55 protein-coding genes and 1 pseudogene (2 of these 56 cut by a window edge) are annotated in these 54,788 nt (G+C 72.0%); 26 read left to right on the top strand and 30 right to left on the bottom strand.

From position 1 onward, the window contains the following. On the bottom strand, positions 1-146 hold the beginning of the coding sequence (locus ACIRSS_RS11805) for a hypothetical protein (protein ID WP_400893758.1). 655 nt of this gene lie to the left of the window's left edge; only the first 146 of its 801 coding nucleotides appear in the window; its start codon is at positions 144-146; the stop codon falls past the left edge of the window. A 259-nt stretch (positions 147-405) separates the two neighbouring features. On the opposite strand from ACIRSS_RS11805, the gene ACIRSS_RS11800 reads away from it, so the two are divergent. After that, entirely contained in the window at positions 406-1,986 is a 1,581-nt protein-coding gene (locus tag ACIRSS_RS11800) for a substrate-binding domain-containing protein (protein ID WP_400893757.1), read from the top strand. Between the two features lie 11 nt (positions 1,987-1,997). Then, complete coding sequence (locus tag ACIRSS_RS11795; RefSeq protein WP_400893755.1) at positions 1,998-3,740, top strand: hypothetical protein; 1,743 nt, start codon at positions 1,998-2,000, stop codon at positions 3,738-3,740. On the opposite strand, the gene ACIRSS_RS11790 is transcribed toward ACIRSS_RS11795, so the two are convergent. Beyond that, the gene (locus tag ACIRSS_RS11790; protein WP_400893753.1) at positions 3,734-4,384 is read right to left on the bottom strand and encodes a class I SAM-dependent methyltransferase; all 651 of its coding nucleotides are present in this window, start codon (positions 4,382-4,384) and stop codon (positions 3,734-3,736) included. The genes ACIRSS_RS11795 and ACIRSS_RS11790 overlap by 7 nt on opposite strands. A gap of 126 nt (positions 4,385-4,510) precedes the next feature. Between ACIRSS_RS11790 and ACIRSS_RS11785 the strand changes: the two genes are divergently transcribed. Continuing rightward, positions 4,511-8,521 carry an alpha-(1->3)-arabinofuranosyltransferase family protein gene (locus tag ACIRSS_RS11785; protein ID WP_400893751.1) on the top strand — a complete coding sequence of 1,337 codons (4,011 nt, stop codon included), beginning with the start codon at positions 4,511-4,513 and terminating at the stop codon, positions 8,519-8,521. Positions 8,522-8,909: 388 nt separating this feature from the next. Here the strand turns inward: ACIRSS_RS11785 and ACIRSS_RS11780 are convergent, their stop codons facing one another. Then, positions 8,910-10,112 carry a lipopolysaccharide biosynthesis protein gene (locus tag ACIRSS_RS11780; protein ID WP_400893749.1) on the bottom strand — a complete coding sequence of 401 codons (1,203 nt, stop codon included), beginning with the start codon at positions 10,110-10,112 and terminating at the stop codon, positions 8,910-8,912. A 70-nt stretch (positions 10,113-10,182) separates the two neighbouring features. Between ACIRSS_RS11780 and ACIRSS_RS11775 the strand changes: the two genes are divergently transcribed. Genes ACIRSS_RS11775 through ACIRSS_RS11765 form a run of 3 tightly spaced genes read left to right on the top strand, consistent with a single transcriptional unit; the run spans position 10,183 to position 13,113 of the window. After that, entirely contained in the window at positions 10,183-11,865 is a 1,683-nt protein-coding gene (locus ACIRSS_RS11775) for a hypothetical protein (RefSeq protein WP_400893747.1), read from the top strand. Between the two features lie 3 nt (positions 11,866-11,868). Then, entirely contained in the window at positions 11,869-12,051 is a 183-nt protein-coding gene (locus ACIRSS_RS11770) for a hypothetical protein (protein WP_400893745.1), read from the top strand. Between the two features lie 3 nt (positions 12,052-12,054). Further along, the gene (locus ACIRSS_RS11765; protein WP_400893743.1) at positions 12,055-13,113 is read left to right on the top strand and encodes a hypothetical protein; all 1,059 of its coding nucleotides are present in this window, start codon (positions 12,055-12,057) and stop codon (positions 13,111-13,113) included. Here ACIRSS_RS11765 and ACIRSS_RS11760 read toward each other — a convergent pair. After that, positions 13,080-14,234: a glycosyltransferase family 4 protein gene (locus tag ACIRSS_RS11760; protein WP_400893741.1), complete on the bottom strand. Its 1,155-nt coding sequence runs from the start codon at positions 14,232-14,234 to the stop codon at positions 13,080-13,082. The two genes, ACIRSS_RS11765 and ACIRSS_RS11760, sit on opposite strands and share 34 nt — an antisense overlap. Positions 14,235-14,370: 136 nt before the next feature. Between ACIRSS_RS11760 and ACIRSS_RS11755 the strand changes: the two genes are divergently transcribed. Further along, positions 14,371-15,066, top strand: coding sequence for a class I SAM-dependent methyltransferase (locus tag ACIRSS_RS11755; protein WP_400893739.1), 696 nt, complete (start codon positions 14,371-14,373; stop codon positions 15,064-15,066). Position 15,067: 1 nt separating this feature from the next. On the opposite strand, the gene ACIRSS_RS11750 is transcribed toward ACIRSS_RS11755, so the two are convergent. After that, complete coding sequence (locus ACIRSS_RS11750; protein ID WP_400893737.1) at positions 15,068-16,135, bottom strand: DUF3068 domain-containing protein; 1,068 nt, start codon at positions 16,133-16,135, stop codon at positions 15,068-15,070. Between the two features lie 255 nt (positions 16,136-16,390). Between ACIRSS_RS11750 and ACIRSS_RS11745 the strand changes: the two genes are divergently transcribed. Continuing rightward, the gene (locus tag ACIRSS_RS11745) at positions 16,391-16,897 is read left to right on the top strand and encodes a hypothetical protein (RefSeq protein ID WP_400893735.1); all 507 of its coding nucleotides are present in this window, start codon (positions 16,391-16,393) and stop codon (positions 16,895-16,897) included. Between the two features lie 20 nt (positions 16,898-16,917). On the opposite strand, the gene ACIRSS_RS11740 is transcribed toward ACIRSS_RS11745, so the two are convergent. From ACIRSS_RS11740 to ACIRSS_RS11725, 4 genes are all read right to left on the bottom strand, one after another. Next, positions 16,918-17,124: a helix-turn-helix domain-containing protein gene (locus ACIRSS_RS11740; protein ID WP_372664394.1), complete on the bottom strand. Its 207-nt coding sequence runs from the start codon at positions 17,122-17,124 to the stop codon at positions 16,918-16,920. After that, positions 17,124-17,603, bottom strand: coding sequence for a DUF2975 domain-containing protein (locus ACIRSS_RS11735; protein ID WP_400893733.1), 480 nt, complete (start codon positions 17,601-17,603; stop codon positions 17,124-17,126). The genes ACIRSS_RS11740 and ACIRSS_RS11735 overlap by 1 nt, the downstream gene beginning before the upstream one ends. Before the next feature lie 31 nt (positions 17,604-17,634). Next, positions 17,635-18,816, bottom strand: a complete 1,182-nt coding sequence (locus ACIRSS_RS11730; protein WP_400893731.1) for a PucR family transcriptional regulator — start codon at positions 18,814-18,816, stop codon at positions 17,635-17,637. 104 nt (positions 18,817-18,920) lie between these two features. Continuing rightward, a complete protein-coding gene (locus ACIRSS_RS11725) occupies positions 18,921-19,550 on the bottom strand; it encodes a class I SAM-dependent DNA methyltransferase (protein WP_400893729.1) in 630 nt (209 codons plus the stop codon). 165 nt (positions 19,551-19,715) lie between these two features. Here ACIRSS_RS11725 and ACIRSS_RS11720 point away from each other — a divergent pair, with 165 nt between their 5' ends. Together ACIRSS_RS11720 and ACIRSS_RS11715 are read left to right on the top strand one after the other, a co-directional pair. Further along, entirely contained in the window at positions 19,716-21,623 is a 1,908-nt protein-coding gene (locus tag ACIRSS_RS11720; protein WP_400893727.1) for a glycosyl hydrolase family 28-related protein, read from the top strand. 25 nt (positions 21,624-21,648) lie between these two features. Next, positions 21,649-22,113: a nitroreductase family deazaflavin-dependent oxidoreductase gene (locus tag ACIRSS_RS11715; protein ID WP_400897414.1), complete on the top strand. Its 465-nt coding sequence runs from the start codon at positions 21,649-21,651 to the stop codon at positions 22,111-22,113. On the opposite strand, the gene ACIRSS_RS11710 is transcribed toward ACIRSS_RS11715, so the two are convergent. Continuing rightward, positions 22,106-22,636: a GNAT family N-acetyltransferase gene (locus tag ACIRSS_RS11710; RefSeq protein WP_400893725.1), complete on the bottom strand. Its 531-nt coding sequence runs from the start codon at positions 22,634-22,636 to the stop codon at positions 22,106-22,108. The two genes, ACIRSS_RS11715 and ACIRSS_RS11710, sit on opposite strands and share 8 nt — an antisense overlap. Positions 22,637-22,719: 83 nt before the next feature. Here ACIRSS_RS11710 and ACIRSS_RS11705 point away from each other — a divergent pair, with 83 nt between their 5' ends. After that, positions 22,720-24,054 carry a pyridoxal phosphate-dependent decarboxylase family protein gene (locus ACIRSS_RS11705; RefSeq protein ID WP_400897412.1) on the top strand — a complete coding sequence of 445 codons (1,335 nt, stop codon included), beginning with the start codon at positions 22,720-22,722 and terminating at the stop codon, positions 24,052-24,054. Here ACIRSS_RS11705 and ACIRSS_RS11700 read toward each other — a convergent pair. Continuing rightward, positions 24,048-24,437, bottom strand: coding sequence for a hypothetical protein (locus ACIRSS_RS11700; RefSeq protein WP_400893723.1), 390 nt, complete (start codon positions 24,435-24,437; stop codon positions 24,048-24,050). The two genes, ACIRSS_RS11705 and ACIRSS_RS11700, sit on opposite strands and share 7 nt — an antisense overlap. Positions 24,438-24,591: 154 nt before the next feature. On the opposite strand from ACIRSS_RS11700, the gene ACIRSS_RS11695 reads away from it, so the two are divergent. Next, entirely contained in the window at positions 24,592-25,776 is a 1,185-nt protein-coding gene (locus ACIRSS_RS11695) for a glycoside hydrolase family 18 protein (RefSeq protein ID WP_400893721.1), read from the top strand. Positions 25,777-25,820: 44 nt separating this feature from the next. Here the strand turns inward: ACIRSS_RS11695 and ACIRSS_RS11690 are convergent, their stop codons facing one another. Next, positions 25,821-26,981, bottom strand: coding sequence for an MFS transporter (locus ACIRSS_RS11690; protein ID WP_400893719.1), 1,161 nt, complete (start codon positions 26,979-26,981; stop codon positions 25,821-25,823). Between the two features lie 54 nt (positions 26,982-27,035). Between ACIRSS_RS11690 and ACIRSS_RS11685 the strand changes: the two genes are divergently transcribed. Then, on the top strand, positions 27,036-27,416 hold the full coding sequence (locus ACIRSS_RS11685) for a MerR family transcriptional regulator (protein ID WP_400893717.1): 381 nt from the start codon (positions 27,036-27,038) through the stop codon (positions 27,414-27,416). On the opposite strand, the pseudogene ACIRSS_RS11680 reads toward ACIRSS_RS11685, so the two are convergent. Further along, positions 27,404-27,499: pseudogene (locus tag ACIRSS_RS11680) on the bottom strand (IS5/IS1182 family transposase); the annotation flags it as partial. The gene ACIRSS_RS11685 and the pseudogene ACIRSS_RS11680 overlap by 13 nt on opposite strands. 130 nt (positions 27,500-27,629) lie before the next feature. Further along, the gene (locus ACIRSS_RS11675; RefSeq protein ID WP_400893716.1) at positions 27,630-27,755 is read right to left on the bottom strand and encodes a hypothetical protein; all 126 of its coding nucleotides are present in this window, start codon (positions 27,753-27,755) and stop codon (positions 27,630-27,632) included. A gap of 172 nt (positions 27,756-27,927) precedes the next feature. Here ACIRSS_RS11675 and ACIRSS_RS11670 point away from each other — a divergent pair, with 172 nt between their 5' ends. Beyond that, complete coding sequence (locus ACIRSS_RS11670; RefSeq protein ID WP_400893714.1) at positions 27,928-28,095, top strand: hypothetical protein; 168 nt, start codon at positions 27,928-27,930, stop codon at positions 28,093-28,095. A gap of 76 nt (positions 28,096-28,171) precedes the next feature. On the opposite strand, the gene ACIRSS_RS11665 is transcribed toward ACIRSS_RS11670, so the two are convergent. Both ACIRSS_RS11665 and ACIRSS_RS11660 read right to left on the bottom strand, forming a co-directional pair. Continuing rightward, positions 28,172-29,128, bottom strand: coding sequence for a LuxR C-terminal-related transcriptional regulator (locus ACIRSS_RS11665; RefSeq protein WP_400893712.1), 957 nt, complete (start codon positions 29,126-29,128; stop codon positions 28,172-28,174). 146 nt (positions 29,129-29,274) lie between these two features. Beyond that, complete coding sequence (locus ACIRSS_RS11660) at positions 29,275-29,697, bottom strand: DUF5709 domain-containing protein (RefSeq protein ID WP_400893710.1); 423 nt, start codon at positions 29,695-29,697, stop codon at positions 29,275-29,277. Positions 29,698-29,796: 99 nt separating this feature from the next. Between ACIRSS_RS11660 and ACIRSS_RS11655 the strand changes: the two genes are divergently transcribed. Beyond that, entirely contained in the window at positions 29,797-30,621 is an 825-nt protein-coding gene (locus ACIRSS_RS11655; protein ID WP_400893708.1) for a cyclase family protein, read from the top strand. 17 nt (positions 30,622-30,638) lie between these two features. Here the strand turns inward: ACIRSS_RS11655 and ACIRSS_RS11650 are convergent, their stop codons facing one another. The 3 genes from ACIRSS_RS11650 to ACIRSS_RS11640 form a co-directional block, all read right to left on the bottom strand. Then, on the bottom strand, positions 30,639-32,933 hold the full coding sequence (locus ACIRSS_RS11650) for a putative bifunctional diguanylate cyclase/phosphodiesterase (protein ID WP_400893706.1): 2,295 nt from the start codon (positions 32,931-32,933) through the stop codon (positions 30,639-30,641). 103 nt (positions 32,934-33,036) lie between these two features. After that, positions 33,037-33,852, bottom strand: a complete 816-nt coding sequence (locus ACIRSS_RS11645; RefSeq protein ID WP_400893704.1) for an ABC transporter permease — start codon at positions 33,850-33,852, stop codon at positions 33,037-33,039. Then, on the bottom strand, positions 33,842-34,735 hold the full coding sequence (locus tag ACIRSS_RS11640; protein ID WP_400893702.1) for an ABC transporter ATP-binding protein: 894 nt from the start codon (positions 34,733-34,735) through the stop codon (positions 33,842-33,844). Before ACIRSS_RS11640 ends, ACIRSS_RS11645 begins: the two co-directional genes overlap by 11 nt. A 177-nt stretch (positions 34,736-34,912) precedes the next feature. Here ACIRSS_RS11640 and ACIRSS_RS11635 point away from each other — a divergent pair, with 177 nt between their 5' ends. After that, on the top strand, positions 34,913-35,545 hold the full coding sequence (locus tag ACIRSS_RS11635; protein ID WP_400893700.1) for a TetR/AcrR family transcriptional regulator: 633 nt from the start codon (positions 34,913-34,915) through the stop codon (positions 35,543-35,545). On the opposite strand, the gene ACIRSS_RS11630 is transcribed toward ACIRSS_RS11635, so the two are convergent. Then, the gene (locus ACIRSS_RS11630) at positions 35,542-35,709 is read right to left on the bottom strand and encodes a hypothetical protein (RefSeq protein WP_400893698.1); all 168 of its coding nucleotides are present in this window, start codon (positions 35,707-35,709) and stop codon (positions 35,542-35,544) included. The genes ACIRSS_RS11635 and ACIRSS_RS11630 overlap by 4 nt on opposite strands. 389 nt (positions 35,710-36,098) lie before the next feature. Between ACIRSS_RS11630 and ACIRSS_RS11625 the strand changes: the two genes are divergently transcribed. After that, positions 36,099-36,911, top strand: coding sequence for a hypothetical protein (locus tag ACIRSS_RS11625; protein WP_400893696.1), 813 nt, complete (start codon positions 36,099-36,101; stop codon positions 36,909-36,911). Positions 36,912-36,914: 3 nt separating this feature from the next. Here ACIRSS_RS11625 and ACIRSS_RS11620 read toward each other — a convergent pair whose 3' ends face one another. After that, complete coding sequence (locus ACIRSS_RS11620; RefSeq protein ID WP_400893694.1) at positions 36,915-38,762, bottom strand: hypothetical protein; 1,848 nt, start codon at positions 38,760-38,762, stop codon at positions 36,915-36,917. A gap of 336 nt (positions 38,763-39,098) precedes the next feature. On the opposite strand from ACIRSS_RS11620, the gene shbA (ACIRSS_RS11615) reads away from it, so the two are divergent. Further along, positions 39,099-39,728 carry an RNA polymerase sigma factor ShbA gene (gene shbA, locus ACIRSS_RS11615; RefSeq protein ID WP_400897410.1) on the top strand — a complete coding sequence of 210 codons (630 nt, stop codon included), beginning with the start codon at positions 39,099-39,101 and terminating at the stop codon, positions 39,726-39,728. A 3-nt stretch (positions 39,729-39,731) separates the two neighbouring features. Here the strand turns inward: shbA (ACIRSS_RS11615) and ACIRSS_RS11610 are convergent, their stop codons facing one another. Both ACIRSS_RS11610 and shbA (ACIRSS_RS11605) read right to left on the bottom strand, forming a co-directional pair. Next, positions 39,732-40,034 carry a cupin domain-containing protein gene (locus ACIRSS_RS11610; protein ID WP_400893693.1) on the bottom strand — a complete coding sequence of 101 codons (303 nt, stop codon included), beginning with the start codon at positions 40,032-40,034 and terminating at the stop codon, positions 39,732-39,734. A gap of 15 nt (positions 40,035-40,049) precedes the next feature. Beyond that, entirely contained in the window at positions 40,050-40,562 is a 513-nt protein-coding gene (shbA, locus tag ACIRSS_RS11605) for an RNA polymerase sigma factor ShbA (protein ID WP_400893691.1), read from the bottom strand. 155 nt (positions 40,563-40,717) lie between these two features. Between shbA (ACIRSS_RS11605) and ACIRSS_RS11600 the strand changes: the two genes are divergently transcribed. Beyond that, positions 40,718-41,077 carry a VOC family protein gene (locus ACIRSS_RS11600; protein ID WP_400893689.1) on the top strand — a complete coding sequence of 120 codons (360 nt, stop codon included), beginning with the start codon at positions 40,718-40,720 and terminating at the stop codon, positions 41,075-41,077. 83 nt (positions 41,078-41,160) lie between these two features. Here the strand turns inward: ACIRSS_RS11600 and ACIRSS_RS11595 are convergent, their stop codons facing one another. After that, complete coding sequence (locus ACIRSS_RS11595) at positions 41,161-41,526, bottom strand: RNA-binding S4 domain-containing protein (RefSeq protein WP_364462582.1); 366 nt, start codon at positions 41,524-41,526, stop codon at positions 41,161-41,163. A gap of 209 nt (positions 41,527-41,735) precedes the next feature. Here ACIRSS_RS11595 and ACIRSS_RS11590 point away from each other — a divergent pair, with 209 nt between their 5' ends. Next, positions 41,736-43,274 (top strand): GMC oxidoreductase, encoded by a 1,539-nt coding sequence (locus ACIRSS_RS11590; protein WP_400893687.1) that lies wholly within the window; start codon positions 41,736-41,738, stop codon positions 43,272-43,274. A gap of 52 nt (positions 43,275-43,326) precedes the next feature. Here ACIRSS_RS11590 and ACIRSS_RS11585 read toward each other — a convergent pair whose 3' ends face one another. Further along, positions 43,327-43,812 carry a carboxymuconolactone decarboxylase family protein gene (locus ACIRSS_RS11585; RefSeq protein WP_400893685.1) on the bottom strand — a complete coding sequence of 162 codons (486 nt, stop codon included), beginning with the start codon at positions 43,810-43,812 and terminating at the stop codon, positions 43,327-43,329. Next, positions 43,809-44,885: a dihydrodipicolinate reductase gene (locus ACIRSS_RS11580; protein WP_400893683.1), complete on the bottom strand. Its 1,077-nt coding sequence runs from the start codon at positions 44,883-44,885 to the stop codon at positions 43,809-43,811. Before ACIRSS_RS11580 ends, ACIRSS_RS11585 begins: the two co-directional genes overlap by 4 nt. Positions 44,886-45,001: 116 nt before the next feature. On the opposite strand from ACIRSS_RS11580, the gene ilvD reads away from it, so the two are divergent. After that, the gene (gene ilvD, locus ACIRSS_RS11575) at positions 45,002-46,693 is read left to right on the top strand and encodes a dihydroxy-acid dehydratase (protein ID WP_400893681.1); all 1,692 of its coding nucleotides are present in this window, start codon (positions 45,002-45,004) and stop codon (positions 46,691-46,693) included. Here the strand turns inward: ilvD and ACIRSS_RS11570 are convergent. Both ACIRSS_RS11570 and ACIRSS_RS11565 read right to left on the bottom strand, forming a co-directional pair. After that, complete coding sequence (locus ACIRSS_RS11570) at positions 46,672-48,033, bottom strand: class I adenylate-forming enzyme family protein (RefSeq protein ID WP_400893680.1); 1,362 nt, start codon at positions 48,031-48,033, stop codon at positions 46,672-46,674. The genes ilvD and ACIRSS_RS11570 overlap by 22 nt on opposite strands. Positions 48,034-48,047: 14 nt before the next feature. Then, entirely contained in the window at positions 48,048-48,461 is a 414-nt protein-coding gene (locus ACIRSS_RS11565; protein ID WP_400893678.1) for an SsgA family sporulation/cell division regulator, read from the bottom strand. Positions 48,462-49,090: 629 nt separating this feature from the next. Here ACIRSS_RS11565 and sigK point away from each other — a divergent pair. The 4 genes from sigK (at position 49,091) to ACIRSS_RS11545 (ending at position 52,714) form a co-directional block, all read left to right on the top strand. Further along, a complete protein-coding gene (sigK, locus tag ACIRSS_RS11560) occupies positions 49,091-49,687 on the top strand; it encodes an ECF RNA polymerase sigma factor SigK (protein WP_400893676.1) in 597 nt (198 codons plus the stop codon). Further along, positions 49,684-50,364, top strand: a complete 681-nt coding sequence (locus tag ACIRSS_RS11555) for an anti-sigma factor domain-containing protein (protein ID WP_400893674.1) — start codon at positions 49,684-49,686, stop codon at positions 50,362-50,364. The genes sigK and ACIRSS_RS11555 overlap by 4 nt, the downstream gene beginning before the upstream one ends. Before the next feature lie 18 nt (positions 50,365-50,382). Then, positions 50,383-51,939, top strand: coding sequence for a molybdopterin-dependent oxidoreductase (locus ACIRSS_RS11550; protein WP_400893672.1), 1,557 nt, complete (start codon positions 50,383-50,385; stop codon positions 51,937-51,939). Positions 51,940-52,033: 94 nt separating this feature from the next. After that, complete coding sequence (locus tag ACIRSS_RS11545; RefSeq protein WP_400893670.1) at positions 52,034-52,714, top strand: fasciclin domain-containing protein; 681 nt, start codon at positions 52,034-52,036, stop codon at positions 52,712-52,714. A 1-nt stretch (position 52,715) separates the two neighbouring features. Here ACIRSS_RS11545 and ACIRSS_RS11540 read toward each other — a convergent pair whose 3' ends face one another. Together ACIRSS_RS11540 and ACIRSS_RS11535 are read right to left on the bottom strand one after the other, a co-directional pair. Further along, on the bottom strand, positions 52,716-53,714 hold the full coding sequence (locus ACIRSS_RS11540) for an LLM class flavin-dependent oxidoreductase (protein ID WP_400893668.1): 999 nt from the start codon (positions 53,712-53,714) through the stop codon (positions 52,716-52,718). 45 nt (positions 53,715-53,759) lie between these two features. Then, entirely contained in the window at positions 53,760-54,419 is a 660-nt protein-coding gene (locus tag ACIRSS_RS11535) for a TetR/AcrR family transcriptional regulator C-terminal domain-containing protein (protein ID WP_400893666.1), read from the bottom strand. A gap of 90 nt (positions 54,420-54,509) precedes the next feature. Here ACIRSS_RS11535 and ACIRSS_RS11530 point away from each other — a divergent pair, with 90 nt between their 5' ends. Then, positions 54,510-54,788, top strand: the beginning of a protein-coding gene (locus tag ACIRSS_RS11530) for an NAD(P)-dependent alcohol dehydrogenase (RefSeq protein ID WP_400893664.1). The gene runs 702 nt beyond the window's last position; the window shows 279 of its 981 coding nt (coding positions 1-279); it begins with the start codon at positions 54,510-54,512; the stop codon falls past the right edge of the window.

Raw genomic sequence — 54,788 nt, 5'->3', positions numbered from 1 at the left:
ACGATGGTGACCTTGACCGCGTTGGGAAACCTCGCCCAGTCGGCGGCCGACCAGGGTTCGAGCTTGATCCTGTCGATGTATCCCGCGACCATCTCCGCGCCGGCGGGGATGTTCGCGGCCGTGACCGCGTCGTACATCGTGCGCACGGGTTGCGTCTCCGTTCGGTGCCGTTCGCCGTTTCGGGGACGGCGGAATCGTCATCGCGATCCGCCATCGTGCTGTTACCCATGTGGGACGGGCGTCAAGCGGAAATGTTACGCAGTTCCGGACCGTCACCAGTACGGCCGCGGCGCGCAATTCCCTCACCTCGGTTTGACACCTCCGTCGTCACTTTCCGCTGCCGGGTCTGGCTTCCCGCTCACCCGGCTGGCAAGCTGCCAGGACTCCACGACGGAAGGCGAGGGCATGGCGGCACACCCGGCGCGGGCCCGGCGCGTCGACGCGCGGGTCGTCGTCCTGAGTGTGCTGCTCGTGGTCGCCCTGCTCGCCTGGGCCGGCGTCGACTGGCTGCGCGACCGCCTCGCCGCCGGCGGCTGCGACACCACGACGCCGGTGCGCATCACCGCGGCGCCGGACCTCGCGCCGGTGCTCGGCGCGCTCGCCCGGAGCGTGCCGGAGCCCGACTGCTACACCGTCGAGGTCACCGCGGCCGCGTCGACGGCCACCGCGGCGGCGCTCGAGGCCAACGGCGCGAACGGCCCCGACGTCTGGGTGCCGGAGTCGAGCAGCTGGCTGCTGCAGGCCCGCGACCTCGGCGCGTGGAACCTGCCCGAGTCCGGCCAGTCCGTGGCGAGCTCGCCGGTCGTGCTGGCGCTGACCGACGAGGTCGCGAAGCAGGCGGGCTGGCCGGGGAAGTCACCGTCCTGGTCGGACGTCCTCGCGGGCAGCCCGGTCGGCCTGCCCGACCCGAGCCGCGACCCGGCCGCGATCGCCGCCCTGATCGGCCTGCAGCAGCTGACCAAGGACGCGCCCGACCCCGGGGCGGCGTTCACCGAGGAGATCCGCAAGGTGTCCGCGGTGCGCCAGCCGTTCACCGCGTCCCCCGCGTCGGAGCAGTCCGTGCTGGCGCGCAAGCTCGTCGCCGCGTACCCGGCGGCCGGCGTGCCGAGCTTCGACTACCCGTACGTCGTGCTGCCGCGCGCGTCCGAGGCGTCGCGGTCGGCGGCCGAGCGGTTCCTGCGGCTGCTGCTCGACCAGACCGCCACGAAGACGTTCGCCGACGCCGGGTTCCGCACGCCGGCCGGCCAGCTGCTCGGCGACCGGCCCCGGGACACGCGCACGGACGCCGCGCCGCGCCCGGCCGGCCCGCCCGCGCCCGACGCGATGTACGGCGTGCTCCAGGCGTGGGCCGGGGCGAACCTCAGCGCCCGCGTCCAGGTGCTGCTCGACGTCTCGGGCTCGATGGCCGCCACCGTGCCCGGTACCGGCCGCAGCCGGATGGCGCTGACGCTGGAAGCCGCGACCCAGGGCCTCGGGTTGTTCAAGCCGACGACGGAAATCGGGCTCTGGCTGTTCTCGACCAAGCTCGACGGCGACAAGGACTACAAGGAACTGCTGCCGATGCGGCCCATCTCCCAGCAGCTCGCCGCGGGCGGTGTCGCGACGCTGCAGGCGGTCAGGCCGAAACCCGGTGGCGCGACCGGGCTGTACGACTCGATCCTCGCCGCGTACCAGAACGCCCGCCAGAACTGGCAGCTCGGCCGGATCAACGTCGTCGTCGTGCTCACCGACGGCCGCAACGAGGACAGCGACTCGGTCGGCTTGCCCGGCCTGCTGGCCGAGCTGGGCCGGCTGCAGGACCCGCGGAAACCGCTCCCGGTGATCGGGATCGGCATCGGCCCGGACATCGACGCGAGCGAGCTGAAGCGGATCTCGGCCGCGACGGGCGGCGACTCGTTCACCACGCCGGACCCGCGCAAGATCTCCGACGTCTTCTACCAGGCGCTGAGCAAGCTCATGTGCCAACCGCCCGCCTGCAAGAATTGAGGACGCCCGTGTTGGTGGAGATCGAAAAGCCCGCCCCACGGGTGACGCGAAGACCGTCCACTGTGGTCTTGGCGGCGTTCGTCGCCGGCGTGGTGCCGTTCGCGTTCCACGCCTGGGCGGCGCTGCACGGGAGTTTCGCGCAGGACGACTTCGTCGTCACCTACCGGGCCGCCGCGGCCGGGCCGTTCGACCTCGGCTACCTCTTCCAGGACTACCACGGCCACCTGCAGCCCGGCGGGTTCTTCCTCGCCGCGGTCCTGACGTGGTGGGCGCCGCTGAACTTCGCGCTGCTCATGGCGCCGCTGCTGCTGATGCGGGCCGTCGCGACGGTGCTGTTCTGGTGCGTGCTGGTGCGCTGCTTCGGCCGCCGCTGGGCGATCCTGGTGCCGTTCACCGTGTTCACGGCCTCGACGCTGCTGCTGGTCCCGACGCTGTGGTGGTCGTTCGGCGTCCAGCTCGTACCGGTCGTGCTGGCCGGCGCCGGGGCGCTGCACGCGCACGTCCGGTACCTCGAGGTCGGCGGCCGGTGGTGGATCGGCGCGTTCGCCTGGACGCTGTTCGGTCTCGCGTTCTACGAGAAGGCCGCGCTGATCCCGGTGCTGCTGGCCGGCGTGACCGTCCTGCTCGGACGGTCCTTCCGGGACCACCCCCGCTACTGGGCGGGGCACGCCGTGCTGCTGGCCGCGTTCGTGGCCGGCTACTTCGCCGTGACGGCGAGCCAGGTCGGCACGGGCACGCAGCCGGTGTCCGCCGGCACGGTCGCCGACCTGACCGGCCGGATGCTCGGCGACACGCTGCTGCCGGGCCTGGCCGGCGGGCCGTGGTCGGGCGCCGGGGCGGGCGCGACCTGGGCGGCGTCGCCGTTCGCGGTGGTCGCCGTGCTGCTGGTCGCGGCGATCGCCGTCGTGGTCGCCGGCGTGCGCGCCGGCGGCCGGCGCGCGTGGGGCGCGTGGGCCTTGCTCGCGGCCCTGTTCGCGGTGGACGTCGGGCTGCTGGCGCTGACGCGGCTGCGCGAAGTCGGGCCGTCGGCGGGCGACGATCCGCGGTACATCGCCGATCTCACGCTGGCGGCCGCCCTTTGTGGAGCGTTCGCTTTCCTGCGGCCCGGCGAAGTTGCGCCGTCCGGCGGAAAGCGTGAACGGCCGATCGCGGTAACCGTCTGCGTGCTTTTGCTCGTCAGTTCCGCGATCGGGTTTTCCGGGCTCGCGCCGGCGCTGCGGTTCGCGCATTCCGCGCAGTACCTGGGCAACGTCCGCGCGGCCGTCGCCGAGGACCCCGCCCTCGTTTTCTTCGACACCTTCGTCCCGTCCGATGTGGTCCACGAGTGGTTCGGTGCGGACTCCCAGGCGTCGCGCGTGGCCGGCCTGATCCCCGGCACGCACTTCGACCAGCCGACGAACCGGATGCACCTGCTCGACACGACCGGCACCCCGCACGCGATCACCGGGGTCGACGCGGTTTCGCGCGGTTTGCCCGGGCCGGTGCCGAACTGCGGGTACACCGTCGGCGAAACGCTGGTGCGCGTCCCGCTGGACAAGCCGGTGCTCGGCCGGCAGCTGCTGAAGCTCGACTACTTCACCTCGGACGGCGGCGAAGGCCTGGTCGACCGGACGCCGGTGTGGTTCCAGGCCGGGCTGCATTCGCTGTACCTGCCGGTGGACGGCCTCTTCGACCACATCGACGTGCAGCTCTCCAGTCCGGGCGCGCCGGTGTGCCTCGCGAAGGCCGAGGTCGGGAAGCCGGTCGCTCAGTAGGGGTCGTACGGGCTGTCGTGGCCGAGCAGCCGCGCGAGCGGCCGCAACCGCAGGCGCAGCAGCACCTTGAGCACGACGTTGCGCAGGAACCACGGCAGCTGCGCCAGCACGCGCACGCGGTCCGCCGTGGACGGTGGCGTGAGCTTGAACCGCGCCAGCGACGTCGCCCGGTCCACATAGGTGTACCGGCGTCCGAAGAGGACTTTCGCGATCGTGCCGAGCGTGACGCCGATCGAGGAAAAGCAGTCGTGCACCAGGATTTCCGCGCCCGGCGGCAGGTGGTCCGACCAGCGCAGGTCGTCGGTGTAGGTCCAGTAGTCGTGCTTGCCGTCGATGTAAAGCAGCTGTAAGGGCCGGTCCCAGTCAGGGCGCAGTTCCGTGCTGTAGCCGGCGACGAGCTCGACGACGTCGTCCAGCCCGGCCTGGCGGATGTTGCGCTCGAACAGCTGCCGCGTCGGCGATCCGCCGAACAGTCGGCCGTCGACGAAGGGGTCGACGGCGATCACCGTGGCACCGACCGTGCGGGCCGCCGCGCCGAGGACGATCGTGGATCTGCCCTGGTGGCTGCCGATTTCGAGGACGACGTCGCCCTTCTCCAGGCGGCACACGGCGTCCCACAGCGCTTCGCCCTGCGCGCGCGTCATCCAGCCCTTGACCGGCTCGGCCAGAGCCCAGGCATCTTCGAACGAGATGGCGCACCTGCCAGGAGTTCGGGGACCCAAGAAAATCGTCGGCACATGGTAGCCAGGTTTCGGCCTAGTATCTACCGGATGGTAACCGCCACCCGCGAACGGTCCCGGGACGACGCCCCGCCCTCGAGCGGTGCCCGGAAGTTCTCGGTGGGCGCGTTCTTCCGCCGGCCGAGCACCTGGATCGTGCTGGCGCTGACCACGTTGTCATTCCTGCAGATGCCGGGGAAGACGACGTTCGACACCAAGCTCGACCTCGCCGTCGACCCGCTCGCGTTCCTCGGCCGCGCGCTGCACCTGTGGAACCCCCAGGCGACGGCGGGGGAGCTGCAGAACCAGGCGTACGGCTACCTCTTCCCGATGGGCCCGTTCTTCGCGCTGTGCCAGGCGGTCGGCATGCCGGCGTGGATCGCGCAACGGCTGTGGGGCGCGATCCTGCTCTCGGCCGCTTTCGGCGGCGCCCTCCTGCTGGCGCGCGCGATGAAGCTCGGCACCGAACGCACGCGGCTGATCGGCGCGCTCGGGTACGCGCTCGCGCCGCGCATGCTGACCGAAATCGGTGGTCTGTCCGCGGAAATGCTGCCCGCGGTGCTGCTGCCGTGGGTGCTGGTGCCGCTGGTCCGGGCCGGGACGATCGGCTCGCCGCGGCGGGCCGCCGGGCTGTCCGCGGTCGCCGTGCTGTGCATGGGCGGGGTCAACGGCGCGATGGTCGTGATGGCGCTCGTGCTGCCGGGACTGTGGCTGCTGACGCGCAAGTGGACGCGTCACCACGTCGAGCTCGTCCTGTGGTGGTTCGTCTTCGTCGTCGGCGCGACGCTGTGGTGGATCCTGCCGCTGCTGCTGCTCGGCGAGTACAGTCTGCCGTTCCTGGACTACATCGAGTCCGCGACGAACACCACCGCGCCGATGTCGCTGTTCGAGGTGCTGCGCGGGACCAACCAGTGGGTCGCCTACGTCGTGCAGGGCACGCCGTGGTGGCCGGGCGGCTGGTCGCTGATCGACAACCCGGTGCTGATGCTCGCGACGGGACTCGTCGCCGGCGTCGGCCTGCTCGGCCTGACCCGCCGCGGCCTGCCGGAACGCCGGTTCCTGGTGCTGGGCGTCCTCACCGGCCTGACGCTGCTGACCATCGGGTACGTCGGCACGCTCGACAGCCCGCTCGCCGAACAGGTCCGGCACCTGCTCGACGGCCCGCTCGCGCCGCTGCGCAACGTCCACAAGTTCGAGCCGGTGCTGCGGCTGCCGCTGATGCTGGCGTTCGTGCACGGGATCGCCGGCCCGGTGCGGGTGCGGTCGCCGCGCCGGTTCCTGCGGCCCGCGCTGGGCTTGCTGCTGGTGCTCGTGATGGCCGCGCCGGCGTGGCTGCTGAACCTGCGGTCCGGCCCGGGCTGGGACGAGGTTCCCGGCTACTGGTACGACGCGATGGGCTACGTCGCCAAGGCCGACCCGAACGCGCGGACGCTGCTGCTGCCGGCCACCGGGTTCGGCGAATACGACTGGGGCCGCACGGTCGACGAGCCCGCGCAGGCCATCGCGAAGAGCCCGTGGGCGGTGCGCAACCAGGTGCCGCTGGGCTCCGAAGGCAACACGCGGCTGATGGACTCGGTCGACGCGGCCCTCGCCGACGGCCGCGGCGACCCCGGGCTCGCCGCGTTGCTCGCGCGGTCCGGCTACCGGTTCTTGCTGCTGCGCAACGACATCGACCGCGACCGGACGAACGCGCCGCCGATCGCGACGCTGCGGGCCGGGCTGGCCGGCTCACCCGGGATCGGCAAGGCGGCGGAGTTCGGGCCCCTCGAGATCTACGAGGTGCGCAAGTCCGTGCCGCTCGCGACGGCCACGGCCACCACCGACGTCCCGACGGTGAGCGGCGGCCCGGAAAACCTGCTCCCGCTGATCGACTCGGGCCAGCTCGACCCGGCGACGCCGACGGTGCTGACCGGCGACGGCGGTTCGGCCGGCGGCCCGCGGCTGGTGACCGACGGCCTGCGCCGCGCCGAGCGCAACGTCGGCGGCGTGCGGGACAACCTCAGCCAGACCCTGACCGCCGGCGAGGCGTTCCGGCAGCAGCGCGCCGCGGGGGACGTGCTGCCGTTCCCGGGCGAGGAACACCAGACCGTCGCCGCCTACCGCGGCATCCGCGCGGTGACGGCGTCGACGGCGGCGTCGTTCGCCGACGCGTTCGGCGGCTCCGACCCGGGGCACCAGCCCTTCGCGGCGATCGACGGCGATCCGCGCACGTCGTGGCGCTCGTCGTCGTTCACCGGGCCGATCGGCCAGTGGCTCGAGGTGGAGCTGGACACGCCGCGGCTGGTGAACTCGGTGGACCTGGAGATGGTCGACGACCTCCGGGTCGGCTGGCCGGCCACGCGGGTCCGGATCACCACCGACAACGGTTCGGTCGACCAGCAGGTGATCCGCGGGGCCGGGCCGCACACCTACGCCGTGGCCGCGGGTGTGACGCGCAAGGTGCGGATCACGCTGCTGTCGCTGGTGGTCGGGCGCCAGGACGGGAACGTCGGCATCGCGGAGCTGAAGATCCCCGACACGGAACCGCAGCGCGCGCTGGAGGTCCCGGCCGACCTGCCCGCCGGTCCGGCGCCGGGGTTCGCGTTCACGCGGGGCGCGTCGCCGCGGTTCGCCTGCCTGCCCGCCGGCGGCGCGGTCCGGTGCGACGCGTCCGCGGCCCGGGACAGCGAAGAACCCGACGGCATCCGGCGGCTGTTCAGCACCCCGGCCGAGCAGACGTTCCTCGTCGGCGGCACGGTGCTGCCCGCGGGCGGCGGCAAGAACCCGGTCGCGCTGCCGGGGGTGACGGTGGCGTCGACGTCCCAGCTGGCCGGCGACCCGGCGGCGGGCGGGTTCGCGGCGGTGGACGGCGACGCGGGCACGACGTGGCGTCCCGACGTCACCGACCTGCGCCCGACGCTGACCTTGAACTGGAACGCCCCGAAGCGGATTTCGGGGCTGCACATCGGGGTCGCGCCGGCGAGCGGCGCGCGGGCGCCCCGGCAGGTGGAGCTGGTGGGCAAGTCGGGGTCTCGCACGGTCCAGCTCGACGCGGGCGGGTCGGCGTCCTTCGAACCGCTGGACACCGACCAGCTGCAAATCGTGCTGCCGGGCGATGACGACGACCCGGCCGCGCGGGCCGTGGTGGGCATCGGGAGCCTGGAGCTGTCCGGCACCGACGGGCTGCTGCCCGGGCCGGACCCGGCGTTCACGGTGCCGTGCGGGTCCGGGCCGAACGTCCACCTCGATGGCCTGGACTACCGGACGTCGGTGCAGGGGACGCTGGCGGACATCACCGCGCACCGGCCCCTCGAGCTGCGGATGTGCCGGGACTCGGAGGGCGGGATCTCGCTGCCGTCCGGCGGGCACGAGCTGCGGACGGACCGGTCGGACTCGTTCGTCGTCCAGGACCTGTGGCTGCGCCCGGCGGTGGCGGCCGCCCCGCCGGTTCACCGCGCGGTGCAGGTGGGCAAGTGGGACGCGGCTTCGCGGTCGGTGACGGTGGCACCGGGCGCGGAGGCGGTGCTGGCGGTCCCGGAGAACGCGAACGCGGGCTGGGTGGCCACTTTGGACGGACGCGAGCTGACCCGCACCCGCGTCGACGGCTGGCAGCAGGCGTGGATCGTCCCGGCGGGCGCGGGCGGGGTGGTCTCGCTGTCGTTCACCCCGGACTCGGCGTACCGCATTTCGCTGCTGGTCGGGGCGGCGGCGGTGGCGCTGCTGCTGGTGGGTGTGTTCTGGCCGGCCCGGCGGCGGCCGTTCGCGGTGCTGCCGGGCGGTGCTTTCGTGCCGGTGGTGCTGATCGGGCTGCTGGTGGCGCTGGGCGGGATGCTGCCGGTGGTGCTGCTGATCGCGTGCCTGCTGGCCCGCCAGTTCCACGACCGCGCGCCGCGGTACCTGGCGTTCGGCGGGATGGCCGTGGCGGCGGTGGTGTCGGTGACGGGCCGCATCCTGGGCCACGGCCAGGAGTGGGCGTACGGCCCGGTGACCCAGGCAGCGCTGCTCCTCGCGGCGGCCGCGATGGTGGCGACGTGCGTGGACTGGTTCACCCGCAAGGAGAACCCGACGGAACCGGCGAGCTAGCCAGGGGAAACTGTTGGTGCCTGCCGGTAGCGTGGAAAACGGGGGCTGCTCAGGCCCGGGATGAAAGGGTCGTTCATGTCGTCTGGCGCCAGGGTCCCGGCAAAGTCGGATCGGCGCGGCCGGCGACGTCATGAACGAGTCGTTCACCTCGCCGGATGCGATGAACGAGTCGTTGATGACTACCGAAGCTCGGCATCCTGCCGAAACGCCTTCCGGCACCCCGAAGCTGTCATTGTGACTACGGCCGGCAACACCGCGTCAAGGCGGGAAAGATGCCTTGACCCGGCGTTGCCGGCCGTGTTCTGGCTTCGGATCGGGGTGCGGGGGAGTCTGGGTTCTCGTCGGTGTCTGTTCTCGGGGGCCTCTCGCCTAACGAGTCGTTCAAAGCTCAAGAAACCCGCCGCGCCCGCAGCTCCAAAACCGCGCCCGCCAGCGCCAGCCCGCCCGCGCAGCCAGCCGCGACCGTCACCACCTGCGTCGCCGATCCGTGCAGCCACGTCGTGATCAGCACCGCCTCCACGACCACCGCCGCCCACATCAGCACCGCCACCCGGCGATCCCCGTCGGCCAACCGGGCGTACAGCAGGATCTGCACCAACGCCAGCATCGACCCGGCCAACGCGAACGGCCACACCGGCATCGTGCTCCCGGCGTACCGCGCTCCGCCGATCACCGCGAGCAACGACGGCCCCAGCACCACCGAAGCCAGCACCACGAACGCGTCGAGGAAAGCGCACACCGCCAACGCCACCGGCAGCACCCGCCGACGCCCGGCCGACGCCGCGAACCGGGGCAGCACGAGCACCCCCACCGCCTGCGGCAGCCAATACGCGATCTTCGTGACGATCGCCCCGAGCGCGTACTCCCCGGCGGCAGCCGACGGCAGCGTGTGCCGCGCCAGCACCAGGTCCAGGTTCACCAGCAGCACCAGGGCCAGCATCGCCTGCGCCGTGTGGAGTACCTCCGCACCGTGCCGGTCGGCCCAGCGGGGACGCGGCCGGCCGCACACCCACCAGCCCGCCACGACCACCGCCAGCGACCCCAGCGCCGTCCCCGCCAGCGCGCCCGTGGGAGAACCGGAGACCAGCAGGCCCACCAGGGAACCGCCGACCTTGCCCAGCCCCTCCAGCGCGATCAGCCCGGCCAGCACCGCGAACCGGTGGGCGCCCTGCAGCAGTCCGTGGAACACCCCCAGCAGCGTCAACGGCCCGAGCGCGGCCGTCACCAGCAGCGCCGGCGTCAGCGACCCCAGGTGCAGCAGGAGCACCAGCAACGGGCTGAGCGTCAACGCCGCCGTCGCCACGATCCCGCTCGTCACCAGCCCCAGCGCGAACAGCGAACCCTGGGCCAGCGAAGGCGAGCGCGCGACCCGCAACGCCACCACCGTCTGCAGCCCCATCGCCGGGACGACGCCGATGACCAGCACCGCCAGCAGCGAGCTCAGCTCCCCGAACGCCCCCGGCGCGAGGATCCGCGCGGCCGCGAGGCTCAGCACGTAGCTGCCGGCGTTGTTGCCCGCGAGCGCGAGCGAGACGAGGATCGCCGCGACCCGGTTGCCGGTCCGGGCCGGCACTTCGGTGGCTACGCTCAACGGCGGGCTCCCATTACCGGCGGGTAATTTCCAGGGACCCTAACCGCGTGGACACCGGAAAGGAAGGGCAGTGGACGCACCGGGCAGACGGTTCGCGCTCCCCGTCGTGTCCGCCCTGCTCGCGCTCGCCGTCTGCGCGCCGCTGCTCGGCCGCGGGTTCGTCCTGAGCTACGACATGGTGTTCGCGCCCCGCCAGTACTTCGTGCCGGACGCGTTCGGGATCGGCAGCACGCTGCCGCGATCCGTCCCCGCGGACGCCGCCGTCGCGCTCGCCACGACCGTGCTGCCCGGCGACCTCGTCCAGAAGATCGTCTTGCTGCTGGCCGTTTTCGCCGCCGCGCAGGGCGCCGGCCGGCTCGTCCCGACCGAACACCTCGGCACGCGGCTCGTCGCCGCGACCGCGTACGCCTGGACGCCGTATGTCGCGGAGCGGCTCTTCATCGGGCACTGGCCGCTGCTGCTGACGTACGCGTCGCTGCCCTGGATCGTCCGCGCCGGGCTCGCCGCGCGGAAGCACGAACCGAACGCGCTGCCGAGAATCGTGATCGCCTGCGCGCCCGCTGTCCTGACGCCGCCGGGTGGCGTGCTCGCCGCCGTCGTCATGGCCGTCGCCGCCGGTTCCCGCCGCCTCTGGCAGACGCTCGCCATCGCGATCGTGCTCAACCTGCCGTGGTTGGTCCCGACGTTCCTGAACGCCGGTGGCACGTACTCCGACCCGGCCGGCGTCACGGCGTTCAGTGCCCGTGCCGAAAGCTGGGGTCCCGCGCTGCTCAGCGTCCTCGGCCTGGGCGGCATCTGGAACGCCGAAACGGTTCCCGGTAGCCGGGCCATGCCGCTCATCCCGGTGCTGACGCTCATCGTGGTCGCCATCGCGGTCGCCGGTCTCAAGCCGCTCACGCGGCGGTGGGGGAAGGCGCCGGCGCGCTCCTTGTTCGCCCTCGGTGTCGTGGGCGTGCTGCTGGCTTCGCTGGCGACGCTGCCGGGCGGGGACGCGCTGCTGAGCGCCGCCACGCGCCACCTGCCCGGCGCGGGACTCCTGCGGGACGCCCAGAAATGGGTTGCCTGGTGGGCGTTGCCGTTCGCGCTGGGCTTCGCGCTGGCCATCGAGGTGGCCGCGGCCAAGCTCAAAACCGAGCGCGGGCGCGTCGCGCTCGTGACCGCGGCGGCCGTCTTCCCCCTGCTCACCCTGCCCGACCTGGCCTGGGGCGGCTGGGGCCGGCTCGCCACCGTGCGCTACCCCGCGGATTGGCAGGCAGTGTCCGAAGTGCTCGGTGACCGCCCCGGCGACGTGCTGACGCTGCCGCTCTCGGCGTTCCGCGGGTTCGCCTGGAACGACGACCGCACGCAGCTCGACCCGGCGCCGCGCGTCCTCCCGAAACCCGTGCTGATGGACGACACGCTCCAAGTGGGAGCGGACCGCGTCGCGGGGGAGGACCCGCGCATCGGCGACGTCCGGGCCGCGACGTCCGCGCGCGAGCTGACGGAGGCGGGCATCGGCTGGATCCTGGTCGAGCACGGGACACCCGGCGACGTCGACAAGCGGTTGCTCGCCGACGCGACACCGGTGTGGTCGGGTGACTGGCTGACGCTCTACCGGACCCCGGGTGTGCCCGCGGTGAAAGCGATCTCGTGGACGCCCGCCTTGGTGGCAAACGGAGTAGTGCTCGCGTCGCTGTGCGTCGCACTGTTGTGCCGCATGTTACCGATGCGTACATTGGGCCGCGGCAGGAATCTCCCGCCGCGGAAGGAGTGACACGTGGGCACGGTCATCGGCGTGGTCGCCGCCGTCATCCTCGGAGGCGGTCTCGCGACCGGAGCGGGCTTCGCCCTCACCAAGGGCGCGGACCCGGACAGCTCCGCCCAGGTGCAGGAAAAGCTGAACGCGCAGGTGAAGTACAACCCCGCCGACCACCCCGGCAAGATCTACGGGAACCGCTGACGCGTGACCCGGCTCGCCTCCGACCACGCCCACCGCGTCGTCGGGCTCTACGGCGACCCCACCGTTTCCTGGAGCATCCTCCTCGAAGCGGAACTCGGCACGGCCGCACCGGACCCGGACAAGCTGCGCGCCCGGCTGGCGGCCGCCGTCCAGCAGTACCCGCACCTCGGTGCCGTGCCGGACATCGAGGCGACCGCGGACTTGCCGGCCACGCGCGACCGGTTCGCTTCGGCGCCCTACGAACGCGGTGCGCCGCTGCTGCGGGTCGCCGCCGGCGAGTCGACGCTGCTCGTGGCCGCGCACCACGGCGCCCTCGACGGCCTCGGCCTGCTCTCGCTGCTCGGCATCCTCCTCGACGTCCCGGTTTCCTCGGGGGCGACGGGGATCGGCGAACGCACCGGCGGGAAACCCTTTGCCGTTTCGGCCCTCCAGCGGCTCGCTGAAGCGCTTTTCGCGCCGCCAGGACGGATTACGCCGGACCGGCGAGCCGAAGCCGCGGGAGACGTCTTCGCCGCCCGGCACGAGCCACGGCTGCGCTTGGGCGCGGCGGGGTTCGTCGCGGCGGCCGCCCGCGCCACCGAACGCTGGAACCGCGCGCACGGCGCCCGCACGGCGCGGGTCGTGGCCGCGCTGGGTGCGTCGTGGCGGTCCGGGGCCGCGCCGGAACCGGTGCACGACAGCGCGTTCTTCCGGCTGCGGCTGCGTCCCGGCGCCGATGTCGCGGCGGTTCTGGCGGCGCAGCCACCGGAACCCGACTTCCCGGCCCGCAGCAGCAGGCTCGCCCGGCTGGGCACGCGGCTGCTGGCGAGCCGGCTCGGCTCGACGTTCCTGGTGTCCAACCTGGGAGTGGTGTCCACCGGGGACACCGTGCGCTCGCTGGCGTTCTACCCGGCCGCGAGCGGCCGGTCAGGCGTGGCGTTCGGCGCGGCGACCACGGGGGAGGTCACCACGGTGACCGTGCGGGCCCGCCGCCGGGACTTCGACGCGGCCGCCGCCGGCCGGTTGCTGGAGGAGTTCCGCACCGCTGTTCACGAGGCCAGCGCTTCGCCGCGCGCCACCTGACCCAGCACCCGCGGCCGGGGCGCCGGCCGCCCGGAGACGTCCCGCACCAGCGCCTCGAACTGCCCGGCGCTCGCGTCCCAGCTGTACATCCCGGCCCGCTCGGCTCCGGCCAGGCCCATCTCCGCGCGCCGCAGCCCGTCGGCCAGCAAGCCGTCCACCTGGGCCGTGAAGTCCTCGAAGTCGTCCGCGAGCAGGCCGGTCCGGCCCTCCACAATGGATTCGGCCACGCCGCCCGCCGCGCGGTAGGCGACCGAGGGCACGCCGTGCGCCGCAGCCTCCATGATGACGATGCCCCAGCCCTCCTTGACCGACGGGCACAGGTGCAGCCACGACCGCGCGAGGATCTCGTGCTTGGCGTGCTCGTCGACCCAGCCGTGCAGCACCACGCGGTCGGCGACCCCGCGCGAGACCGCGTGCGCGCGCAGGACCTCGTCCCACGGCCCCTGCCCGACGACCTCGAGCCGCAGCTCCGGCCACCGCCGCGCCAGCCGTGCGACGACGTCGATGGCGTGCTCGATCCGCTTGTGCGGCACCAGCCTGCTCACCGCGACCAGCGTCGGAGTGGTGTCCCGTCCGGACGTGCACGCCGGGGGCGCGTCCAGCCCGTTCGGCACCACGGTCACCCGTGACCGCTCGACGCCCAGCCCGGCCAGCTCGGCCTTCGTGACCTCGGAAACCGTGACGTACCGGCACTTCCGGAACAGCCGCGGCGCCAGCCGCGACTCGATCCACCAGCCCACCCGGCCCAGCGTCTCGCCGAGCGCGCTGATCCACTGTTCCTTGTGGACGTGGTGCACGAGCACCAGCACGGGACACCCGGCGACCAGCCGGGCGAAGAAGGGCATGCCGTTCTGCACGTCGACCACGAGGTCGGCGCCGGCCCGGCGAATGGCGCGCAGCGCGTGGACGTACACGCCGAACTTGTTGCCGCGCCGCCGGTAGCGGACGCCTTCGCGCCACTCGCCCGCGGTCGCGCCCGCGTAGGCGGCGCACTGGATTTCGACCCGGTACCCGGCTCTCGCGAGCCCTTCGGCCATCCGCTCGACGTACCGCTCCGACCCGCCGCCTTCGGGGTGGCCGGTGTCGCGCCAGTTGACGAGGAGCACACGAGGTCGTTCCATCGGGTTATCCAAACTGTAGCGACGATGCTAGGTTACCGGTGCGTACACAGTAGAGGAACGTAATCGGGAAAGCGACGGTTCAATGGTAGGTAATTCTGTTGTCGACCGGCCGCACCGGGCCACGCTCGGCCGTTCCGTGACGCTCTTCCGCACGTTCCTCACCGAGCAGACCGACCCGGACGGCTTCTATTCCGCGCTGGCCGCCGACTCGGTCCGGCAATTGGCGGCGCACACTCCGCTGTCCGGGTGCACGGTGCTCGACGTCGGCGGCGGCCCGGGGTACTTCTCCGACGCGTTCCGCGCGGCCGGGGCGGTCTACCTGGGACTCGACCCGGACGTCGGCGAGCTGTCCGCGCGCGGCGAGCCCGGCGAGAACATGATCCGCGCCAGTGGCACGGAACTGCCCGTGCGCAGCGGATCCGTCGACGTCTGCTACTCGTCGAACGTGCTGGAGCACGTCAGCGAGCCGTGGGTGATGCTCGAGGAGATGTGCCGGGTGACCAAGCCCGGCGGCACGGTCTTCGCGTCGTTCACGCCGTGGTTCTCGCCGTGGGGCGGCCACGAGACCGCGCCGTGGCATTTCCTCGGCGGGTACTACGCCCGGGAACGCTATTCCCGGAAAGAGGGGAAGCAGCCGAAGAACAAATTCGGCGAAAGCCTGTTCCCGGTTTCGGTCGGCGCCGCCCTCCGGTGGGCTAAGACGACGCCGCTGGCCGATCTCGTGGCCGGGTACCCGCGTTACCACCCGAGCTGGGCGATGTGGATCGTGCGGATTCCCGGCCTGCGTGAGATCGCTTCGTGGAATCTGGTCCTGGTCTTGCGGAAGAAGTGAGTCAGCTGCCGGCGAAGGCCACCTGGCGCCGCCGGTGCGGCGTCGGGGGCTCCGGCGGGCGGCGGCGGGCCAGCAGGACGATCGCCACGATGATCAGCACGCCCCCGCCGATGCCGAGCCAGAGCGGCCCGGTGCTCGACAGGAACTCCAGCTTGCCCTTGTTCGCGTTCACCTGGTCGACCATCTGCGAGATGGTCTTGCCGTTGTAGGCGAGCGTCCCGTCGAACACGACCGTCGGGGTGCCGCCGGTGCCGACGCGCAGCTCCTGGTGCTGCTGTTGCTGCTGCTTGACCTCGATCCCGGTGACCGGCTCGACCCACAGCGTGTTCACGCCGCGGTAGTACAGGTCGGCGTCCACAGAGGACTGGTCGGAGCCGACGAGCGAGCCGGGCACCTTCTTCGAGTCGAGCTTCGTGTCCGGGATGTCCTGGACGAACTTGTAGGTCTCGATCCCGTTCACCGTCTCGGTGCCGGTGTAGCGCGCGGTGACGGCCGCGCCGGTGTTGTCGTCGTAGACCTTGTAGTCCTTCTGCTCGGTGCCGAAGGGGAACTTGAAGTTCAGGCCCGGCTGCGCCTTCTCGATGTTCGTCTCCGGCGGCTTCTGGCCGTCCTTGTCGGCCTTGTCCTTCAGCTCGGTGACGTAGCTGCTGCTCGCGGCGCACATCGGGTCGGTCGCGCCGCGCGGGTCGTAGCCCTCGCCGGTGCGCCGGTCGAAGCAGACCTGCCGCTTGCTCGCGCTCAGCACCGTGTTGTCGGCGTCGTCGGTGACCTTCACCGCCAGCAGCCAGACCGCGTAGTCGGTGTCCTGGTGCATCTCGGGTGCGGAGAAGTTCGACTGCACGTGCGCGACCGCGGTCAGCTTGACGTTCTCGCGGATCTTCGAGACCGGGCCGGTGCCGTCGTCGGTCACGGCGAGGACCTTGCTCGCGGTGCCTTCGAGCACCGACGTCGAGTCCTGGTCGAGCGGCACCTTGGCGAGCTTCGGGTAGATGTACGTGGGGAGGAGCACCGCCCCGGCGGCGGCGAAGACGCCCAGTGCCAGCAAGATCAGGCCGAAAGCACGTCGCAACGGTCCTCCTGGGTCGTCTTCGTCGACAGCACAAATTACCCGGCGGTAATCAGTGCTGCGGATAGTGGCCCGCGCCACGCCGCGCGTCAAAGTGTGACCGGCGGTCACAGACACCCGGTGCCACCGGAAGGTCGCATGTGCGCGGCCGTTCGGACCAAGAGACCAAACATGTTTGTTCCCGGGCACAACGGGCACGGGCCCACCATCGGACGATCCTCACTCCGCCGCGCCGGACCGCAAAGGAGAGACTCCCTTTTGCCCCAGGACCCTTCGCTGGTCGCCATCGCGGCCACCGCGCGCTGGCGGGCCCGGATCGTGGCGGCGGCCGCGAGCGCGGGAATCACGCTGACCGACCCGCTGGCCGGCGTGCCCGGCATCCGGCCGCTCGCCTGCACTCTGGGCGACCTCGGCGTGATCGTGCCGAGGCTCGGCGGCGAGCCCTCCCGGGCGGCGATCGGCGCGCACTCGGACTCGATCGCCGACCGCGAGCTGCGCGACGCCGTCGCCGACGTGGCGGCGCTGCTTTCCCTGCACGGCAACGTGGTGCTGGACCTCGACGCGGGTGGCCGTCGCGCGACGGTGAAGCCGGACGTGGTCGTCTCGGCCGCCGTGGACCGTCCCCAGTGGACGGAGCCGGCGGTGACGCTCCCGGTGGGCACGGACCGGCGCGGGGCCCCGCTCACGGTGGCGCTCACCGCCGGTCCGGGCTTCGAGGGCACGCTGCTGGAACTGGCCCGCCTGGTCGAAGCGGACGCGGCTTAGCGGGGTCCGTCCGCGGCGGGCTACTCGTCCACCCACTCCAGCAAGTCGCCGGGCTGGCAGCCGAGGACCCGGCACATCGCTTCCAGCGTGCTGAACCGCACCGCCTTCGCCCGCCCGTTCTTCAGCACCGCCACGTTGGCCGGCGTCAGCCCGACCTTCTCGGCGAACTCCCCGACGCTCATCTTGCGCTTCGCCAGCTCGACGTCGATGCGCACGACGATCGCCATCAGATGACCGCTTCCATGTCGGACCGCAGCGTCGTGGCCTGGCGCAGCAGGGCGCGCATGACCACCATCAGCAGGCCGAACACGGTGATCCCGACGGTCACCAGGAACAGCACCATCGGCATTCCCGGGTCGTCGGCGTTGAAGCCGACGAAGATCAGCATGCCGGCGAACACCAGCCACGCGGCCGCGATGGCCCAGACGATCAGGTCGACCCACTTCAGCGACGCCGTCGTGAAGATCCGGTCCTTCTTGACCAGTGTGAGCAGCTGCCAGGTCGCGACGAGCACCACCTGGACGCACAGCACGAGGAACACCGCGATCGCGGTCAGCGGCCAGCGCAGCGGAGCGTCGTGCGGGTTCTGGCTGGTCGTGTAGGCGATCCCGCCCGGCAGCGACAGCGTCTGGAACACGAGGAGGACGCCGAACAGCACCACGAGGAACACCCTGAGCGCGCGAACGGCCCATCTCTCTGAGATCATGCGCCGACTATCGCTCGATATCTATCGAAAGTCAATCGGTCGCGTCCGGATCGAGACGTACCGACTCCAGCGCGACGTACAGCTCGCCGATGTCCACGGGGTCGGTCAGGTCCCGCTTGGTCAGGTCCTGCACCCGGCGCAGCCGGTACCGGACCGTGTTGGGGTGCACGAACAAGCGGTCCGCGGCCTCCTTCGCCGAGCCGTGGCCGGCGAACCACGCGAGCAGCGTGTCGAGCAGGACCTTCCGCTCCGCGCCGGGCAGGGCGAGCACGCCCGCCAGCGCCGACCGCACGACGTCGCGGGCCATGCCCGGGGCCGCGGCGACCAGCGTCGTCACCGGCGAGTCGCCGAACACGACCACCCCGGCCGTCCCCGACGGCAGCGAGCGGCGGGCGATCCGGGCCCGGTGCAGCGCGTCCGGGACGTCGGGGAAGCCGCTGAACGGCCGGCTCATCCCGGCCGCGACCGGCAGCGAACCCAGCACTTCGCGCAGCCGCCGGAGGTCTTCGACGCGGTCGATCGCGACGAGGCCGGCCTCGCCGCCCGGCCGCCACGCCGACCGCCAGCGCCGCGCCCGCAGCAGCGCCTCGACCGTGTCGTGCTCGTCGGGCTCGACGCGCTCGGTCACCACCGCGACGAACATGCCCGCGGTCGGCAGGCCCAGCTCCCGGGCGGCGGACTCCATGTCGGCTTGGCTCGCGAGCCGGCCGCGCAGCAGGTCGTCGAGCAGCCGGGCGTTCGCGTGCGACGGCTCGGCCGCGACCTGCTCGTACGCCGTCGTCAGCGCGTCGGAGTAGAGGTCGATCGCCTTCCAGACGTAGGAGTTGATCTCGATCGTCCGGGTGGGGTTGAGGAACTCCGGGCCGGCCAGCTCCAGCAGGGACTCGTAGACGAAGGTGCCGCCGATCCGGAAGGCGCGCAGCACCGCGGGCAGCGGGATGCCCTGCCGCGCCTGGACGAGCCCGGTCTTGCGGGCGGCGTCGAGCGCGAGGCCGCGGCCTTCGGCCACCGCGGACAGCGCGCGTTCGAGGTTGGCGTGGCAGACCTGCCGCAGCTCGTCCGGTGCGACGTGGTCGACCTGCCGGTAGAACTCGTCCTCGGTGCTGAGCAGCCGGGCGAGGCGGTCGGCGAACTCCGGCAGCCTGGCCAGCATCTCGCGCACGAGCTCGCGGTGTTCGCGAGGTACCGGCTTGGCCAGAGCTTCGATGCCCATTCCTCACTTTAGCTCGGGTCACCGGCCCGGGACATGCACGAACTTGAGCAAAATTCATGTCCGCCGGGTGATCGGCCCGGTGAGGGGTTGACGCCACGATCGACTCACGAAGGGCGGCGCGCGACGAGGTAGACCTGGTCTTCCGGGCGGACCGCGGGATGGGGGGACTCGTACCGGACCTGCTCCTGGTACACGATCTCCAGCCCCGCCGACGCCAGCCGGGCGGCGAAGGTTTCGGCGGGGTAGCTGCTGGCGCGGATCGGGTGCCCCAGGAAGGCGAACTCGACCCCGTCGGCGTCGGCCGCGACCGTGCCGAGCACGAAGTGACCACCGGGTGCCAGCCAGGACGCGGCTTTCGCCAGCACGGCGTCGATCTCCGCCCGGGTCATCTGCAGCAGGGAGAAGAAGGCGGTGACCACGTCGGCGCTGCCGGGCGGCCGGGTCAGTTCGCGCAGGTCCGCCTGGGCGAACCGCGCCGCCGGGACCTGTTCACGGGCGATCTCGACCATCTTCGCCGACACGTCGTACCCGGTCACGTCGTGCCCGGCGGCCGCGAAGGTCTCGGCCACCGGTCGCCCGGTGCCCGAGCCGAGGTCGACCAGCGTGGCGCGTCCGGGCAACCGGTCCAGCACCCACGTCAGCACGGCCCGCTGACCCGGCTGGTCCGGGAAGGCGGCCTCGTAGTCCTTGCCCAGGGCGTCGAAGACTTCGGCGGCGGTTTCGGGACGCGTCATGCGTCCACCCTGCCAGACGTCCGGTTGCGCAACTTCCGTATCGAAACGCGCAAGTACAGAGTAAGTTCACGAAAAACCTTGTGGTAAGCGCCGGGCGCGACCTACTCTTCCGCGGCACTCCTTCGAGAATCGAGGTCCGCGATGGCGCGTCGCACCTTCGGAACCGTGCTCGCTGCGGTCGTCACCCTGCTTTCGGTGGCGACGCCCGCGTCCGCCGCCGCCCGGCCGGTGGTGACGCGGGCCGCGCTCGACCCGGCGCTCGTCGCCGGCCGCGGCGCCGATGTCCGCTTCCTCGAGCAGGAGGCGGAAAACGCGCGCACCGACGGCGTCGTGATCGGTCCCGATCGCTCGGCCTACACGCTGCCGTCGGAGGCGTCCGGGCGCCGGGCGGTCCAGCTGACACCCAAGCAGTACGTCGAGTTCACGCTGCCGGCCGCGGCGAACGCGATCACCGTCCGCTACAGCATCCCGGACGCCCCGCACGGCGGCGGGATCACCGCGCCGCTCGACGTCACCGTCGACGGCGCCCACCGGCAGCGGATGACGCTGACCTCGCAGTACTCCTGGCTGTACAACCAGTACCCGTTCACGAACGACCCCGACGCGGACCTGCTGCACCCGGACTGGTGGATCACCGAGTGCTCGTGCGTGCCCGCGGCGACCACGCCCGCGCCGGTGATCGCGAAACCGTTCCGGCCCACCCACTTCTACGACGAGCAGCGGCTCCTGCTCGGCTCGTCCTACCCGGCCGGCGCCAAGATCCGGCTGACGGTCCCGGCCGGCAGCGCCGCGGCGTGGACGGTCGTCGACCTGCTCGACTCCGAGCTCGTCGCGCCGCCGCGCGTGGTTCCCTTCGCCGCCAACGTCCTGCTCTTCGGTGCGGACCCGACGGGCCACCGCGACTCGGCCGACGCTCTCGACCGCGCGATCGCCTTCGCGCGGCGCGCGCACCTCGAGGTGTACCTGCCGCCCGGCACCTACCGCGTCGACCGGCACGTCATCGTCGACGACGTCACGATCGAAGGCGCGGGCAGCTGGTACACGATCGTCAAGGGTCACGGCGTCGGCATCTACGGCGAGGAAGCCACCGCCGGCGGCAGCCACGACGTCCACCTCTCCGGCTTCGCGATCGAGGGTGACGTCCGGGAACGCGTCGACACCGACCAGGTCAACGCGGTCGGCGGCGCGCTCAGCGACTCCACTGTGGACTCCCTGTACCTGCACCACACCAAGGTCGGCCTGTGGTTCGACGGGCCGATGTCCCGCACGAGGATCACGAACAACGTCATCGCCGACCAGATCGCCGACGGCCTGAACTTCCACACGGGAGTGACGGATTCGGTGGTGGCGAACAACTTCCTGCGCAACACCGGCGACGACGGCCTGGCCATGTGGTCGGAGAAGGCGCAGGACGCGCGGAACACGTTCGACCACAACACCGTCCAGACGCCGGTGCTGGCCAACGGGATCGCGCTCTACGGCGGGGTGGACAACGTCGTCTCGGCGAACCTGGTCGCCGACCCGATCCGCGAGGGCAGCGCCATCCAGGTGGGCTCGCGGTTCGGCGCGGAAGCGTTCGGCGGCACGCTGCGGATCGCGGACAACACGACCGTGCGGGCCGGGACGTTCGAGCTGAACTGGAAGATCGGGCTCGGCGCGATCTGGTTCTACGCGCTGGAGAAGGACATCGCCGCCGACATCTCGGTGACCGGCGACCACTTCCTCGACAACACCTACAACGCGATCATGCTGGTCAGCGACTTCCCCGTGAAGGACAAGTACTCGATCAGCGGGCTGCGGTTCGCGGACCTGCGCGTCGACGGCACCGGGACGTCGGTGCTCAGCGCGCGTTCGGCGGGTTCGGCGTCGTTCCGGAACGTGGCCGCGCGCAACGTCGGCGCGGTCGCCGTGAACAACTGCGGGTCGTTCAACTTCCCGGCGACGGGCTCGGAGTTCGCGCTGACCGACCTCGGCGGCAACGGGAGCTGGCTCGCCCCGTGGCTCCTGCCGAACACGATCACCTGCGACGACCGGCCGCCGGTCGTGCCGCCCCCGGCGCCGTCGGGGTGGTGACCGCTAGGGTTTCGCCGTGGCTGGTTTGCGAGGTGTCTTCGCCGGGTTCGGCAAGAGCAGGGCGTTCGCGGTGCTCGGGCGGGCGCTCGTGCCCGCCGACCGGGTGCTCCTGCGGGTCACCGGCGGCCGGGTCGGCGTCGGTGCGGCCGTCGGGCTGCGGACGCTGCTGCTGACCACCGTCGGCCGGCGCAGCGGCGAACCCCGGCAGGTGCCGCTGCTCTACGTCGAGCGCGGCGGCGGGTACGTCGTCATCGGCTCGAACTGGGGCGGCGAGGCGCACCCGGCGTGGTCGGCGAACCTGCTGGCCCGCCCGGCGGCGACGGTCGCGATCGGCGGCCGGACCGTCGAGGTCACCGGCCGGCTCCTGACCGGCGGCGAGCGGCAGGAGATGTGGGACGCGGTCGCGTCGTACTGGCCGGCGTACGACCGCTACGCCGTGCGCGCCGGCGACCGCGAAATCCGCGTCTTCCTGCTGGAGCCGGTCAGATGAGGTCGGTCTGCCGGATCCGGTACACCTGCAGCCGCAGGTTGTAGTACTTCTCGGTCTCGCCGACCCACTGCATGCCGAGCCGCTTGGCGACGGCGATCGCGCGCGTGTTGTTCGGCCGCGCGACGGCGAAGAGCTCTTCGGTGTCCTGGGTGAACGCCCACTCGATCAGCGCGGTCGCGGCCTCCGACGCGTAGCCCCGGCCCCAGACGCCGGGGGCGAGCTGCCAGCTGAGCTCGAGGTCCTCTTCGAACGGCGGCAGCAGCCGGATGCCGAGGCCCCCGATCACGACGCCGTCTTCCTTGCGTTCGACGGCCCACCGCCCGCGCGGTGGCGGCAGGTTCGGCTGGGTCTCCTGCCAGGCGTGCAGCACCGAGCGCATGGCGCCGATGTCGCCGACTCGCTCCATGGCCGGGGTCAGCCAGTGCGTGACGTCTTCCGCGCCGTAGATGGCGTACGCGGCTTCGGCGTCGTCGACCGTCCAGTCCCGGATCACGAGCCGGTCGGTGCTCAGCTGGGTCTCCATACCAGGACGCTACGCCCGGCGGCCCGCGATTGTTCCCGGCTCCGGCGGAAGTCACTTCGGCCTACAGTCACGTCGTGGACGAACTGCGTGACCTCCTCGCCCGCGCCGCCGAGCTGGCCGCCGAGCACCGCGACGGCCTGACGGGCCGCCCCGTCGCCCGGCCCGTCGACCCGGACGCCCTGCGCGCGGGGTTCGGGCAGCTCCGCGACGCCCCCACGCCGCCGGCGACCGTCCTCGAAGAACTCGCGGCAGCCGCCGAGCCCGGGCTGGTCGCCACCGCCGGGCCGCGGTTCTTCGGCTTCGTCGTCGGGGGCGCGCTGCCCGCCGCGACCGCCGCCGACGTCCTCGCCGCCGGGTGGGACCAGAACGCTTTCAACGCCGTCCTCTCGCCCGCCGCGGCCGCCGCCGAGCAGGTCGCCGGGGACTGGCTCAAGGAGCTGCTGGGCCTCCCCGCGACCGCCTCCGCCGGCTTCGTCACCGGGGGCCAGGCCGCCAACACCGTCGGGCTGGCCGCCGCCCGGCACCACGTGCTCGCCGAGGCCGGCTGGGACGTCGAGCGCGACGGGCTCGCCGGCGCCCCGCGCGTCCGCGTCGTCGCGAGCGAGGAACGGCACGCCACCGTCGACCGCGCCCTGCGGCTGCTCGGGTTCGGCACCCGGGCCGTCGTGCCGGTCAAGGCCAAACCGGACGGTGCCATCGACATCGACGACCTCGCGACCAAAGTCGACGGTCCGACCATCGTCTGCCTGCAGGCGGGCAACGTGAACACCGGCGCCTGCGACGATCTCCGCGCTGCCCGCGCGGTCGCGGAGAACGCCTGGATCCACGTCGACGGCGCGTTCGGGCTCTGGGCCGCCGCCAACCCGGCCACCCGGGCGCTGCTCGACGGCGTCGAGCTGGCCGACTCCTGGGCCTGCGACGGCCACAAGTGGCTCAACGTCCCGTACGACTCGGGGTTCGTCTTCTGCGCGCGCCCGGACGTCCACGCCGAGGCGATCGCCTACCGCGCCGCCTACCTGACCGGCGCCGGCGAGGTGTCCGGCATGGGCGACCTGACGCTGGAGTCGTCGCGCCGCGCCCGGGGCTTCGCGGTCTGGGCCGCGCTGCGCGAGCTGGGCCGCGACGGCGTCGCCGAGCTCGTCGACCGCTGCTGCCGGCTGGCCCGCCGCTTCGCGCGCACCCTCGCCGAAGGCGGGGCCGAAATCGCGAACGACGTCGTCCTCAACCAGGTCCTGGTGTCCTTCGGCGACCACACCGACGCGGTCGTCGAGCGGGTGCAGCGAGACGGAACCTGCTGGCTCGGCGGAACGACCTGGCGCGGCCGCCGGTACCTGCGGATTTCGGTGTCCAACTGGTCGACGACGGAGGCCGACGTCGACCGCTCGGCCGCGGCGATCCTCCGGCTGGCCGCTCAGTAGCCTTCGCGCACCGAAAGGGCGTCCGTCCGCCAGCCGATCTGCTTCTCCGCGCCGGTCGGCCAGCTCGACGACAGCCGCCGCCGGACGCTGCCGAGCGCGCCCAGCCGGACGAGGTCGACGCGGGAACCCTGCGCTGCCAACGACGTCACCTCGGCGGGGGTGATCGGGACGAAGTCGAAGTACTGCGCGTCCTCGCCGGACCGGTCGACGAACTCCGTGAAGATCGCCGCGAACCCCTGGCGGCACTCCGGACATTCGCGCAGCGAAATGCCGAAGTGGGACTGTTCGACCAGGCGGTGGGTTTCGCGCAGGCGGGTCGTGCAGAACGCCAGCGCCGTGAGGGCGTCTTCGCCGGAGCAGCGGGCGCAGCCGAACTCGGTCATCGGCCGATCATGCCACGCCGTGAATTCGCGCCGGGCTGCGGTGTCATCGCGAAACCTTTGACCACAACGTTTCGCCCTGGTCCGCAGTGGTCTGGACCTGTTAGCCTCAGCGCGCCACCCAGTCCGCAGGCCGGAAGGGAAAGTCGTGCTCCGCATGAGAAAGAGCGTCGCCGTCGCCGCACTGGCGCTGGCCGCCGCCGGCGTCGTGGCGCCGTCCGCCGAAGCGAGCCAGCCCCCGGGCAAGGTGATGGCCTACTTCGCCGATTGGGACGTCTACGCCCGCAACTACCACGTCAAGGACATCGAGACGTCGGGTTCGGCCGCGAAGCTGACCCACATCAACTACGCGTTCGGCAACGTCACGGGCGGCGGGTGCGCCGTCGGCGACCCGTGGGCCGACCACGACATGCCCTACGACGCCACCACGAGCGTCGACGGCCAGGCCGACAGCGGCCCGCTGCACGGCAGCTTCAACCAGCTCCTCGAGCTGAAGAAGCTGCACCCGAAGCTGAAGGTGCTGTGGTCGTTCGGCGGCTGGACCTGGTCGGCCGGCTTCCCGGAGGCGGCCAAGAACCCCGAGGCGTTCGCCCAGTCCTGCTACGACCTCGTCAACGACCCGCGCTGGGCGGGCGTCTTCGACGGCATCGACATCGACTGGGAGTACCCGAACGCCTGCGGCAACACCTGCGACACCAGCGGGCCGAAGGCGTTCACGGCGCTGGTCAAGGCGCTGCGGGCGAAGTTCGGGCACCAGCTCGTCACCGCCGCGATCACCGCGGACGGCTCGAAGGACGGCAAGATCGACGCCACCGACTACGGCAGCGCGAGCCGGTACCTCGACTGGTACAACGTGATGACCTACGACTACTTCGTCGCGGGCGGCCAGCCGACCGGGCCCACCGCGCCGCACTCGCCGCTGCGGTCCTACCCGGGCATCCCGCACGCCGGGTACTACGCCGACGCCGCGATCCAGAAGCTGCGTCACCAGGGCGTTCCTTCGGCGAAGATGTTGCTGGGCCTCGGGTTCTACGGCCGCGGCTGGGACGGCGTGACGCAGAAGCAGCCCGGCGGCACCGCCACCGGGCCCGCCCCCGGAACGTACGAAGCGGGCGTCGAGGACTACAAGGTCCTCAAGACGACGTGCCCCGCCAACGGCCGGGTCGCCGGTACGGCGTACGCGAAGTGCGGTTCGCAGTGGTGGAGCTACGACACGCCCGAAACGGCGTCGGCGAAAGCGGGTTACGCGAAGTCGCAGGGACTCGGCGGGATGTTCGCCTGGGAGCTCTCGGGCGACACCGCGAACGCGGAACTGCTGCGGGCCATCGCCGGCCGCTGCTGAAGCTGGAGGGCCCGGGCGCGAGCCCGCCCGGGCCCTTCGTCCACTCAGGATCGAACCGGGAACCCGTGCCGCCGGGCGCCCAGCACCACGGCGAGCACCGGCAGCAGGAGCACCAGCAGCGTCCAGGGGAACGACGCCGGTCCGGCGGCGTCGAGCAGGACGCCGCCGAGCACGCCGCCCGCGGCCATCGCCGCGTTCCACAGCGTGACGAGCATGGCCTGCGCGTTGTCCGCCGCTTCGCCGCCCGCGTTCCCGGCGGCGGTCTGCAGCAGCGTCGGGACGCCGCCCCAGCCGAGTCCCCACAGCGCGACGGCGGCGTAGACCAGCGCCGGGCTGCCCGACGCGGTCGCCAGGATCGTCGCGGCCACCGCGACCAGGATCGTGCTGAGGACCGTCAAAGTGCGCAGCGCGCGGTCGATCCACGTGCCGACGACCCAGATCCCGGCCATCGACGCGACGCCGAAGACCAGCAGGACGACGTCCACCGCGTCGCCCATCCCGGCGTGGCCGAGGAACGCGGCGACGTAGGTGTAGAGCACGGTGTGGGCCAGCACGAACACCAGCGTCACGGCCAGAACGGGCGCGACGCCGGGCACGGCCAGCGTGCGCAGCACCGGGACCCGGCCGCCGGTCTGCCCGGGCCGGTCCGGGACCTTCACGGCGATCCAGGCCAGCAGCGCCACGGCGATCGCGGACATGACGCCGAACGCCGAGCGCCAGCCGAGCAGGCCACCGAGGAACGTCCCGGCCGGGATGCCGAGCGACAGGGCCAGCGGGATGCCCGCCATCACGATCGCGATCGCCTTGCCCTGGTTCCCGGGGACGAGCCGCCGGGCGTACCCGGCCAGCAGCGCCCAGACGACGCCCGCGGCCACGCCGGCGACGAACCGGGCGACCATGGTCAGCGGGTAGCTCGCGGACAGCGCCGTCACGGTGTTGGCGACGGCGAACCCGGCCACCCCGGCCAGCAGCAAGCGCTTGCGGGGCCAGGTCGCGGTGGCCGCGGAGAGCGGGATCGCGGTGAGGGCCGTGCCGAGGGCGTAGATCGTCACGGCCTGGCCGGCCGCGGGCTCGCCGACGCCGAGACCGGCGCTCATCCCGGGCAGCACGCCGGCGGGCAGCGCTTCGGTGAGCACGGTGACGAACGCGGCGGTGGTGAGGGCGAGGAGGGCGGCGGTCTGCCGGCGGGTTTCGGTGCTCGTCATGCCGCTATGCTCGAACCCTCACATACGTGTGAAGGTCTACGTGAGGTGGGGCACATGCGGATCGGCGAGCTGTCGGAGCGCACGGGGACGTCCCGGCGGCTGCTCCGGTACTACGAGGAGCAGGGCCTGATCATCGCGTCGCGCGGGGCGAACGGCTACCGCGACTACGACGAGCCGACGGTCGACCGGGTGATCCAGGTCCGCGGGCTGCTCGACGCCGGGCTGCCCACGAGGATCATCAAACAGATCCTGCCCTGCCTCGACAAGCCCCGCGCGATCTACTTCCCGGACGCGACCCCGGAGATGATCGCAACGCTCGAGGAGGAGCGCGACCGCATGGCGCGGCGAGCGGAGTGCCTGCTGCGCAACCGCGACGCGATCGCGGAGTACCTCGACGCGGTGCGCGAGTACAACCGGGTCCAGTCTCCCGCCTGACCCGCGGTGATCAGGAACCGCGTCGGCAAGCCACGCCCGGCGACAGCCAAGTGGATCTTGCCGCTCAGCCCACCCCGGGACCGAGCCCTTCCCCGTCGAGGGCGAGGATCTTGTTCCAGGTGCCGTCTTTGCTCCACAACCAGCAGCGGCTCGATCACCGCCCACGCCTTGTCCGTCAACAGAGGTCCAGCTCAACCGCCTACCGGACACGCCCTAGCCGGGTTCGTCGGGGTTCCGCACCCAGTGCAGGGTGTCGGCTTCGGGCCACCAGCCGGCGGGCTCCGGCCGCGGACGAGCCCCTTCCTCGGCCCACCATTGCGGGGGCGCGTCCTCACCCATGGGGTCGACGGTAGGAGCGGAGCGCGGCGCGCACACCGGTCGAGCGCGGCCAACGTCCGGTTCCGGCCGGTTCGGGCTGGCCGGAAGCGGACAGTGGCCGAACCCGCCCCTGCCGCCGCGCGGTGGTCCGGCCTTAGGTTGGTCCCGGAAGATCACTTCGGGGAGGACAGCCATGATCAAGCGAGCGCTGGCGGGCTTGGCCGCGGCGGCGGCGATCGGCACGCTGGCCGCGCCGGCGGCGGCCGCGGCGACGGGCAACGGCGACCCGGCGGTCCGGCCGCCGGGCGTGTGCGTGTGGATCTGGACCGGCGGCCCGCCGGAGTGCAAGAAGCTGGAGTAGGCCGCGGCGAGCGATGGCCGGGCGGCGTCGCGAACGATGGGTCGTTCGCGACCTCGCCGAGCGGGCCGGCCGCCGCTCAGCCCAGCCAGCCCAACCGGGTCGCCGCGAAGACCGCCGCCACCCGGTTGTCCGCCTGCAGCGCCTCCAGCAGCCCCTGCACGTGCCTCCGGACCGTCCGCTCACTGACGTCCAGGTGCCGCGCGATGGCCCCGTCCGTCATGCCCGTCGCCAGCAGGTCCAGCACCTTCGCCTGCGTCGGCGTCAACCCGTGGCGGGGCGGGGCCGCCGGCCCGTGCACCGCCACCGCCTGCGCCCACACCAGCTCGAACAGCATCCGCAGCGCCGCGACGATCGTCGGGCTCCGCACGAACAGCGCGCCCTCCATCCCGCTCGGGTCCAGGGGGACCAGCGCCGAATGGCGGTCGGCGATCACCATCTTCATCGGCAGCTCCGAGGCCACCCGCATGGTCCAGCCGGCCTCGACGCTCGCGGCGACGACCTCCTTCGCCCCTTCGAACTCCAGCGCCGCGCGCTCGTAGACGTTGCGCAACGCCACTCCGCGCTCGGTCACCGCCTCGGGCAGGCGCATCACCGTGCCCGCGTCCGGCTTGCGCTTGAAGTGGTGCGTCGTGAACGTCAGGAACTCCTCGCGCGCGGACAGGCACAGCTCCAGCGACAGCGAGCCGATGCGCCGGGGGTCCGTCAGCACCTCGACGGCCGAGTCGCCGCCCGCGCCGTTCGCCGCCCGGTACACCGCCTGCAGCACGTCCAGCTGCTGGCGCGCGGCGACGATCTGCCGCTGCTGCTCCAGCAGCTGCTGCTGCGCGCCGAGGATGGCGTGGTCGACCGCGCGCACCGGTTCCATCGGCGCGATCACCGGGTCTTCGCGGTAGTCGCGGCGCACGAACCCGCGGTCGAACAGCTCCCGCATCTCCGGGCTCTCGGCCCGCGGGTCGTCCAGCGGTAGCGGCCCGGTGCGCACCATCGCGTCGTACAGCGCGCCCGCGCCGGGTGTCAGCAGCCCCTCGAGCATCCCGTGTCCCTTTCCGGCAGGGCGAGCGAACCCGGCCGGATCCGGACACGACCGCTCTGCCGCCTACCCCACGCGCCGGACGGGGGAAAGGATTAGGCCGGTCGCGAAAAAAGGGCCGGACCCGTCGAGGGGGCGGGTCCGGCTCGTCACCACCGCCGGGACGGGTCGATCACGTGGACGGCCGCTTCCTCCGCAGAGGCCGCGCCGCCGTCGACGCCCGCGTCGGACGCGTACAGCTCTTCGTCGGAGTCCTCGCCGAAGCCCTCGTCCGTCGCCACCAGACGGCCCGCGCGGACGTCGCCGACCTCGTCGTCGATCAGCTCGCCGTCGGTGTCCTCGCTGTCGCCGAGGCCGTCGCCTTCGTCGTCGGCCAGGTCCGGGACCTCGCGCGCCAGGCGGCCTTCCCAGCTCTCGCCCTCCGCGGTCTCACGCGCGGTCGTGCCCCACTCTTCCGTTTCCCGCGGGCGTTCCGGCGGGGAATAACCCTCCGCCAGCTCGTCGCGGTCGACCAGCGTGTCCTCCGGGTCGAGGATGCCTTCGTCGGCGTGGTCTTCGATGTCGTCGTCCATGCGTCCATCCTCGCTCAACTCCTTGGCCCCGCGCGGCTCGGGTGATATCACCGAGCAGGCCGCACCGTACGGGCGGTGTTCCGGTGAAAGGGATCCTCAATGCCGATGAGACGCAGGGTGCTGGCCGCGGGCCTGGCCGGGGTGTTCGGTGCCGCGCTGTCCGGGCGGACCGCCCAGGCCGCGACGGCGCCGCCGGTCCGGCTCGACCAGCTGAACCTGGTCAACCTGTCGCACGTCAACGACCCCGCCACGACGAACGTCTTCCCCGGCGACCCGGCCTTCGAGCTGGAGACCATCGCCACCATCCCGGACGACGGCTACTACCTCCAGTTCGTCCGCGAAGGCGAACACACCGGAACGCACTGGGGCGCGCCGGGCCACTTCAACACGGGCGAACCCCTCGCCGACGACATGGACCCGGCGGATCTATTCCGGCCCGCCGTCAAGATCGACGTGAGAGCTAAGGCCGCGGGCAACCCGGACTACGCCGTGACGATCGACGACCTCAAGGCGTGGGAGAAGCGCCACGGCCGCATCCCCGACGAGTCCGTCGTGGTGCTGTGGACCGGCTGGGACGCGAAGTGGGGCACCCCGGCCTACCCGAACACCGGCGCCGACGGCGTGCTGCACCAGCCCGGGTTCTCGATCCCGGCGGTGAAGTGGCTGATCGACACGGGCCGGCTCGGCCGCCGCGGCGGCACGGGCACCGACACGTTCAGCCCGGACGTCGGCACCGACGAGACGTACACGGTGTCGAAGCTGGTCTACCGGCGCCACCGGATCAGCCTGGAGATCCTGGCGAACCTGAAGGCCCTCCCGACGACGGGGGCGTGGGTCCTGGTGGGCGGGCCGATCAACCGCCGGGGCGCGGGCTCGACGGCGACGATCTACGGCGTCCTCCCGCCCGGGGTGCACGCGGACTGACGAGCGCCCGGCCCCGCTCACCCCGCCGAGATCGCCGACAAGCGCAGCGCGGAGAGGGGGGCCGGGCGGCCGTACAGGTACCCCTGCGCGGTCGTGCACCCCGCCCGCGTCACGAGCGACGCCTGCTCGGCCGTCTCGATCCCCTCGGCGACCACGTCCAGCTCCAGCTCCGCGCACAGCCCAACCAGCGACCGGCACAGCGCCGCGTCCCGCTCCGGCTGCACCCCCGTCGTCAGCGCCCGGTCCAGCTTGATCAGGTCGACCGGCAGCGCGTGCAGCACCGTCAGCGAGCTGTACCCCGCCCCGAAGTCGTCCAGCGCCACCCGGACGCCCAGCTCCTGCAGCCGCCGGATCGCCGCCGCGCCCGCGGCCAGGTCCGGGACCGGGACCGTCTCGGTGATCTCGACGACCAGCCGGGACGGCGGCAGCCGGTAGCGCTCCAGCGCGGACGCGACGCTGCGCTCCAGCGCCGCCGCGCCGAGGCGGCTCGCGCACACGTTGACGTGCACCGTCAGGTCCAGCCCGGCCGTCGTGATCTCGCGGCACGCCAGGTCCAGCACCAGCGCGTCCAGCTCGGCACCCAGCCCGGCCCCCTCGGCCGCGCGGACGAACGTCTCCGGTGACACCACCGTGCCGTCGCGCGTGGTCCAGCGGGCCAGCGCCTCCACGGCGACCGGGACCTCGCCGGCCAGCCTGACGATCGGCTGGAACACGAGGCCGAACCCCTCCGGGATGCCACCCGACGCGCGCCGCAGCGCGGACGGGAAGTCCGGCGGGCCGTCCTGCGACGGGCGGTAGACGACCGTCGTGTCCTTGCCCAGCCGCTTGCCCGCGTACATCGACGTGTCCGCGCGGCCCAGCAGCACGTCCGACGTCACCAGCGGCTCGGCCGGGTCCGGCACGACCAGGCCCATGCTCGCGCGGACCGACACGAGCGTGCCGTGCACGGCGAACGGCCGCCGCAGCGCGCCCTGGATCCGGTCGGCGACGGCCTGCGGCGCGTCCAGCTCGCCTTCCAGCAGGATCGCGAACTCGTCGCCGCCCAGCCGCGCGACGGTGTCGCCCGCGCGCACGCAGCTCAGCAGCCGCTGGGCGACGGCGTGCAGCAGGACGTCGCCGCCCGCGTGCCCGAACCGGTCGTTGACCTCCTTGAAGTCGTCGAGGTCGACGAAGATCAGCACGAGCGGCCGGTCGGGGACCTCGACGGCCCGGTCCAGCCGGTCGGCGAACAGCGCGCGGTTGGCCAGGCCGGTCAGCGGGTCGTGGTAGGCCTGGTGGGTCAGCTGCTGCTGGCCCTCGTACACCCGCCGCAGCAGCAACCGGTTGTCCAGCAAGGAAAGCAGCTGCCGGGCGAGCACGAGGAACACCACGAGCACGCCGACGAAGACCTCGACGCCGTCCGGGCCGGCGCCGGCCACCAGCTGCACGGTGATCAGCAGCGCGACGGCGGTGACCGGGACGTAGGGCAGCGCGAGCTGCCACCAGTCGACCCCGGCGGCCGGGCCCGCGTCCTCGCGGCGTCGCGAACCGGGCGTCACCAGCAGCGCGAACGCGATGAACAGCGGCCCCAGCACGAACCCGCCGTCCGACCACGGCTTCATGCTCTCCGCGCCGATGCTGACGAGGTAGGCGAACACGCTGTCGGAGCAGGCCAGCGCCACGATCCCGACGGCGGCCAGCAGCAGGTTCGCCCGGTAGGGCCGGTCCACCCGGTCGAACACGACCAGCAGCACCGCGACGACCACGATCACGAGGTCCGACAGCGGGTAGGAGATGGCGACGGCCCAGGTCAGCTTGTCCGGAGCGGTGGCCCGGACCAGCTGCCCGAGCGCGGCGGTCCAGGTGAGGATGAACAGCGAGCCGGTGACGATCAGGCCGTCGAGCACCACCGCGACGCCGAAGTGCGCGGTCCACTGGGCGGGCTGCCAGCGTTCGCGGTCCGGCCGGACCCGCGCCCGGGCCAGGACGAACAGCGCGGCGAGCGCGAACAGCGGGAAGCTCAGGTAGCCGACGTCGGCCAGGGACGGCGACGGCAGGCCGCGCCCGTCGACCAGCTGGTACCACGACCACGCGCACTGGCCGAGCGACCAGCCGGTCATCCCGATCGCGACGAGCACCCGCCACCAGCGCTGGTGCCCGCGGACGCGGCGCGCGGCGAGCACGCCGCAGACGACCGCGCCGACCCCGGCGCTCAGCTGCATGGCGTCGTCGATCCAGAGGGCGAGGGTGTCGCCCCAGAACGCGAAGCCGTTGACCACGACCAGGGCCACCGTGAGGAAGACGAGCAGGGCCGCGACTGGGTACCGCCGCACTGTCATGGCACCTCACGTGGGTCACCCGCCGGTCGGACCGGCAAACACTACACCGGACGGACGCGCGCCCCGGCTCACCGCACCGGTGGCCGGTACCCCCGCGTCAGGCGATGTCGCGGCGGTGCAGCAGCCAGCCGCCGAGCACGGCGAAGGCGACCAGGTACGCGCCCAGCACGACGGCGGCCTGCCCGGATCCCACGATCGGGTCGACACCCGGCGCGCTCGCCCCGAACGCGGCCGCGAGCGCGCCGGCATTCGGCCCGGGCAACGCCTTCTGCAGCTGCGCGACCCAGTCCAGCAGCGGCGCGGCGATCGATGCGAGCAGGTTCTGCACGGCGAGCAGCCACACGAGGCCGAGCCCGATCGGCAGCGCGACCGAGCGCAGCCCGACGGCGAGCAGCACGCCGAGCGCGCCCCACATCGTCGTGACGAGCCAGCCGGCGCCGAGGCCGAGCAGGACGTCGGAGACCGCCGGCCAGACCACCGGCTGGTCCTTCAGGGACGCGACGAGCACGCTCGCGCCCGCGGTCGCGGCCAGCAGCGCGAGCACCACGGCGAGCGCGCCGACCGCGACGGTGACCAGCTTCGCGGCGAAGACGGCGATGCGCGACGGGTGCTGCACCAGCACGGTCTTCCACGTGCCGTAGCCGTATTCGCTGCCCGCGACGAGCACGCCGAAGATCAGCGCGAGGGCGCCGACGAAGATCGGCAGCCCGCCGAGGGCGCTGCCGACGAACGCGCCGGGCAGCAGCGCATCCAGGCCGCGCGCCGGGCCGGGCGGCCCGGCGGCGCCGCTCAACCCGGCGTAGGGGACGGCGTAGCCGAACGTCAGCGACAGCACGAGGGCGACGGCGAGCAGCAGCCAGCTCGCCGGGCGGCGGGCCTGCTTGGTCAGTTCGGCGCGGATGTCACGCAGCACGGCCGGTACCTCCGGTGAGGGTGAGGAAGGTCTGTTCCAGGTCGGGTTCGCGCCAGCGCAGCTCGGTGACGGTCAGCCCGGCGCCGACGAGCTCGGCGTTGACCCGCCCGGCTTCGCCGCGGTCGACGTCGAGTTCGAGCGCGTCACCGTCGACGCGGACGGTGTCGTAGAGCCGGCGCAGGTGGTCCCGGGCCCGGTCGAGCGGGTCGGCGACGACGCGCAGCGCGCCGCCCGCGCGCAGGTCCGCGACCGTGGTTTCGGTGACCAGCCGGCCGTGGTCGAGCACGCCGACGCGGTCGCAGATCTGCTCGACCTCGGCCAGCAGGTGGCTGGACAGCAGCACGGTGCAGCCGCCGGCGGCGAGCTTGCGGAGGGTGACCCGCATGTCGGCCATGCCGGCCGGGTCGAGGCCGTTGGTCGGCTCGTCGAGCACGACCAGCTCGGGCTCCTTCAGCAGCGCCGCGGCCAGGCCGAGCCGCTGCTTCATGCCGAGCGAATACGCCGAATACCGGTCCTTCGCGCGGTCGGCGAGGCTGACGACGTCGAGCACGGCGTCGACGCGGGTGCGCGGCACGCCGGCGTGGTCGGCGAGGACGCGCAGGTTGGCCCGGCCGGACAGGTACGGGTAGAAGGCGGGCCCTTCGATCAGCGCGCCGACGCGGGCGAGGCTGCCGGGCCCCGGTTCGGCGCCGAGCACCCGGACGCGGCCGGAGGTGGGCCGGATCAGGCCGAGCAGCATCCGCAACGTGGTGGTCTTGCCGGCGCCGTTCGGGCCGAGGAAGCCGTAGACCTCGCCGGCGCGCACCGTCAGGTCGAGCCCCTCGACGGCGGCGGTGGGTCCGTAGCGCTTGGTGAGGCCGGTGGTTTCCACGGGCTGGGTCATGGGTGCCTCCTTCGTGGCGTGTCCCATGGTCGTGCGCCGGGCGGCCGCGGTCGTCCCCCGCCGTACGGCAATCGCCCCTACGCCGGCGGACGTACGGCGAGAACTGGCGCGGTAAAGCAGCTGGTCAACGGGCCGATAGAATGAAACCGGCAGCCCACGACGCGACGGACGGTGCAGGTGACAGAGGCGAAGGAGCGGACCCGCGACCGGATCTCGCGCCGCGGGGTGGACAAGTTCGCCGACCGCCGGGCCCAGCTGGCCGAGTCGGCGCTGCAGACCCTGGCCGAGCTCGGCTACGCGCGCACCAGCCTGCGGGAGATCGCGCAGAACTCCGAGTTCTCGCACGGCGTCCTGCACTACTACTTCGCCGACAAAGTCGACTTGCTGACCCACTGCGTGCGCCGGTTCGAGGAAGTGTGCGTCACGCGGTACGACGAGATCGTGGCCCGCGCGCGGACGGCGGCGGAGCTGGAACGCGACTTCGCGGCGGCGATGGGCGCGACGCTGCGCGCGGACGCCAAGATGCACCGGCTCTGGTACGACCTGCGCAACCAGAGCCTGTTCGAGGAGTCCTTCCGCGCCGACGTGCTCGAGATCGACCGGCGCCGCGAAGAGATGATCGACCACGTCGTCGCGCGCTACGCCGAGCTGGCGTCCGTGCCGGCGAGCGTGCCGCGGTCCGTCGCGTACGCGCTGTTCGACGGCCTGTTCCAGCAGGCCCTGCTCCGGCACCTGGCCGGCGGCGAGGACGCCGCGGCCGAGCTGGAGCGGGCGGTCCCGGCCGTCTTGGCGCGCGTCGTGGCGGCCTAGGGGTCCAGGCGCTGGTGCGGCGTCCGCGGCGCCGGCACGACGAACGCGATCACCGTCGCGACCACCCCCACGAACAGGGACAGGTGCGCGGCGGCCGGCACGGCGCTGATCAGGAACAGCCGCAGCGACCCCGAGATCAGCAGGCGCCACACCTTCGGGCTCATGATCAACAAGTACCCGGGTCCACCCCCGGCCACCCCATGATCACCCGCCGGGGTGGCGCGGGGGGCGTTCGACGTTTTCGACGCACCGGCGTTCGGCCGCCGGGTGGGGGCCGGTGCTTTTCCGCGCGAAATCGGTGTTGCCCGCCAAGAATGCGGCGGATAACGATCCGTTTGCCGCCGCTTGATCGACTGGACATCGGCGTCGGCGCTGACGAATATTGATGCCCGGCGGGAAGGGCGAGGGAGGAACGGTGGACCTCAGTGCGGCGGACGTGGTCGGTGAGTTGAAGGTTCTGCGCAAAGGGCGGGGAATTTTCACCACACCGCTCGCGGATCGCGTCGGACCCGCTTTGCGCGCCACCTGTGGCATTTTGGAAGATGACGACTCGGTGGAGGTGCGGCGTAAACTCACCGACCGATTGCGGCCGCTCGTCGAGTCGTTGCCCGACGACCTGAAGATCGCTCTGCGGGCGGCGTTCGCGCTGGACGAGCAGGCCCGAAAACCGTTCTACCAGGAACGGGTGCATTGGGCGGCGATCACGCTCGACCGCGACGACCGGACGGTCCGGCGCCGGATCGACGAAGGAATCGAGCAGGTCGCGGCAATGGCCGTCGCGGCGGGCGGACCGGATCCGCGGCCGCGCTATCCGAGCCGCAGTTGGCACACCGAAGAACTGCGCGTGACGCTCGCACTCGACCAGCCGGTGGCCGAGGCGTTCGAATTCCGCCGGGTCGTCGCCGACGCCGACGAAATCGCCGAGCTCGACCTGGCGTTGACGCTCACCGCGGGCGCCGAATCCGGCGATTCGGTGCGCGAGTCGGATCTGGAGGTCGACGTGTTCCACGGCGGCGCGCTCGCCGGCCGCGCGATGGAGTCGAGTGACCGGATCGGGCTGGCGTTGCGGCTGCCGGGACCGCTGCGGCGCGGCGAGCGGCACGACATCGGGCTGCGGTTCCGGGCGAACATGCGCCAGCCGCACTACATCTGCGTCCCGCGGCACCCGTGCGACCTGTTCGACCTGCACGTCCGCTTCGGCGACAAGGTGCCGGCAAGGATCATCCTGCTGGAGAAGGCGTTCCAGAACGACACGCGATCACCGCGCGGCGAGGAGCTGAAGCCCGACGCGGCGGGCGAGGTCCACGTCCGGTTCCGCCACCTCGCGCCGGGCTTCGCGTACGGGATCCGCTGGCAGAACGAGTGAGGGTCAGGGGGCATCCCGGGCGGCTTCGGCGAGGTAGAGGGCTTGAGCGGCGATGGGCGCGGCGGCTTGGTGGCCGCCGGCCAGGGCCTGGCGCGCGTGGGCGAGGGCTTCGGAGACGAGCCCGCAGGCGAGTTCGGCCCGGGCCGCGGCGCCGAAGTCCGCGGGGGTGGCTTCCCCGCTGGAGAGGATGGCGGCGTGGATCTCGCCGGCGGTGGCGGGATCACCGTGGGTTTCGTGCGCGGCCGCGACGGGCCGCAACAGGGCGACCCGGTGGGCTGGGCTGTGTTCGGCGAGTACGCGGGCGTGCTGGATGAGGTACGTGTGGGTGACTGCGCTCGGCCGGCCGGCTGGTTCGGCTGCGCGGGTGGGTCGATCCGGCGCGGATGCGTCGGCCGGTTCGGCTGCGTTGGGTTGGGCCTGCGCAGACCCGGTGGGCGCCTGCTCGGCCGCGCTTGCACGGCTAGGCGCGGGTTCGGGTGGGAGCGGCGCGGACCCGGTCGGCCCGGGAGTCTTCGCCTGCTCGGCCGCGCTTGTGCGGCCAGGGGCGGGTTCGCCTGCGCGCGGCGAGGCGCCGGCCGGTCCAGCGGCCCTCCCGCGCTCCAGCGTCGAGGCGCCAGCCGGTCGAACCGCGCCCGGGCGGCCAGCTGAGCTACCGGCCAACCCGCTCAACACCGCCTCCGCAGCTTCACCGGCAGCCGGCTCCCCGAAGACCCCGCAGGCCACCTCCACCGCCAGTCCCTGAAGCCGCAGACCACCCGCCACCCGCCACGCGAACCCCCGCGCGACCAGCTCTTCCACCGCCGCCTCGAACTCCGCACCCGCCACCGCGCAACGCGCCACCTCGGCCGGGACCGGCGCCGGCGCCAGCACCGATCCCAGCCGCAGCAGCTCGCACGCCGGCCGGCCCAGCCGCAGGAGCACCTCGCGGATCGCGTGCGGTGCCGTGTCCGGCAGCTCCTCCGGCGACGACCCCGGTCGGCCCGGGCGCAGGAGCACCTCGCGGATCGCGTGCGGGGCCGGGTCCAGCGAAGGCGCCGGCGAAGACCCCCGCTCCCGCAGCAGGAACGCCGCCGCCCGCAGGGTCATCGGGTGGCCGTCGCAGCGGGTGATGAACCCCGCCCCCGACGGCAGCAGTCGCAGACCCTCGGAAACCGTCAGCCCCGGCACCTCCACCGTCGCCCCGGGCCAGTGGGCCGCTCGGCTCGTCAGGAGCGTGCGGACCGCCCTCGCCGGCAGCAGCACCCGGGCCAGCTCGCCCGGTGGTACCCCCGCCGGGACGTCGTCGACCAGCACCAGCACCCGCGCGCCCGCCGCGTCGATGCGGGCCGCCAGCCGCTTGCGCAACCGGTCGAACCCGTCCTCCACCGTCCCCGCGGCCGCCGCCAGCGCGAGGTGGAACTGGGGCAGGAAGTCGTCCGGGTCGAGGTGGCCGAACGGGCCCGTCCGCAGCACCCGGCCGCCGAACCGGCCGGCCAGGCACGCGTACTGCTCGGCCAGCACCGTCTTGCCGACGCCCGGCAGGCCGCGGACCAGGACCGCCCGCCGCGCGACGAGTTCACTGTGGACAGTCCACAGCAGCGAGGAACCGAGACCGCCGGCGGCCCTTTCGCGCACCCGCCGGACGAGGTCCGGCAGCGGTTCCCCCGGAACGAGCGTCAGCACGTGGTCCGGGAAAATACCCGCCGAATGGCCGGCGAGCAGCACGCGGGACGCCGCCAGTTCCAGCGCGATCTTGTCGAAATCGTCGAAGGACGTGCTCCGGAAAACGCGCAGTCCCGCGGCGCGCAGTCCGGTTTCCACGCTGCCGGACGCCTCGGGACACAGGAAGACGTCGAACCGGTCGGCGGTCAATGGGTGATCATGGCTTCGGTTCCCGGGAGGTCGGATTCGGTCACGCGCCAAGGATCGGATCGGCCGGCCGGTTCGCTACGCGCGGCAGGATCTGTCCACTAATTGTCCCGCCCGGCGGGCATGACCGCCGGGTAAGCCCGGTGGGCCGTTTGTGGTTAACGGACAATATCTGGACAAGAACCACACCCTTGCAACGTTGCTGGTCAGCGCCTCGATTACTCCGATTGTCGGACCGGGAACCGAGGACAGCGGACACGGGCCAGTGTGGTCCATTGTGGACGACGGGAACCCGGTGGCGGTCCGGTGGACGATGCGAGGAGGGAACCCGTGGACACCATGATGGCGGAGACGGCGGTCGACGGCTACGTCGTGCTCGAGGAGCTGCCGCGCCCGGACGGGAAGCTGACGAAGGAGCAGCTCGACCCGTTCGTGGCGGCGGCCCGCACCGGCGACGCGGACGCCGTCCAAGCGCTGCTGCGCCTGATCAAGCCGACGGTCGTGCGTTACTGCCGCGCCCGGATCGGCGGGCGCGACCTGTCCTACCTGTCGGCCGACGACGTCGCGCAGGAGGTGTGCCTGGCCGTGCTGAAGGTGCTGCCCGGCTACCAGGACCGCGGCGGCTCGTTCCTCTACCTCGTGCGCGCCATCGCCGCGAACAAGGTCGCCGACGCCTTCCGCTCGGTGGCGCGCGACCGGTCGAAGCCCGTGCCGGAGCTGCCGGACCGGCCGCTCGGCGGCAACGAGCCGGAGACCCACGTGCTCGACCTCGACCTCGGTGCCCGGCTGGGCAAGCTCATGGCGTCGCTGCCGCCGCTGCACCAGGAGATCCTGTCGCTGCGGATCGTCGTCGGCCTGTCGGCGAACGAGACGGCGGAGGCGCTGGGCATCTCCGCCGGCAACGTCCGCATCACGCAGTACCGCGCGCTGACGAAGCTGCGCGGCATGATCGGCGAAGGCGGGTTCTGAGCGTCACTCCAGCCATTCGGTGATGAAGTGGTCGCTCTCGTGGATGTGCACGGCCTCGTAGACACCGGGGCCGAGCACGGCGAACTTGTGCGGCGTGCCGGCCGGGACGACCAGCACGTCCCCGGCGCCGCCGTCGCGTTCGGCGTCGCCGACGGTGAACCGGGCCCGCCCCCGGATGATCACGAACGTCTCGGTGTAGGGGTGCCGGTGCAGGCGCGGCCCCGAGCCGACGACGTCGCTGCTTTCGCGGATGACGGAGATCCCGGACCCGACATCGCGTCCTTCGAAGTTCTCGCTGTCGCTCACAAAACCAGCGTAGCTCTAACCGCCGACCACTTTCCGCAGCTGGCTGAGCGCCCGGTGCTGCGCCACCCGCACCGCGCCCGGGGTCGACCCCACCACCTCCGCCGTCTCCTCGGCCGACAGCCCGACCGCCACCCGCAGCACGACGATCTCCCGCTGCTTCTCCGGCAGCACCTGCAGCAGCTTCGCCATCCGCTCGCCCAGCTCGCGGCGCAGGGCGTAGTGCTCGGGATCCAGCGACGCGTCGACCTCCTCGGGCAGCTCCGCCACCGGCTCGTCCCACTGCCGGGCCGCCGCCTTGCGGGCCGCCGCGACCTTGTGGCGGGCGATGCCGCACACGAAGTTCGGGAACGGCCGGTCCGGGGGCCGGCCGGGCAGGGCCTTCAGCAGGGCGACGCACACGTCCTGGGCGACGTCGTCGGCCGAGCGCCAGGCGTCGGGCCGAGCGCCGAGACGGGCTCGGCAGTAGCGCACCACCAGTGGCCGGGCCGCCGCGAGCAGGCGGTCCGGGGCTTCTTCCGCGGTTGTCATCGTTCCCCTCCATCCGGCGGGGGGACTACCCGTTTTCGCCCCGGACGGACCCGCGCCGGGCGAAGTCCCCGTTATCCGCGGTGAATTCCCGCGCGCGACGGCGATAACTAGGTCATCACGCGAAATGACCATCGGCCGGGTGGCACCCTGGGGGCATGACCTTCGGACTGCACCACGTCCAGCTCGCCATCGAGCCGGCCAGCGAGGACCGCTGCCGCGCGTTCTACGTCGGCGTGCTCGGCCTGACCGAGATCCCGAAGCCGCCCGCGCTCGCCGGCCGCGGCGGGCTCTGGCTGCGGACCGGCGGCCTCGAACTCCACCTCGGCGTCGAAGAGGACTTCCGCCCGGCGCGCAAGGCCCACCCGGGCATCCTCGTCGACGACCTCGACGCGCTGGCCGACCGGCTGCGGCGGCACGGCGCCGACGTCGACTGGGACGACGGCTTCCCCGGGCATCGCCGGTTCTACACCCACGATTGCCTGGGCAACCGGCTCGAGTTCCTCAGTCCCGCGTAACCCTCGCGCATTCGTCGGCCCGGCCGAATCACTTCGGCCTTGTTGCGATCGTCCCATTTCGGAAATGGTTCGATCGCAACAAATCAGAACTCCTGCTGCCGGAATGCGTCCAGCACGCGGCGCTCCCTTTTGGTCGGACGGCCCGCGCCGCGGTCGCGCCGGGCGACCGGGATCGCCGTCTCCGGCGGCGGCTTCGGCGTCCGGTCCACGTAGCACGTCACCGCGTCCGGCGCGCCCACGCGTTTCTGGATCACCCGTACCACGTCGAGGATCCTGGTCGTCCCGCCGATGCGCAGGCGGACTTCGTCACCCGGCACGACGGTCGTCGCGGGCTTGGCCGGCTTGTCGTTCACGCGCACGTGCCCGCCCCGGCACGCGGCCGCGGCGTCCGGACGCGTCTTCGTCAGCCGGACCGCCCAGAGCCAGCGGTCCACTCGGGTCGACTCCACAGTCGTCCATCATGGCCCATTCAGCGGAATCCTCGCGCAACCCGGGGAGGTTACTCGCGGGTATATGTCGACTTGTCTGCACCACTGAGTTATAACCTGTTCTAATATACCTCAACGGTGAGGACTATCACATGCGTGACGAATCCGTATGGAGAACGGCTTCTGGGCAAGTTTCCCGTCGTCTTTTCATTGCTGGAACTGGTTCTATCTTGGCGGCCGCGGCTGTGGGGAGCCGGGCGGCCGCCGCCACCATCGCCGACGCCGCGCGCGTGCCCGCCTTGGTGATCGGGTCGGGCTACGGCGGCTCGGTCGCGGCCCTGCGCCTGGCCCAGGCCGGCGTCGACGTCCAGCTCGTCGAAATGGGCATGGCCTGGGACACGCCCGGCTCGGACGGCAAGATCTTCGCGAACACGACCAGCCCGGACCAGCGCTCGTTCTGGTTGCGCACCAGGACGAAGCAGCCGCTGTCCAACTTCCTCGGGTTCCCGATCGACAAGGACATCCCGAAGTACACCGGCATCCTCGACGCGGAGGAGTTCGGCGGGATCATCGTGTACCAGGGCCGCGGCGTCGGCGGCGGCTCGCTCGTCAACGGCGGCATGGCCGTCACGCCCAAGCGGGAGAACTTCGGCGCGATCCTCCCGACGGTCAACGCCGACGAGATGTACGGCACCTACTACCCGCGCGCCAACGCCGGTCTCGGCGTCGGCCTGGTCGACCCCACCTGGTTCGACTCCGCCGAGTGCTACCAGTACGCGCGCGTCGGCCGGAAGCAGGCGCAGCGGTCCGGGTTCCCGTTCGTCTTCGTCCCGGACGTCTACGACTGGAACTACATGCAGCAGGAGCAGGCCAACACCGTGCCGCGGTCGGCCCTGGCCGGGGAAATCCTGTACGGCAACAACTACGGCAAGAAGTCCCTGCAGAAGACCTACCTGCCGCAGATCAGGGCGACCGGCCGGGTGACCATCTCGCCGCTGCACCGGGTGACGTCGGTGACGCTCGCGGCCGGCGGCGGGTACGCGGTGACGCTGGAGCAGCTGAACACCTCGGGCGGGGTGATCGCGACCAAGGGCGTCACCGCGGACAAGGTGTTCTTCGCCGCGGGCAGCGTCGGCACGAGCAAGCTGCTGGTCAAGCTGAAGGCCACCGGCGCGCTGCCCAACCTCAACGGCGAGGTCGGGAAGGGCTGGGGTGACAACGGGAACGTGATGGTCGGGCGCGCCAACCAGATCTGGGACCCGACCGGCAGCCTCCAGTCGTCCATCCCCTGCGGCGGCATCGACAACTGGGCCGCGGGCGGCGCGTTCGCCGAGGTGGCGCCGCTGCCGACCGGGATCGAGACGTGGGCGTCGTTCTACCTGTCGATCACGAAGAACCCGAACCGCGCCCAGTTCACCTACAACCCGGCGACGGGGAACGTCGACCTCAACTGGCAGACGGCCTGGAAGCAGCCGGGGATCGACATGGCGAAGACCATCTTCGACAAGATCAACGCGAAGGAGGGCACGATCTACCGCACGGACCTCTTCGGCGTGTACAAGATCTGGGGCGACCACCTGACGTACCACCCGCTCGGCGGCGCGGTGCTCGGCAAGGCGACCGACAACTACGGCCGCTTGGCCGGCTACCCGGGCCTGTACGCGATCGACGGCTCGCTGATCCCGGGCAACACGAGCGTGAACCCGTTCGTGACGATCACGGCACTCGCCGAGCGCAACATCGAGAAGATCATCGCCACGGACTTCTAGCCCGGCGCAAGTCCTCGTGAGTGGGAAACAGGGTTCTAACCCTGTTTCCCACTCACGACCGGTGGGACGGCAGGACGCAGACGGTGTCCAGGCCCAGGACGTGGTTGAGGCGCCCGAAAGCCAGCCACGAACCCAGGCTCATGGACAGCTCGACGATCTCCTTCTGCGTGTACTGCGCGGACATCCGCTTCCAGAACTCGTCGTCCAGGTTGTGGTGGTCGGTCGCGTACCGCTCGGCGTACTCCGCCGCGAGCCGCGTGCGCTCGTCGAAGAGCTCGGTGGTGCGCCACTCCGAGACGGCGTCCGCGAACTCCGGCTCGACCTTGACGCCGTCGCGCTCGGTGCGCCAGTCCAGGCAGAAGACGCACCCGTTGATCTGCGCGATCCGCAGCCGCGCGGCCTCGAACTCCCGCAGCCCCAGCGTGGTGTGCGAGTACACCGCCAGCGAGAACTGCGACGCGGCGATCCCGATGCCGGGCACCATCTCGCCCCACACGTACCCGATCGGGTCCTTGCCCTCGGGGATGTCGATGTTCACGAGCGCCTCCTTCCGAGCTTGCCGGCTGCCGGGCGCAGCGGGATGTCGAGTGCGTCGTAGAGGCCGGGTTCCGCCTCGGCCAGCCAGTCGATCGCGCCGACGAGCCGGCCGACGGCGGTGGCATTGCCGCCCGCGGACCGGTTTTCGCCTTCGTCGCTCGCCTCGACGCTGACCTCGATGCGCGGCCGGCCTTCGATGATCACGCGGTGGGCGCCGTCGCCGCTGGGTGGCGTGGGCCAGTCCGGCGCGCACGACGGGTGGATGCGCGTGACGTGCTCGATGACGATCCGCGGTTCGCCGTCGACGATGCCCTGCACCTCGAACCGGACCGCGCCCTGCGTGCCCTTCTCGAACTCGCCCATGGTCCGCGTGGACACGGTTTCCTCGAGGGGACGCCGTTGCAGCGTCTCGCGGAGTTCGTCCACCTCGACGCCGAGGCCGCGCGCGATCAGCCGGACCTGTCCGCCCCAGACCATCGACGGGACGCCGGTCATCAGCATCGGCGGGTCGTAGTCCATCGGCTGGCCCATGCCGACCAGGTACCGGACGGAGTCGGGCTGCTCGTAGGTCGAGTAGTCGAAGATCTCCTGGCAGCGGATGACGTCGACGTCCGTGCCGAGCCCGCTGATCAGCAGCGGCAGCACGTCGTTGCCCCAGCCGGGGTCGACGCCGGAGACGAACAGCGAGCCGCCGCCGTCCTTGATCGCGGCCAGCACCGGGTCGCGCAGCTCCGGGGGCGCGTTGCGCTGGTCGTAGAGCGGGTAGAGCGCCGGCGTCACGACGACCGCGCCCGTCCCGACCGCGCGGACGATGTCGGCGAGCGCGTCGTCGAACCGGACGTCGCCGGAAGCGGCGTAGACGACGGCTCGCGGGCTCGCGGCCAGCACGGCGTCGATGTCGTCGGTCGCGGCGACCCCGAGGTCCCCGACGCCCGCCAGCGCGCCCGCGTCCTTGCCGACCTTCGCCGGGTCGTGGACCAGCACGGCGGTCAGCTCCAGCGCCGGATGGGCGTCGACGGCCCGGATTGCCGCACGGCCGACGTTGCCCGTGCCCCACACCACCGTGGCGATCATTTCGCCGAGTTTTCGCCGGTTCGCCCGGGTCCGGGAAGGGATTCGTTCCGGCCAGCGGACCGCGGCGGGCCGAGTAGGCTGCAGTGCGTCCGAACGTCGTACCGGAGGGCCCCGCGATGACGATCGATCCGAAACCCCGCAGCCGCACGGTGACCGACGGGATCGAGGCCGCGCCCGCCCGCGGCATGCTCCGCGCCGTCGGGATGGGGGACGGCGACTGGCGCAAGCCGATCATCGGTGTCGCCAGCTCGTGGAACGAGATCACGCCGTGCAACCTGTCCCTCGACCGGCTCGCGCAAGCCTCGAAGGAAGGCGTGCACGCGGCCGGCGGCTACCCGCTGCAGTTCGGCACGATCTCGGTCTCCGACGGCATTTCCATGGGGCACGACGGCATGCACTTCTCGCTCGTGTCCCGCGAGGTCATCGCCGACTCCGTCGAGACGGTCATGCAGGCCGAGCGGCTCGACGGCTCGGTGCTGCTGGCCGGCTGCGACAAGTCCCTGCCGGGCATGCTGATGGCGGCCGCCCGGCTCGATCTCGCGTCGGTGTTCCTCTACGCGGGCACGATCGCCCCCGGTTGGGTGAAGCTCACCGACGGCACCGAGAAGGACGTCAGCATCATCGACGCCTTCGAGGCCGTGGGCGCGTGCCGGGCCGGCCGGCTCGGGACCGCCGACCTGGACCGCATCGAACGGGCCATCTGCCCTGGTGAGGGCGCCTGCGGCGGAATGTATACCGCGAATACGATGGCATCGGCGGCCGAGGCGATGGGGATGAGCATGCCGGGATCCGCCGCGCCGCCGTCCGCGGACCGCCGTCGCGACCACTACGCGCACCTTTCAGGTGAAGCCGTCGTCGGGCTGCTCGAGCGCGGGATCACCGCTCGGGACATCCTGACGCGCGAGGCGTTCGAGAACGCGATCACCGTCGTCATGGCGCTCGGCGGCTCGACCAACGCCGTGCTGCACCTGCTGGCCATCGCGCACGAGGCGAAGGTCGAGCTGACCCTCGACGACTTCAACCGCGTCGGCGACCGCGTCCCGCACCTGGGCGACCTCAAGCCGTTCGGCAAGTACGTCATGCAGGACATCGACCGCCACGGCGGCATCCCGGTGCTGATGAAGGCGCTGCTGGACGAGGGGCTCCTCCACGGCGACGCGCTGACCGTCACCGGCCGGACCGTCGCCGAGAACCTCGCCGAACTCGACCCCGACCCGCTCGACGGCGAGGTCCTGCGGAGGCTGGACAACCCGCTGCACCCGACCGGCGGCATCACGATCCTGCGCGGGTCACTCGCCCCCGAAGGCGCGGTCGTGAAGTCCGCGGGCTTCGACACGGCCAACTTCGAAGGCCCGGCGCGCGTGTTCGAACGCGAGCAGGAGGCGATGGCGGCGCTGAACGAGGGCCGGATCTCCGCCGGCGACGTCGTCGTCATCCGCTACGAAGGCCCCAAGGGCGGGCCGGGCATGCGCGAGATGCTCGCGATCACCGCGGCGATCAAGGGCGCCGGGCTGGGGCGCGACGTCCTGCTCTTGACCGACGGGCGATTTTCGGGCGGGACGACCGGGTTGTGCATCGGCCACGTCGCGCCCGAGGCGGTCGACGGCGGCCCGATCGCGTTCATCCGCGACGGCGACCGGATCGCCGTGGACATCAAGGGCCGCAGCATGGACCTGCTGGTCGACGCCGCCGAGCTGGCCCGTCGCCGGGAAGGCTGGGAGCCGCTGCCGAACAAGTTCCCGGAAGGGGTGCTCGGCAAGTACGCGAAGCTGGTCCGGTCGTCGTCCTACGGCGCCGTCACGAGCTGAGCGAGCGCGCGTTTGTCGACCTTGCCGACGTCGGTGAGGGGAAGTGCGTCGACGAAGTCCACTCTCGCCGGGACGTAGTGGTCTTGGTCGAAGATGGCTTTGGCGTGCGCTCTCAGGTCGCCCTCGGTCACTTCGCCGGTGGTGACGACGACGGCGTGCAGCAGGTCGCCTTGGCCGAACACGGCCGCGCTCCGCACCGCCGGGTGCGTCTCCAGCGCGTGCTCGACGACGGTCGTGGGGACCTTCGTGCCGTGCTCGCCGGTGACGACGACGTCGTCGGCGCGGTCGAGCAGGTAGAGGTAGCCGTCGTCGTCGAAGCGGCCGAGGTCGCCGGTGCGCAGCCAGCCGGCGCCGACGTCCGGGCCGCCGAGGTAACCGTCCATCATGGACAGTCCGCGCACCTCGACCTCGCCGTCGGCGGTGATGCGGGCTTCCATGCCGGGCACGATCCGGCCGACCGAGCTTCGCAGCTCGGGGCGCGCGATCAGTTCGGCGGCGGAGATGCTCGCGATCATCGGCGCTTCGGTGAGGCCGTAGCCCTGGCCGACGACCGGGCCGAAGACGTCGAGGGCCTGGGCGAGCCGGTGGGGCGGCAGCGGCGCGGCGCCGAGGGAGAGCGAGCGGACGCTGCTGAGGTCGGTGTTCTTCCGCCGGGGGTGATCGAGGACGGCGGCCAGCCGCGGCGGCGTCAGGGAGAGCGTGTCGATCCGGTGTTCCTGGATCGCGTCGAGGACGGCGCCTGCGTCGAAACCGTCGTGGATGAAGACGGTTTCGCGCCGGAGCAGCGTGCCGAGGACGGTGGCGTTGCCGGTCATGTGCGTCATGGGGGCGACGAGCAGCGTGCGGCCGGGGGCGTCCGGGTTCGGCGTGAAGATGTGCGCCATGCCGTCGTAGATGCCGCTGTGGCGGATGAGCTTGGGGGTGCCGGTGGTGCCGCCGGTGGGGAAGAGGAGGTGCACGGTTTCGGGCGGGTCCAGCGGTTCGGGGTCGCCGTCGAGGTCGTCGAGGGTCCTGGTGTCGGCGCCGGGCCAGTCGCAGGGGCGATCGGTGACGACGGCGGCGCCTGCGGCCGCGGCGAGCCGGTCTCGCGTCGGCGCCGAGGCCGGGACCATGAGCGCGGTCGCGCCGCGCAGGAGGGCCGCGAGCTGGACGAGGACGGTCTCGGGCCGGTTCCGCAGGTCGATCGCGACGGTCCCCGTTCGGCGGAGGCCGCCGTGCAGCCGGCGGAGGCGGTCGCGGGCCTGGTGGTAGGTGGTGACGCCGACCCGGTCGTCGTGGAAGAGGGGACGGTCACCGCCGTCCTCGAGCGCGGCGAGGACCTTCGTCAGGAAGAAGCTCACCGCGTGGACGGTACTCAGTCCTGGTAGGAGAGCTTCGCGAGTTCCTGGTCGAAGTCGAACCAGCCGGTCTCGCCGCCGGCGGGGATGACCTCGTAGGTCCGGTCGAGGAAGGCGGCGACGTCCTTGGCGGGCGCTTCGAGCACGGCGGCGCCGTCGGGGGAGGTCAGCTCCACGACGATCAGGGCGGGATCGCCGGCCGGCCCGACGCGGACGTCACCGTCGCCGCAGCGGGCGAGCAGGCCATCGGCGAGGAGGTCCCGCCCGAAGAGCCACCGGACGGCGCTCGGGCCGGCGTGCAGCACCACGGCGACCGCATAGGGGTCGCGGGTGTCGTACTCCAGCTCGGCGGGCACCGGCCGCGGCCCGGCGCCGAAGGTGCGCAGGGCGAAGTCGATGCTGGCGCTGGTCACGCTGTGCGGGTCGGCCATCGGGGCTGCCTTTGCTACTCGTCGGTTAACTTCGTCTTGTTCCAGGGATAACCCATGGTGAGTTCAACGCCCAGCGTTCCGAAAAACTTTCACACTCTGGGGTGATCAAGAAGTGTGCGAGGTCACCGTCGGCGTGGCCGAACGGGCAGGTTTCTCACGCTGGGTGATTGGCCGATGTGGAGTGGCTGCATAAGTGAAGTCGCTGCAGTGTCGACGCAGATGCGCCATCGCGGGCGGTTCGTGACTGGAGTCGCTGCGTAGCTGAAGTGACTCCACTTTCGCAGCCGATGCAGGACTGAGGTCACTGCGCACCCGGAGCCGCCGCGGCAGCCGGGCGACCCACGGCAGCGGAGACATCGAGGACATCGTCGGCCGACCCCCACGAGACCGCCCCGACCCCGCCGGACCGACCTCGACACGCGACGACATCCCCGGCCAACTCCCGACGAGACCGCCCCGACCCCCGCGAACCGACCTCGACACCAGACTTTCGGAGCCCTCCCACCCCCGGATGGGTCCGACCCCCCGAGTTGCACCGTCCGGGTGGGAAGCGCCACTGCACACCAGTCCGCGCGGCCTCCCAGCCGCGAACGCCCCACACAACCAGGGTGAGGCGGAGGGTGCCGGGCATGGGTGAGCGTGGGCGGCTGCGGCTGCAACCGGACGGAGCGCCGGTGCCCGCGGCGAACGCCGAAGAACTGCTGCGGCGTGTCGCGGCGGGAGACGAACCCGCCTTCGCGGCGCTGTACGACGTCATCGCCGGTCCGGTGCTCGGACTGGTGACTCGCGTGCTGCGCAACCACGCCCAGGCCGAGGAAGTGGCGCAGGAGGTGCTGGTGGAGGTGTGGCGCAAAGCCGCTCGCTACGTCCCGGACCGGGGGAGCGCGCTGTCGTGGGTGCTGACCATCGCCCACCGCCGGGCCGTCGACCGCGTGCGGTCGCACCAAGCCGTGATCGACCGGGAAGACAAAGCCGGCCGGATGGATGTGCGGCGGCCCTTCGACGAGGTCACCGAGTCCACTTTGGCCACGCTCGACCAGCAGCGCGTCCGGCAGTGCCTGGCGCAGCTGACCGATCTCCAGCGCGAGTCGATCGTGCTGGCCTACTACAACGGCTACACCTATCCCGAGGTCGCCGAGGTGCTGAAAGTGGCACCCGGGACCGTCAAGACCCGCATCCGGGACGGTCTGATCCGGCTGCGTGACTGCCTGGGGGTGGATCGATGACCGCCGAGCTGCACACGCTGACCGGGGCCTACGCGCTGGACGCACTGTCCGATGTGGAGCGTGCCGGGTTCGAACGGCACCTCGGCCAGTGCGCGGCGTGCCGCCAGGAAGTGGCCGAGCTGCGCGCGACCGGCGCGCGGCTGGGAGCGGCCGCCTCGGTGACCCCGCCGGCCGAGCTGCGGTTGCTGGTGCTGGCCGACGTCGCCCGCACGCGGCAGCTGCCGCCGCGGATCCCGATCCAGCGAGGCGGCGAACCCAAGCGCGGCAAGGTCTTCCGGCTGCGCGTGGCGCTGGCCGGGGCCGCCGCGGCGGCCGTCGTCGCGGTCGGCGTCGGGGTCGTCACCTCGACACCCCCGGCGCCCGTCGACTCCGTGCTGTCCGCGCCCGACGCCTCGGCGATCCAGGGCACCGGCGAGGGACACGCGACGCTGGTCGTCTCGCGCAGCCGCAACCAGGCCGTGCTGCTCGCCTCGGACCTGCCCGCGCTCGACGCCGGCCACGTCTACCAGGTGTGGCTCATCCGCGCCGGCGAGGCGCACTCGGCCGGGCTCTTGCAGCCGCGGATGCTGATGTCCGACATCCCGCCCGGCACCGACCGGATCGGCATCACCGTCGAGCCCGCGGGCGGGTCCGCGGGCCCGACGACCCCGGCCGTCACCCGGATTTCCCTTGCCTAGCGATCGGATGCGCACGCGATGAGCACCTCCACGGCCGAACGGCCATCCCCGACGGCACCCGCGCCGAAGCTCCGCTGGTGGGTCGCCGCCCTCCTGGGCGTCTTGGCGCTCGCGGCCGCGTTGGCGGCGGGCCACCTCGTCGCCGGGTTCGTCGGCGTCAACGCGTCGCCCTACCTGGCGGTCGGGAACGGCGCGATCGACCTGACGCCGATACAGCTCAAGGACTTCGCGGTCCGCACCTTCGGCACGTACGACAAGCTCGTGCTGCTCTCCGGCATGGCCGTCGTCATGGTGCTGGCCGCGGCCGTCGCGGGGATCGCCTCCCGGCGCACGCCGTGGCCGGGGCTCGTCGTGGTCACCGGGTTCGGCCTCGTCGGCCTGGTCGCGGTGTACGCGCGCCCCGACCTCTCCACCGTCGCCCTGCTCGCCCCGCTGGCCAGCCTGGTCACCGGCGTCGCGACGTTCGCCTTCCTGCACCGGGCGGCCCGGCGCGACGTCGTGGCCGACTCCTCGCGCCGGACGGTGCTGCTGGCCGGCGCCGGCGTGGTCGTCGGCGCGGGAGTCGCGGGCCTCGGCGGGCAGCTCCTCGCCGGCAGCCGGGACGCGGCGTCGTCGCGCGCCGCCGTCGGGCGGCTGGTCCCGGTGCGCACCGCGCCGATGATCCCGGCCGACGCCGACTTCGCGAAGCTGGGCACGCCGACGTTCGTCACCCGCAACGCCGACTTCTACCGCGTGGACACCGCGTTGTCGGTCCCGCAGGTGCGGACCGAGGACTGGAGCCTGCGCCTGCACGGCATGGTCGACCGCGAACTGCGCTACCGCTACGGCGACATCCGCAACCGGCCGCTGGTCGAACGCACCATCACGATGACGTGCGTCTCCAACGAGGTCGGCGGCACCTACGTGTCCACGGCGAACTTCATCGGCGTCGACCTGGCGGACCTCCTCGAGGAGGCCGGGGTCCGGCCCGGGGCCGAGCAGCTCTATTCGTCCAGTGTGGACGGCTGGACGTCCGGCAGCCCGGTGGCCGCGGCGATGGACCGCGAGCGCGGCGCCATGCTCGCCATCGGGATGAACGGCGAACCGCTGCCAATCGAACACGGATTTCCGGCGCGGCTCGTGATTCCGGGGTTGTACGGTTACGTGTCGGCGACTAAATGGGTCACCGATCTCGAAGTGACGACCTGGCAGGCGCGGCAGGCCTATTGGCTGAAACGGGGCTGGAGCCGCGAAGCGCCGATCAAGACGGAATCGCGGATCGACACGCCGAAGGGTTTCGAAACCGTGCCGTCCGGAAAGGTGCGCGTCGCCGGCATCGCCTGGGCGCAGCACACCGGCGTCGAGAAGGTCGAGGTGCGCCTCGACGACGGCCCGTGGCGCGAGGCCATGGTGTCACACGAGGTGAACCTCAACACCTGGCGCATGTGGTGGATCGAGTTCGACGCCGCGCCCGGCGGTCACCAGGTCGTCTGCCGGGCGACCGACAAAAGCGGGTACACGCAGACGGACATGCGCGCCGGAACCGTGCCCGACGGAGCCACCGGGTGGCACAGCATCGCTTTCACCGCCCGGTGACCTGAATCACCCGATCGGGGGCCAATCCGTTTGCGGAACGGCCCCGAATCACCCGCAAGAAGAAGTTCACAGCCGCTTTTTTGGAGTGATTTTCGTGACCAAGCTTCGTGTCGCCGGAATCGGTTTCGCCGCCGTGGCCGCGCTTTCGCTGACCGCGTGCAGCGGCAGCGACACCGCTTCCTCCGGGAGCTCCAGCAGTGCCCCGGCCCCCGCGCCGTCGTCGTCGATGGCCGCGCCGTCGTCTTCCGCCGACTCCGCCGCGTCCAACGGCGTGACGACCAACGCCGACGTCTTCGGCCCCGCCTGTTCGCAGCTGCCGCAGGGTTCCGCGCCCGGCTCGCTGGACTCGATGGGCCCGCAGCCGGTCGCTTCGGCCGCGTCGACGAACCCGCTGCTGACCAAGCTGGTGGCGGCGGTCAAGGCCACCAACCTGGTCGACACCCTCAACAGCCAGCAGGCCATCACCGTGTTCGCGCCGGCCGACCCGGCGTTTGCGGCGCTGGGCGACGCGAAGTTCAACGAGCTGGCGGGCAAGCCGGCCGAGCTGGCGCCGATCCTGCAGTACCACGTCGTCGGCAAGCGCTACGACGCCAAGGGCCTCGCGGCCGCCGGCACGCTGGACTCGCTGAACACCGCGGGCGGGCCGCTGAAGATCGAGGGCTCGGGCGACAACCTGACCGTCAACGGCGCGAAGATCCTGTGCGGCAACATCCCCACGAAGAACGCCACGGTCTTCGTGATCGACAAGGTGCTGACCCCGGGCACCAACAAGTAAGTCAGCTCTTCCGGCCGAGCTCCGGGCCCAGGCGTTCCGCGATGTCGGTGAGGATCTGCACGTAGTCTTCGTGTTCGAAGGTGAACGGCAGGGCGAAAGCCACCTCGTCGACCTCGCGGAACGCCTTGTGCGCGTGCAGCCGCTCGGCGATTTCGGCCGAGCTGCCCACATAGTCGGGGGAAAACAGCATTCGCGCCGGGCCCTGCGGTGCCGCGGTGCGCGGCAGCCGCTTTTCGGCGTAAGCCTCGTACTTCGCGCGCTGCTCCGGCGTCGCCGAGTCGGTCGGGATGACGACCAGGCCCTGCGAGATGCGCCCGGCCGGGTGGTGTTCGCGGAAGGTCCGGATGTGCGACAGCTGGATCTCGGCGAAGTCCGTGCTCTCGCCTTCGGCCTTGACCACGCTGCTGGTCAGGAAGTTCATCGCGTGCTTGCCCGCCCACTCCGCCGAACGCAGGCTCGCGCCGCCGTACCACAGGCGCTCGCCCAGTCCGGGTGCCTGCGGCTGGACGCGGTCGGAGAAGACCTCGAAGCCCTCGGTGCCGCTGAACCCGGTGGCCGGCTCGCCACGCACGAAGTCCAGCAGCCGCCGCACGCGCTCGTAGGAGAAGTCCTCGGCGTCCGCCGTGTCCGGGTAGAGGGCGCGCTTGACCTCGTCGTAGCGCATCGGCGGCCCGACGCTGATCCCCGGGTTGAGCCGACCGCCGGAAAGCAGGTCGACGGTGGCCAGGTCCTCGGCGAGCCGCAGCGGGTTCTCCCAGCCGAGCGGGATGACGGCGGTGCCGAGCTCGATCCGTTCGGTGCGCTGCGACGCGGCGGCCAGCACGGCGACGGGTGACGAGATGCCGTGCTGCAGGTGCCGGTGCCGCACCCAGGCGCTGTCGAACCCGAGCCGCTCACCGAGCTCGATGATCTCCAGCGTCGACTCGTGCCCGCGTCGCGGGTCAGCGGGGTCGAAGAGGCCGATGGTCAGGAAGCCGAGCTTCCGCAGTGGTCGCGACACACCGCCGATTCTGCTCCGCCGGGCCGCGGTGTCCCACGTGCTGGACTACCGGTCCCGCAGCAGGTCCAAGCCGGCGAGGATGAGGTCCAGCCCGAACTCGAACTCCGCCTGGTCGTCGCACCAGCCCAGCGTCGAGTCCGGGTCGTCGTGGGCGATCTCGCTCAGCATCCCCACCAGGTTCGGCAGCTGCGCCGCCAGCTCCGCCGGGATCTCCGCCGACGCGCCCGCGTTCGGGTCGAACACCTCGTGGCTGAACCCCAGGGCCCGGCTGCCGAGCGCGTGCAGGGCGTGGTGGATCCGGTCGTGCGAGAACCCGCCGTCGCGCATCACGCCGACCAGCCCGTCGTAGTACTTCAGCACCGCGAGGCTCGTCGACGACCGCGTCTCGAACAGCGGCGGGGCCCAGCGGTGGCGGAGGAACACCTCACGGGCCGTGAGGATGCGCCGGCGGGCCGTGCGCCGCCAGTCCGGACCGGGTTCCAGCCGGGCGACGGCTTCGTTGATCTCTTGCGCGACGACGTCGACGATCCCGTCGAGCACGTCGTCCTTCTTGGCCACGTGGTAGTAGAGCGACATCGCCTCGGCGCCGAGCTCCTCCGCGAGGCGGCGCATCGTCACCGCGCGCAGACCGTGCTCGTCGGCCAGCGCGACGGCCGTTCGCAGCACGCGCTGCCGGCTCAGCGGGATCCGCGCGTCGGTGGTCACGCCGAAGATCGTACAACGTAAGGCCCCTTGACCCCGTGTCCGGACCGCAGCTACCTTACAACGTACGACTTACAACGTAAGGGAGGCGCTGTGAAGGCTCTCGTTCAGCACGTGTACGGCTCAGTGGAGACTCTGACCTGGGAAGATGTCCCCGATCCCGTCCCCGCGGACGGTGAGGTGCTGGTCCGCGTGCACGCCACGTCGGTCAACCCGTACGACTGGCACTTCATGAGAGGCGAGCCCTACGTCGCGAGACTCATGACGGGCGGGTTCGGTCTGCGCCGCCCGACGGTGGGCGTCCTCGGCTGCGACCTGGCGGGCCGGGTGGAGACCGCCGGACGGCGGTTTTCGCCGGGCGACGACGTCTAC

This window comes from Amycolatopsis sp. NPDC101161, assembly GCF_044768185.1.
In the GTDB taxonomy this organism is placed as follows: Bacteria; Actinomycetota; Actinomycetes; order Mycobacteriales; family Pseudonocardiaceae; genus Amycolatopsis.
This window is presented reverse-complemented; position numbering and strand designations above follow the sequence as displayed.

Bases quoted from the DNA above. Each gene is read 5' to 3' on its own strand.
- ACIRSS_RS11800 (WP_400893757.1), top strand. From the start codon at position 406: ATGGCGGCACACCCGGCGCGGGCCCGGCGCGTCGACGCGCGGGTCGTC.
- ACIRSS_RS11790 (WP_400893753.1), bottom strand. From the start codon at position 4,384: ATGACGCGCGCGCAGGGCGAAGCGCTGTGGGACGCCGTGTGCCGCCTG.
- ACIRSS_RS11785 (WP_400893751.1), top strand. From the start codon at position 4,511: ATGGTAACCGCCACCCGCGAACGGTCCCGGGACGACGCCCCGCCCTCG.
- ACIRSS_RS11760 (WP_400893741.1), bottom strand. From the start codon at position 14,234: ATGGAACGACCTCGTGTGCTCCTCGTCAACTGGCGCGACACCGGCCAC.
- ACIRSS_RS11740 (WP_372664394.1), bottom strand. From the start codon at position 17,124: ATGGCGATCGTCGTGCGCATCGACGTCGAGCTGGCGAAGCGCAAGATG.
- ACIRSS_RS11735 (WP_400893733.1), bottom strand. From the start codon at position 17,603: ATGATCTCAGAGAGATGGGCCGTTCGCGCGCTCAGGGTGTTCCTCGTG.
- ACIRSS_RS11730 (WP_400893731.1), bottom strand. From the start codon at position 18,816: ATGGGCATCGAAGCTCTGGCCAAGCCGGTACCTCGCGAACACCGCGAG.
- ACIRSS_RS11725 (WP_400893729.1), bottom strand. From the start codon at position 19,550: ATGACGCGTCCCGAAACCGCCGCCGAAGTCTTCGACGCCCTGGGCAAG.
- ACIRSS_RS11710 (WP_400893725.1), bottom strand. From the start codon at position 22,636: ATGGAGACCCAGCTGAGCACCGACCGGCTCGTGATCCGGGACTGGACG.
- ACIRSS_RS11700 (WP_400893723.1), bottom strand. From the start codon at position 24,437: ATGACCGAGTTCGGCTGCGCCCGCTGCTCCGGCGAAGACGCCCTCACG.
- ACIRSS_RS11695 (WP_400893721.1), top strand. From the start codon at position 24,592: ATGAGAAAGAGCGTCGCCGTCGCCGCACTGGCGCTGGCCGCCGCCGGC.
- ACIRSS_RS11690 (WP_400893719.1), bottom strand. From the start codon at position 26,981: ATGACGAGCACCGAAACCCGCCGGCAGACCGCCGCCCTCCTCGCCCTC.
- ACIRSS_RS11685 (WP_400893717.1), top strand. From the start codon at position 27,036: ATGCGGATCGGCGAGCTGTCGGAGCGCACGGGGACGTCCCGGCGGCTG.
- ACIRSS_RS11675 (WP_400893716.1), bottom strand. From the start codon at position 27,755: ATGGGTGAGGACGCGCCCCCGCAATGGTGGGCCGAGGAAGGGGCTCGT.
- ACIRSS_RS11670 (WP_400893714.1), top strand. From the start codon at position 27,928: ATGATCAAGCGAGCGCTGGCGGGCTTGGCCGCGGCGGCGGCGATCGGC.
- ACIRSS_RS11665 (WP_400893712.1), bottom strand. From the start codon at position 29,128: ATGCTCGAGGGGCTGCTGACACCCGGCGCGGGCGCGCTGTACGACGCG.
- ACIRSS_RS11660 (WP_400893710.1), bottom strand. From the start codon at position 29,697: ATGGACGACGACATCGAAGACCACGCCGACGAAGGCATCCTCGACCCG.
- ACIRSS_RS11655 (WP_400893708.1), top strand. From the start codon at position 29,797: ATGCCGATGAGACGCAGGGTGCTGGCCGCGGGCCTGGCCGGGGTGTTC.
- ACIRSS_RS11640 (WP_400893702.1), bottom strand. From the start codon at position 34,735: ATGACCCAGCCCGTGGAAACCACCGGCCTCACCAAGCGCTACGGACCC.
- ACIRSS_RS11630 (WP_400893698.1), bottom strand. From the start codon at position 35,709: ATGAGCCCGAAGGTGTGGCGCCTGCTGATCTCGGGGTCGCTGCGGCTG.
- shbA (WP_400897410.1), top strand. From the start codon at position 39,099: ATGATGGCGGAGACGGCGGTCGACGGCTACGTCGTGCTCGAGGAGCTG.
- shbA (WP_400893691.1), bottom strand. From the start codon at position 40,562: ATGACAACCGCGGAAGAAGCCCCGGACCGCCTGCTCGCGGCGGCCCGG.
- ACIRSS_RS11600 (WP_400893689.1), top strand. From the start codon at position 40,718: ATGACCTTCGGACTGCACCACGTCCAGCTCGCCATCGAGCCGGCCAGC.
- ACIRSS_RS11580 (WP_400893683.1), bottom strand. From the start codon at position 44,885: ATGATCGCCACGGTGGTGTGGGGCACGGGCAACGTCGGCCGTGCGGCA.
- ilvD (WP_400893681.1), top strand. From the start codon at position 45,002: ATGACGATCGATCCGAAACCCCGCAGCCGCACGGTGACCGACGGGATC.
- ACIRSS_RS11565 (WP_400893678.1), bottom strand. From the start codon at position 48,461: ATGGCCGACCCGCACAGCGTGACCAGCGCCAGCATCGACTTCGCCCTG.
- sigK (WP_400893676.1), top strand. From the start codon at position 49,091: ATGGGTGAGCGTGGGCGGCTGCGGCTGCAACCGGACGGAGCGCCGGTG.
- ACIRSS_RS11555 (WP_400893674.1), top strand. From the start codon at position 49,684: ATGACCGCCGAGCTGCACACGCTGACCGGGGCCTACGCGCTGGACGCA.
- ACIRSS_RS11550 (WP_400893672.1), top strand. From the start codon at position 50,383: ATGAGCACCTCCACGGCCGAACGGCCATCCCCGACGGCACCCGCGCCG.